The sequence below is a fragment of the Pseudomonas sp. 21LCFQ02 genome, assembly GCF_024129895.2.
Taxonomy (GTDB): Bacteria; Pseudomonadota; Gammaproteobacteria; order Pseudomonadales; family Pseudomonadaceae; genus Aquipseudomonas.
Window position 1 is genome coordinate 799,874 of record NZ_CM178749.1, and the last position, 57,671, is coordinate 857,544.

At 61.5% G+C, this 57,671-nt stretch carries 48 protein-coding genes, 1 tRNA gene and 1 pseudogene (2 of these 50 running past the window's edge); 28 read left to right on the top strand and 22 right to left on the bottom strand.

All coding sequences use genetic code 11. The annotated features are described in order from the left end of the window. The 6 genes from NJC40_RS03800 to NJC40_RS03825 form a co-directional block, all read left to right on the top strand. Positions 1-524 carry the 3' portion of a symmetrical bis(5'-nucleosyl)-tetraphosphatase gene (locus NJC40_RS03800; protein WP_045484280.1) on the top strand. 367 nt of this gene lie to the left of the window's left edge, so only the last 524 of its 891 coding nucleotides appear in the window; its start codon lies beyond the left edge, outside the window; the stop codon is at positions 522-524. Continuing rightward, the gene (gene glpE / locus NJC40_RS03805; RefSeq protein WP_045484283.1) at positions 521-841 is read left to right on the top strand and encodes a thiosulfate sulfurtransferase GlpE; all 321 of its coding nucleotides are present in this window, start codon (positions 521-523) and stop codon (positions 839-841) included. The genes NJC40_RS03800 and glpE overlap by 4 nt, the downstream gene beginning before the upstream one ends. A 287-nt stretch (positions 842-1,128) precedes the next feature. After that, entirely contained in the window at positions 1,129-3,051 is a 1,923-nt protein-coding gene (locus NJC40_RS03810; protein WP_045484288.1) for a PrkA family serine protein kinase, read from the top strand. 154 nt (positions 3,052-3,205) lie between these two features. Then, the gene (locus NJC40_RS03815; protein ID WP_253142401.1) at positions 3,206-4,477 is read left to right on the top strand and encodes a YeaH/YhbH family protein; all 1,272 of its coding nucleotides are present in this window, start codon (positions 3,206-3,208) and stop codon (positions 4,475-4,477) included. Further along, entirely contained in the window at positions 4,474-6,039 is a 1,566-nt protein-coding gene (locus NJC40_RS03820; protein WP_045484293.1) for a SpoVR family protein, read from the top strand. Before NJC40_RS03815 ends, NJC40_RS03820 begins: the two co-directional genes overlap by 4 nt. Before the next feature lie 131 nt (positions 6,040-6,170). Next, entirely contained in the window at positions 6,171-7,412 is a 1,242-nt protein-coding gene (locus NJC40_RS03825) for a multifunctional CCA addition/repair protein (protein ID WP_253142400.1), read from the top strand. A 122-nt stretch (positions 7,413-7,534) separates the two neighbouring features. Here NJC40_RS03825 and folK read toward each other — a convergent pair whose 3' ends face one another. Both folK and folB read right to left on the bottom strand, forming a co-directional pair. Continuing rightward, a complete protein-coding gene (gene folK, locus NJC40_RS03830; protein WP_253142399.1) occupies positions 7,535-8,056 on the bottom strand; it encodes a 2-amino-4-hydroxy-6-hydroxymethyldihydropteridine diphosphokinase in 522 nt (173 codons plus the stop codon). Further along, on the bottom strand, positions 8,047-8,400 hold the full coding sequence (gene folB / locus NJC40_RS03835; protein ID WP_045484303.1) for a dihydroneopterin aldolase: 354 nt from the start codon (positions 8,398-8,400) through the stop codon (positions 8,047-8,049). The genes folK and folB overlap by 10 nt, the downstream gene beginning before the upstream one ends. A gap of 74 nt (positions 8,401-8,474) precedes the next feature. Between folB and plsY the strand changes: the two genes are divergently transcribed. Beyond that, positions 8,475-9,044, top strand: a complete 570-nt coding sequence (gene plsY, locus NJC40_RS03840; protein WP_045484306.1) for a glycerol-3-phosphate 1-O-acyltransferase PlsY — start codon at positions 8,475-8,477, stop codon at positions 9,042-9,044. A 49-nt stretch (positions 9,045-9,093) separates the two neighbouring features. On the opposite strand, the gene tsaD is transcribed toward plsY, so the two are convergent. Then, positions 9,094-10,119 carry a tRNA (adenosine(37)-N6)-threonylcarbamoyltransferase complex transferase subunit TsaD gene (gene tsaD / locus NJC40_RS03845; protein WP_253142398.1) on the bottom strand — a complete coding sequence of 342 codons (1,026 nt, stop codon included), beginning with the start codon at positions 10,117-10,119 and terminating at the stop codon, positions 9,094-9,096. Between the two features lie 236 nt (positions 10,120-10,355). Between tsaD and rpsU the strand changes: the two genes are divergently transcribed. The 5 genes and pseudogenes from rpsU to NJC40_RS03870 all read left to right on the top strand — a co-directional run bounded on the left by rpsU (position 10,356) and on the right by NJC40_RS03870 (position 17,014). Further along, positions 10,356-10,571, top strand: a complete 216-nt coding sequence (gene rpsU / locus NJC40_RS03850; protein ID WP_003255575.1) for a 30S ribosomal protein S21 — start codon at positions 10,356-10,358, stop codon at positions 10,569-10,571. A gap of 377 nt (positions 10,572-10,948) precedes the next feature. Beyond that, positions 10,949-12,925: a DNA primase gene (dnaG, locus tag NJC40_RS03855; RefSeq protein WP_045484313.1), complete on the top strand. Its 1,977-nt coding sequence runs from the start codon at positions 10,949-10,951 to the stop codon at positions 12,923-12,925. A gap of 67 nt (positions 12,926-12,992) precedes the next feature. Then, on the top strand, positions 12,993-14,840 hold the full coding sequence (rpoD, locus tag NJC40_RS03860; RefSeq protein ID WP_045484316.1) for an RNA polymerase sigma factor RpoD: 1,848 nt from the start codon (positions 12,993-12,995) through the stop codon (positions 14,838-14,840). A 284-nt stretch (positions 14,841-15,124) separates the two neighbouring features. Next, positions 15,125-16,921 (top strand): annotated as a pseudogene (locus NJC40_RS03865) (putative bifunctional diguanylate cyclase/phosphodiesterase); the annotation flags it as partial. Positions 16,922-16,937: 16 nt separating this feature from the next. Beyond that, a tRNA-Ile gene (locus tag NJC40_RS03870) sits at positions 16,938-17,014 on the top strand. 297 nt (positions 17,015-17,311) lie between these two features. On the opposite strand, the gene NJC40_RS03875 is transcribed toward NJC40_RS03870, so the two are convergent. Further along, positions 17,312-17,686, bottom strand: a complete 375-nt coding sequence (locus NJC40_RS03875; RefSeq protein ID WP_492180500.1) for a helix-turn-helix domain-containing protein — start codon at positions 17,684-17,686, stop codon at positions 17,312-17,314. A 46-nt stretch (positions 17,687-17,732) separates the two neighbouring features. On the opposite strand from NJC40_RS03875, the gene NJC40_RS03880 reads away from it, so the two are divergent. Continuing rightward, the gene (locus tag NJC40_RS03880) at positions 17,733-18,167 is read left to right on the top strand and encodes a hypothetical protein (protein WP_253142397.1); all 435 of its coding nucleotides are present in this window, start codon (positions 17,733-17,735) and stop codon (positions 18,165-18,167) included. Between the two features lie 81 nt (positions 18,168-18,248). Further along, the gene (locus tag NJC40_RS03885) at positions 18,249-19,352 is read left to right on the top strand and encodes a Fic family protein (RefSeq protein WP_253142396.1); all 1,104 of its coding nucleotides are present in this window, start codon (positions 18,249-18,251) and stop codon (positions 19,350-19,352) included. A 424-nt stretch (positions 19,353-19,776) separates the two neighbouring features. Here NJC40_RS03885 and NJC40_RS03890 read toward each other — a convergent pair whose 3' ends face one another. The 7 genes from NJC40_RS03890 to NJC40_RS03920 form a co-directional block, all read right to left on the bottom strand. After that, a complete protein-coding gene (locus NJC40_RS03890; RefSeq protein WP_253116967.1) occupies positions 19,777-21,090 on the bottom strand; it encodes a diguanylate cyclase domain-containing protein in 1,314 nt (437 codons plus the stop codon). Positions 21,091-21,268: 178 nt separating this feature from the next. Next, positions 21,269-22,174, bottom strand: a complete 906-nt coding sequence (locus NJC40_RS03895; protein ID WP_253142395.1) for a hydroxymethylglutaryl-CoA lyase — start codon at positions 22,172-22,174, stop codon at positions 21,269-21,271. A gap of 129 nt (positions 22,175-22,303) precedes the next feature. After that, a complete protein-coding gene (locus NJC40_RS03900) occupies positions 22,304-24,208 on the bottom strand; it encodes an acetyl/propionyl/methylcrotonyl-CoA carboxylase subunit alpha (RefSeq protein ID WP_253142394.1) in 1,905 nt (634 codons plus the stop codon). A 30-nt stretch (positions 24,209-24,238) separates the two neighbouring features. Beyond that, entirely contained in the window at positions 24,239-25,027 is a 789-nt protein-coding gene (locus tag NJC40_RS03905; RefSeq protein WP_045484334.1) for a gamma-carboxygeranoyl-CoA hydratase, read from the bottom strand. Positions 25,028-25,041: 14 nt separating this feature from the next. Next, positions 25,042-26,649: a carboxyl transferase domain-containing protein gene (locus tag NJC40_RS03910; RefSeq protein ID WP_253142393.1), complete on the bottom strand. Its 1,608-nt coding sequence runs from the start codon at positions 26,647-26,649 to the stop codon at positions 25,042-25,044. Positions 26,650-26,660: 11 nt separating this feature from the next. Then, positions 26,661-27,836: an isovaleryl-CoA dehydrogenase gene (locus tag NJC40_RS03915; protein WP_253116971.1), complete on the bottom strand. Its 1,176-nt coding sequence runs from the start codon at positions 27,834-27,836 to the stop codon at positions 26,661-26,663. Between the two features lie 192 nt (positions 27,837-28,028). Continuing rightward, the gene (locus NJC40_RS03920) at positions 28,029-31,520 is read right to left on the bottom strand and encodes an indolepyruvate ferredoxin oxidoreductase family protein (protein WP_253142409.1); all 3,492 of its coding nucleotides are present in this window, start codon (positions 31,518-31,520) and stop codon (positions 28,029-28,031) included. 216 nt (positions 31,521-31,736) lie between these two features. On the opposite strand from NJC40_RS03920, the gene NJC40_RS03925 reads away from it, so the two are divergent. The 5 genes from NJC40_RS03925 to NJC40_RS03945 all read left to right on the top strand — a co-directional run bounded on the left by NJC40_RS03925 (position 31,737) and on the right by NJC40_RS03945 (position 37,020). Continuing rightward, positions 31,737-32,648, top strand: coding sequence for a LysR family transcriptional regulator (locus NJC40_RS03925; protein ID WP_253142392.1), 912 nt, complete (start codon positions 31,737-31,739; stop codon positions 32,646-32,648). A 120-nt stretch (positions 32,649-32,768) separates the two neighbouring features. Next, complete coding sequence (locus tag NJC40_RS03930) at positions 32,769-33,947, top strand: acetyl-CoA C-acetyltransferase (protein WP_045484346.1); 1,179 nt, start codon at positions 32,769-32,771, stop codon at positions 33,945-33,947. A 241-nt stretch (positions 33,948-34,188) separates the two neighbouring features. Then, complete coding sequence (locus NJC40_RS03935) at positions 34,189-35,259, top strand: ABC transporter substrate-binding protein (protein WP_253142391.1); 1,071 nt, start codon at positions 34,189-34,191, stop codon at positions 35,257-35,259. Next, complete coding sequence (locus NJC40_RS03940) at positions 35,240-36,235, top strand: ABC transporter permease (RefSeq protein WP_253142390.1); 996 nt, start codon at positions 35,240-35,242, stop codon at positions 36,233-36,235. The genes NJC40_RS03935 and NJC40_RS03940 overlap by 20 nt, the downstream gene beginning before the upstream one ends. Further along, complete coding sequence (locus NJC40_RS03945) at positions 36,229-37,020, top strand: ABC transporter ATP-binding protein (protein WP_253142389.1); 792 nt, start codon at positions 36,229-36,231, stop codon at positions 37,018-37,020. The genes NJC40_RS03940 and NJC40_RS03945 overlap by 7 nt, the downstream gene beginning before the upstream one ends. Positions 37,021-37,076: 56 nt before the next feature. On the opposite strand, the gene NJC40_RS03950 is transcribed toward NJC40_RS03945, so the two are convergent. Further along, complete coding sequence (locus NJC40_RS03950) at positions 37,077-37,295, bottom strand: MbcA/ParS/Xre antitoxin family protein (protein ID WP_253142388.1); 219 nt, start codon at positions 37,293-37,295, stop codon at positions 37,077-37,079. Positions 37,296-37,540: 245 nt separating this feature from the next. On the opposite strand from NJC40_RS03950, the gene NJC40_RS03955 reads away from it, so the two are divergent. The 7 genes from NJC40_RS03955 (at position 37,541) to pqqD (ending at position 45,087) form a co-directional block, all read left to right on the top strand. Then, positions 37,541-38,182, top strand: coding sequence for a hypothetical protein (locus NJC40_RS03955; RefSeq protein ID WP_253142387.1), 642 nt, complete (start codon positions 37,541-37,543; stop codon positions 38,180-38,182). Positions 38,183-38,778: 596 nt separating this feature from the next. Then, positions 38,779-40,404: a methyl-accepting chemotaxis protein gene (locus NJC40_RS03960; protein WP_253142386.1), complete on the top strand. Its 1,626-nt coding sequence runs from the start codon at positions 38,779-38,781 to the stop codon at positions 40,402-40,404. Between the two features lie 100 nt (positions 40,405-40,504). Continuing rightward, positions 40,505-41,560 (top strand): FUSC family protein, encoded by a 1,056-nt coding sequence (locus NJC40_RS03965; protein ID WP_045484366.1) that lies wholly within the window; start codon positions 40,505-40,507, stop codon positions 41,558-41,560. Between the two features lie 48 nt (positions 41,561-41,608). Next, complete coding sequence (locus NJC40_RS03970; RefSeq protein WP_045484369.1) at positions 41,609-42,070, top strand: Lrp/AsnC family transcriptional regulator; 462 nt, start codon at positions 41,609-41,611, stop codon at positions 42,068-42,070. A gap of 143 nt (positions 42,071-42,213) precedes the next feature. Continuing rightward, positions 42,214-43,893: a flavin monoamine oxidase family protein gene (locus tag NJC40_RS03975; RefSeq protein ID WP_045484372.1), complete on the top strand. Its 1,680-nt coding sequence runs from the start codon at positions 42,214-42,216 to the stop codon at positions 43,891-43,893. A gap of 14 nt (positions 43,894-43,907) precedes the next feature. Continuing rightward, positions 43,908-44,708, top strand: a complete 801-nt coding sequence (locus NJC40_RS03980) for a carbon-nitrogen hydrolase family protein (RefSeq protein ID WP_253142385.1) — start codon at positions 43,908-43,910, stop codon at positions 44,706-44,708. A 100-nt stretch (positions 44,709-44,808) separates the two neighbouring features. Then, positions 44,809-45,087: a pyrroloquinoline quinone biosynthesis peptide chaperone PqqD gene (gene pqqD / locus NJC40_RS03985; protein ID WP_253142384.1), complete on the top strand. Its 279-nt coding sequence runs from the start codon at positions 44,809-44,811 to the stop codon at positions 45,085-45,087. A gap of 48 nt (positions 45,088-45,135) precedes the next feature. Here the strand turns inward: pqqD and NJC40_RS03990 are convergent, their stop codons facing one another. From NJC40_RS03990 to bioB, 10 genes are all read right to left on the bottom strand, one after another. Further along, positions 45,136-45,297, bottom strand: a complete 162-nt coding sequence (locus NJC40_RS03990; protein ID WP_045484381.1) for a YqaE/Pmp3 family membrane protein — start codon at positions 45,295-45,297, stop codon at positions 45,136-45,138. Between the two features lie 336 nt (positions 45,298-45,633). Beyond that, positions 45,634-47,409 carry an acyl-CoA dehydrogenase C-terminal domain-containing protein gene (locus NJC40_RS03995; RefSeq protein WP_253142383.1) on the bottom strand — a complete coding sequence of 592 codons (1,776 nt, stop codon included), beginning with the start codon at positions 47,407-47,409 and terminating at the stop codon, positions 45,634-45,636. A 219-nt stretch (positions 47,410-47,628) separates the two neighbouring features. Next, a complete protein-coding gene (locus tag NJC40_RS04000) occupies positions 47,629-48,927 on the bottom strand; it encodes a GGDEF domain-containing protein (RefSeq protein ID WP_045484387.1) in 1,299 nt (432 codons plus the stop codon). Between the two features lie 258 nt (positions 48,928-49,185). Beyond that, positions 49,186-50,991 (bottom strand): phenylacyl-CoA dehydrogenase, encoded by a 1,806-nt coding sequence (locus NJC40_RS04005; protein WP_045484390.1) that lies wholly within the window; start codon positions 50,989-50,991, stop codon positions 49,186-49,188. A gap of 364 nt (positions 50,992-51,355) precedes the next feature. Continuing rightward, the gene (locus NJC40_RS04010) at positions 51,356-51,652 is read right to left on the bottom strand and encodes a pyrroloquinoline quinone biosynthesis protein PqqE (RefSeq protein ID WP_253116982.1); all 297 of its coding nucleotides are present in this window, start codon (positions 51,650-51,652) and stop codon (positions 51,356-51,358) included. 147 nt (positions 51,653-51,799) lie between these two features. After that, positions 51,800-52,480, bottom strand: coding sequence for a dethiobiotin synthase (gene bioD / locus NJC40_RS04015; protein WP_253142382.1), 681 nt, complete (start codon positions 52,478-52,480; stop codon positions 51,800-51,802). Further along, a complete protein-coding gene (gene bioC, locus NJC40_RS04020) occupies positions 52,477-53,286 on the bottom strand; it encodes a malonyl-ACP O-methyltransferase BioC (protein WP_253142381.1) in 810 nt (269 codons plus the stop codon). Before bioC ends, bioD begins: the two co-directional genes overlap by 4 nt. Further along, complete coding sequence (locus tag NJC40_RS04025) at positions 53,279-54,010, bottom strand: alpha/beta fold hydrolase (RefSeq protein WP_253116984.1); 732 nt, start codon at positions 54,008-54,010, stop codon at positions 53,279-53,281. Before NJC40_RS04025 ends, bioC begins: the two co-directional genes overlap by 8 nt. Further along, positions 54,003-55,193 carry an 8-amino-7-oxononanoate synthase gene (gene bioF / locus NJC40_RS04030; RefSeq protein WP_253142380.1) on the bottom strand — a complete coding sequence of 397 codons (1,191 nt, stop codon included), beginning with the start codon at positions 55,191-55,193 and terminating at the stop codon, positions 54,003-54,005. The genes NJC40_RS04025 and bioF overlap by 8 nt, the downstream gene beginning before the upstream one ends. A gap of 5 nt (positions 55,194-55,198) precedes the next feature. After that, positions 55,199-56,257: a biotin synthase BioB gene (gene bioB, locus NJC40_RS04035; protein ID WP_045484415.1), complete on the bottom strand. Its 1,059-nt coding sequence runs from the start codon at positions 56,255-56,257 to the stop codon at positions 55,199-55,201. A gap of 100 nt (positions 56,258-56,357) precedes the next feature. On the opposite strand from bioB, the gene NJC40_RS04040 reads away from it, so the two are divergent. Both NJC40_RS04040 and NJC40_RS04045 read left to right on the top strand, forming a co-directional pair. Further along, on the top strand, positions 56,358-57,104 hold the full coding sequence (locus NJC40_RS04040) for a ComFC family protein (protein WP_253142379.1): 747 nt from the start codon (positions 56,358-56,360) through the stop codon (positions 57,102-57,104). Between the two features lie 290 nt (positions 57,105-57,394). Then, on the top strand, positions 57,395-57,671 hold the 5' end (the start) of the coding sequence (locus NJC40_RS04045; protein ID WP_045484421.1) for a TOBE domain-containing protein. Its footprint extends 488 nt past the window's final position; only the first 277 of its 765 coding nucleotides appear in the window; it begins with the start codon at positions 57,395-57,397; the stop codon falls past the right edge of the window.

The following is a 57,671-nucleotide window of genomic DNA, read 5'->3' on the forward strand; positions in this document are numbered from 1 at the left end:
TCCCGCCACAGTGGTCACTGAAAAAAGCCCTCCGGCTGGCCGCCGAAGTCGAACAGGCGCTGCGCGACGACAAGCAGTACGAACCGTTTCTGGCGCATATGTACGGCAATGAGCCGGCCAAATGGGACAACGACCTGGAGGGCACCACGCGCCTGCGGGTCATCACCAATTACTTTACCCGCATGCGCTTCTGCACCAGCGAGGGCAAGCTCGACCTCAAGGGCAAGGAAGGCATCGACACCGCGATGCCCGGCTACGCGCCCTGGTTCAGCCACAAGCAACGCAAGACCCGTGAGGTGAAGATCGTTTTCGGCCACTGGGCGGCACTCGAAGGCCGCTGCGACGAGCCTGGCGTCTTTGCTCTGGACAGCGGCTGCGTGTGGGGCGGCAGCATGACCTTGCTCAACCTCGACACGCTGGCGCGCCACCGCTGCGATTGCGATCATAATGGCCGGGCGGTCGCCCCCAACCCGATCACGCCGACACCCGCCCGCCTCATCAACGCCCAGGAGCCTCCGACATGACAGAATTCAAACGTATCGCCCCCGAGCAGGCCCAGGGCCTGCGCGAACAGGGCGCGGCACTGGTCGACATCCGCGACCCGCAAACCTTCGCCAGCAACCATATCGCCGGCTCCCGGCATCTGGACAACCACTCGCTGGCTGACTTCATTGCCAAGGCGGACCTCGACCAGCCAGTGATCGTGGTCTGCTACCACGGCAACTCCAGCCAGAGTGCAGCGGCCTATCTGGTCAGCCAGGGCTTCTCGGACGTCTACAGCCTGGACGGCGGTTTCGAACTGTGGCGCAGCACCTATCCGGGCGAAACCGCGCAAGGCTGACTGAAAAAAAATTTCATAAGGCTCACCCCGCATTCTGCGCGGGCTGGGGCCCGAAACCGACGAACGGTTGAGGGCCCTGTGAGCATATCGCTCCTGTACCTTTGCGAAATCCAACTATCCTTACCCTCAGGCCATCCGTAATCCGGGGAGAGCCGGTACATCGGCGCGTGGGTCATCGGTAGTTACTTTTATGGTGTTCTGGGGGGTAACGGCATCTGGAGACTCAGCTGCCGCCAGCATCGACTGACGATCCGCCGCCGGCTCAACGTATCGAGCGAGGTGACGTCATGAGTATTTTTAGCCACTTCCAACAACGCTTCGAAACCACACGGCAGGAAGAGCTCTCATTACAGGAGTACCTTGAGCTCTGCAAACGGGATCGCAGCGCCTATGCTTCGGCAGCAGAGCGACTGCTGATGGCCATTGGGGAACCTGAACTGGTGGACACCTCCACCAATTCGCGGCTGTCGAGGGTGTTCTCCAACAAGGTCATCAGACGTTACCCGGCCTTCGCCGACTTCCACGGAATGGAAGAGTGCATCGAGCAGATCGTGTCGTATTTCCGCCATGCCGCCCAAGGCCTGGAAGAAAAGAAACAGATTCTCTATCTGCTGGGTCCAGTGGGCGGCGGTAAATCGTCCCTGGCCGAGAAACTCAAACAACTGATGCAGAAAGTGCCCTTCTATGCAATCAAGGGCTCGCCGGTATTCGAGTCGCCGCTGGGGCTGTTCAACGCAGCCGAGGACGGCGAAATTCTCGAAGAGGACTTCGGCATTCCGCGTCGCTACCTCAGCACCATCATGTCGCCCTGGGCCACCAAACGGCTGGCTGAATTCGGCGGTGACATCAGCCAGTTCAAGGTGGTCAAACTCTACCCCTCGATTCTCAACCAGATCGGTATCGCCAAGACCGAGCCGGGGGATGAGAACAACCAGGACATCTCTGCCCTGGTGGGCAAGGTCGATATTCGCAAGCTTGAAGAGTTCCCGCAGAACGACGCTGACGCCTACAGCTATTCGGGCGCGCTGTGCCGTGCCAACCAGGGCCTGATGGAATTCGTCGAGATGTTCAAGGCGCCGATCAAGGTCCTTCACCCGCTGCTCACCGCTACCCAGGAAGGTAACTACAACAGCACCGAAGGTCTGGGCGCGATTCCGTTCAACGGCACCCTGCTGGCTCACTCCAACGAGTCGGAGTGGCACAGCTTCCGTAACAACAAGAACAACGAGGCATTCATCGACCGGATCTACATCGTCAAGGTGCCGTACTGCCTGCGCGTCAGCGATGAAATAAAGATCTACGAGAAACTGCTGATCAATAGCTCCCTGGCCAACGCTCACTGCGCGCCGGATACGCTCAAGATGCTGGCGCAGTTCACCACCCTGTCGCGCCTCAAAGAGCCTGAGAACTCCAACATCTACTCCAAGATGCGCGTGTACGACGGCGAAAACCTCAAGGACACCGACCCCAAGGCCAAGTCGATTCAGGAGTACCGCGACAGCGCCGGTGTCGATGAGGGCATGACCGGTCTTTCGACCCGTTTCGCCTTCAAGATCCTGTCCAAAGTGTTCAACTTCGACCCGCATGAAGTGGCCGCCAACCCGGTTCACCTGCTGTACGTGCTCGAACAGCAGATCGAGCAGGAACAATACCCGGCCGAAACCCGCGAGCGTTATCTGCGCTTCATCAAGGAATACCTGGCACCGCGCTATATCGAGTTCATCGGCAAGGAAATCCAGACCGCCTACCTTGAGTCCTACAGCGAATACGGGCAGAACATCTTTGACCGCTACGTGCTGTATGCGGACTTCTGGATTCAGGATCAGGAATATCGCGACCCGGAAACCGGCGAGATCCTCAATCGCGTGGCCCTCAACGAAGAACTGGAAAAGATCGAGAAACCGGCCGGCATCAGCAATCCGAAGGATTTCCGTAACGAAATCGTCAACTTCGTCCTGCGTGCGCGGGCCAACAACAATGGCAAGAATCCGACCTGGCTGAGCTATGAAAAGCTGCGGGTGGTGATCGAGAAGAAAATGTTCTCCAACACCGAAGACCTGCTGCCGGTCATCAGCTTCAACGCCAAAGCCAGCAAAGAGGACCAACAGAAACACAACGACTTCGTCACTCGAATGGTCGAGCGGGGCTACACCGACAAACAGGTACGGCTACTCTCCGAGTGGTACCTGCGCGTACGCAAATCGCAATAAGACAGCCACAAGCGACAAGCTTCGAGTGGCCAGAACGTCAGTGCGTCGTCCTCACAGGTTCGACGCACTGACCGATGGTCGCGTGAAGCCGGCGTTTCGACAGTCTAACTTGCAGCTTGTAGCTTGGAGCTTGCAGCTCCCCTAAGGGGCCCGTATGAGCTATGTGATCGACCGACGCCTCAATGGCAAGAACAAGAGCACGGTGAACCGCCAGCGTTTCCTGCGGCGTTACCGTGACCACATCAAGAAGGCGGTGGAAGAAGCCGTCAGCCGTCGTTCCATCACCGATATGGAACATGGCGAACAGATCAGCATTCCTGGCCGCGATATCGACGAGCCAGTGCTGCACCACGGGCGCGGCGGCAAACAGACCGTGGTGCATCCCGGCAACAAGGAATTCACCGCAGGCGAGCGCATCGCCCGGCCGCAAGGCGGTGGCGCCGGTAAAGGGGCCGGCAAGGCCAGCAACAGCGGCGAAGGCATGGACGAGTTCGTGTTCCAGATCACTCAGGAAGAGTTTCTGGAGTTCATGTTCGAAGACCTCGAGCTGCCCAACCTGGTCAAGCGCAACCTCACCGGCACCGACACCTTCAAGACCGTACGTGCAGGGATCAGCAACGAGGGCAACCCTTCACGCATCAACATCATCCGCACCCTGCGCTCGGCTCATGCGCGGCGCATTGCGCTGTCCGGCAGCAGCCGCGCCAAGCTCAAGCAGGCCCAGGCCGAACTTGAGCGAATCAAGCTGGAAGAGCCGGACAACTTCGGCGATATCCAGGAACTTGAAACAGAAATAGAACGGCTCAAGGGCCGTATTCGTCGCGTTCCTTACCTGGATACCTTTGACCTCAAATACAACCTGCTGGTCAAGCAACCCAACCCCAGCTCCAAGGCCGTGATGTTCTGCCTGATGGACGTATCCGGCTCCATGACCCAGGCCACCAAGGACGTCGCCAAGCGCTTCTTCATCCTGCTGTACCTGTTTCTCAAGCGTAACTACGACAAGATCGAAGTCGTGTTCATCCGTCACCACACCAGTGCCCGGGAAGTCGACGAAGAAGAGTTTTTCTATTCACGCGAAACCGGCGGCACCATCGTTTCCAGCGCTCTGAAACTGATGCAGGAGATCATGGCCGAGCGCTACCCGGCCAACGAGTGGAACATCTACGCCGCACAGGCTTCCGATGGCGACAACTGGAACGACGACTCGCCCATTTGCCGGGAAATTCTCACCAAGCAGATCATGCCGTTCGTGCAGTACTACACCTACGTGGAGATCACCCCGCGCGAGCACCAGGCGCTGTGGTTCGAATACGAACGCATCGGCGAAGAGTTCGCCGACACCTTCGCCCAACAGCAACTGGTTTCCGCCGGTGATATCTACCCGGTATTCCGTGAACTCTTCCAGCGCAGGTTAGTGACATGACCGCTAGAGATCAGAAACGCCAGCCCCTCTCCACGGGGTCAGAGTGGACATTCGAACTGATCCAGGCCTACGACCGTGAAATCAGCCGTATTGCCGACCGTTACGCCCTGGACACCTACCCCAACCAGATCGAGGTCATTACCGCCGAACAGATGATGGACGCCTACGCTTCGGTCGGCATGCCGCTGGGCTACCACCACTGGTCCTACGGCAAGCAGTTCCTGAGCACCGAGAAATCCTATTCCCGCGGGCAAATGGGCCTGGCCTACGAGATCGTCATCAACTCCGACCCGTGCATCGCCTACCTGATGGAAGAGAACACCATCTGCATGCAGGCACTGGTGGTGGCCCACGCCTGCTACGGGCATAACAGTTTCTTCAAGGGCAACTACCTGTTTCGCACCTGGACCGATGCCAGCTCGATCATCGATTATCTGGTATTCGCCAAGCAGTACATCACTCAGTGCGAAGAACGCCACGGTATCGATGCCGTCGAAGACCTGATCGACTCGTGTCACGCACTGATGAACTACGGCGTGGACCGCTACAAGCGGCCGTATCCGATCTCCGCCGAGGAAGAGCGCCGCCGGCAAAAAGACCGTGAAGAACACCTGCAACGGCAGATCAACGACCTGTGGCGCACCATCCCGAAAAACGCAGGGAAAAACAGCCAGTCAGACAACGCCCGCTTCCCGGCCGAGCCGCAGGAAAACATCCTCTACTTCATCGAGAAACACGCCCCGTTGCTGGAGCCCTGGCAGCGTGAGGTGGTGCGCATCGTGCGCAAGATCGCGCAGTACTTCTATCCACAGCGCCAGACCCAGGTGATGAACGAAGGCTGGGCGACCTTCTGGCACTACACACTGATCAACGACCTCTACGACGAGGGCCTGGTCACCGACGGCTTCATGTTCGAGTTCCTCCAATCGCACACCAGCGTGATCTATCAGCCGGGTTTTGACAGCCCCTATTACAGCGGCATCAACCCCTACACCCTGGGCTTCTCGATGTTTCAGGATATCCGCCGAATTTGCGAGAACCCCACCGAAGAAGACCGCCGCTGGTTCCCGGACATTGCCGGTGGCGACTGGCTGAGCACCATCAAGTTCGCCATGAGCAGCTTCAAGGACGAGAGCTTCATCCTCCAGTACCTGTCACCCAAGGTCATGCGCGACCTGAAGCTGTTCAGCATCATGGACGACGACCAGAAAGATGAACTGCTGGTGCCGGCCATTCATGACGAGGACGGTTACCGCACCATCCGCGAAACCCTGGCCGCGCAGTACAACCTCGGCAACCGCGAACCCAATGTGCAGATCTATAGCATCGACCGACGCGGCGACCGCTCGCTGACCCTGCGCCATCAGCAATACAACCGCAAGCCGCTGGGCGAGTCCACTGACGAGGTACTCAAGCACCTGCATCGCCTGTGGGGCTTTGACGTGCATCTGGAAACCCTGCAGGGCGACCAGGTGGTCAAGACCCATCACGTGCCGCCCCGTGGCGAGGGTGCCGAAAGCGAATACCCGCGCCTGGATCTGGCGGTGGTCCACCACCTCTGAAAGGGCGGCTGCAACAACCTAAGCGAGGCAGCCAGCAGGTCGTTTTGGGAGGTTTCAGAAAGATCGTCATGCACTTTTAACCTCCGTCAGCCCCACACAGGGTTTATCCTGTCGGGCTTACGGAGGTTCTTATGCAGATCTATAAAGTCGGCGGCGCCGTGCGCGACCGCTTGCTGGGGCAACCCGTCACCGATATCGACTGGGTCGTGGTCGGCGCGACCAGCGACGAAATGCTGATCAAGGGCTATCGCCCGGTGGGCACGGACTTTCCGGTATTCCTCCATCCCCTGACCGGTGAAGAGCATGCTCTGGCGCGTACCGAGCGCAAGAGCGGGGTCGGCTACGGCGGCTTCGTCTTTCATGCCAGCCCCGAGGTTACGCTGGAACAGGACCTGATCCGTCGCGACCTGACCATCAACGCGATGGCCGAAGACAAGGACGGCAACCTGACCGACCCCTACGGCGGCCAGCACGACCTTGAAGCCCGCATACTCCGTCATGTGTCCCCGGCCTTTGCCGAAGATCCGCTGCGCGTGCTGCGCGTCGCCCGCTTTGCGGCACGTTACGCCGGCCATGGGTTCAGCATCGCGCCAGAAACCATGGACCTGATGCGTCAGCTCAGCGAATCGGGCGAACTTCAGGCACTGACGCCGGAGCGCAGCTGGAAAGAAATCTCCCGCGCCCTGATGGAGGATCACCCCGAGGTGTTCATTCGTGTGCTGCACGACTGCGGCGCGCTCAAAGAACTGATGCCAGAGGTCGAAGCCTTGTTTGGCGTACCGCAGCCCGAGGCACATCACCCCGAGATCGACACCGGTGAGCATGTACTGAACGTTTTGCAACAGACCGCACGGCACCAGCAACCACTGAGCGTACGCTGGGCCTGCTTGCTGCATGACCTAGGCAAAGGCGTCACCCCGGAAAGCGAATGGCCCCGCCACATCGCCCATGAACACACCGGCCTGCCCCTGATCAAGGCGCTCAACGAACGCCTGCGCGCGCCGCGAGAATGCCAGGAACTGGCGCTGCTGGTCGGCCAGTACCACACCCATGGCCATCGGGCACTGGAACTCAAACCCTCGACCCTGCTGGAACTGCTGCACAGCTTCGACGTGTACCGACGCCCGCAGCGGTTCCAGGAGTTTATCTGCGCCTGCGAAATGGACGCTCGCGGCCGGCTGGGGTTCGAACAGCGCGATTATCCACAGGCAAGCTACCTGCAGGGCGCCGCCGAAACCGCACGCGCCGTGTCGGTACAACCGCTACTGGAAAAAGGCCTCAAAGGCCAGGAACTGGGCAATGCGCTGAAAGAAGCGCGGCTGGATCAGTTGAAGGTTTACAAGGCCGATTACCAGCAAAGGCTTCGGGGCTAGAGCCGATACTGTCCACTTAGGTACTGTATGCCCCTGGTGGGAGCTGGCTTGCCAGCGAAGACGGCGGCACATTCGCAGCAGATGTTGGGCCCCTTCGCGACCAAGGTCGCTCCCCCCGAGGCTTAACCGAGCAACTCCGCAGGCGTCAAAGCCTGCCCCCGCCATTCAAACGCAACCGGCCACAATTGCTGGTCGATCTGCGAGCCGGCCCAAAGACCGGCAAACGACTGCCCTGCTCCCGGATGCACACGCTCCGGGGCGATCAATGACAACGGCCACAAGACAAAGGCATTTTTGAGAATTTCAGCGCGCGGCAGGATCAGCCCGTCGAAATTGCCGACCAGATCACCGTACAGCAACACGTCGATATCCAGCGGCAAACCGACGCGATCAGGCGCGTAACGGCCATTATCTGCCTCGATGAATTTCAACCGGCGGTCCAGTTCAATCAGCGGCAGATCAGTCAGCGCCGAAACCACCAGATTGAAGAACGGCCCGCTCTTGATCCCCACCGCATGGCTTTCGAACACGGGCGAGCAACTCAGGTCGGTAAGAAACCCGGCCAGGGCATCAAGCCCGGCTGCCAGGTGCCGTTCGCGCTCGATATTGCTGCCCAGGCCCAGGAAAATCCGCGTCAGCGACATCCGCGCTCGATCTCCACGCCCACACCCTTGGCGGCGGCAACGGCGCCGGGCTTGGTCAGTTTGATGTGCAACCACGGAATGTTGAACTCACTCATCAACACCTCGGCCAGCCGTTCGGCAAACGTCTCGACCAACTGGAACTGGCTCTGCGCAGCAAAAGCCTGGATGCGCTCGGACACACTGGCGTAATCCAGTGCCTTGCTCAGGTCGTCGTTCTCGGCTGCCGGGCGGTTATCCCAGGCGAAACTCAAGTCCAGACGCAGGCACTGACGAATGCTGCGCTCCCAATCGTAGGCGCCGATGACGGTGTCAACTTCCAGCCCTTCGATGAACACTCTGTCCAAGCACTACTCTCCACTGCACGACAAGGGCGCGATGCGCCGTTAGAATCAGGGCATCCTCGCCCGGAATGGTTAGCATGTTTTGGTTACTGGCGATATTCGCCTACCTGCTCGGCTCACTGTCCTTCGCCATCCTGCTCAGCCGCCTCACTGGCAGCCCGGACCCACGTGCCAGCGGCTCAGGCAACGCCGGGGCAACCAACATGCTGCGCCTGGCCGGCAAGAAACTCGCCATCCTGACGCTGGCAGGCGATCTTTGCAAAGGCCTGTTGCCTGTGCTGATCGCCGACTACTGCGGCCTGAGCCACAACGAGCAGGCCTGGATCGGTGTCTGCGCGGTGCTGGGGCATCTGTTTCCGCTGTACTTCCGCTTTCAGGGTGGCAAGGGTGTCGCCACCGCCGCCGGCATGCTGCTCGGGCTGTATCCGCCGGCGGCCTTGCTGGCTGCGCTCATCTGGCTACTGACCTTTCATCTGACCCGCACCAGCTCGCTGGCGGCATTGATCGCCACGCCCCTGACCCTGCCACTGCTGGCCTGGCAGGAACCCAGAGTGCTGCTGCCAGTCAGCGTCCTGACCCTGCTGATTGTCTGGCGTCATCGCGGCAATCTACGCGACCTGCTCGAAGGACGCGAACGACATTTTTGAATGCCCGTATGAAAATTGATCAGCACCAAAACCGCTGCACGTCGCCCGCTCACAGGCTCGGCAACTGCTCCATCGGCCAGCGGGCCTGAACACTGATCCCAAGCCCTTCCTTCTGCCCGGCCAGCAACCGCTGGCAGCCGGCATAGGCGATCATCGCGCCGTTGTCCGTACAGAACTGTGGCCGTGCGTAGAAAACCTGGCCGTTCATCTCACCCAGCATGCTCTCCAGCGACGTACGCAGCGCCTTGTTGGCGCTCACACCACCGGCGATCACCAGGCTCTTGAGCCCGGCCTGTTTGAGTGCCCGCTTGCACTTGATGGTCAAAGTGTCCACCACCGCCTGCTGGAAGGCCAGCGAGATGTCGCAACGGGTTTGTTCGCTGTCGTCGCCAGACGCCTGGCACTGCTGCCAGGTGTTGAGCGCCGAGGTTTTCAGGCCGCTGAAGCTGAACGTCAGGCCCGGACGATCGGTCATCGGCCGCGGAAAAGTAAAACGCCCTGGCACGCCTTTGCTCGCCAAATGGGCAATTTCCGGGCCGCCAGGGTAGCGCAGGCCCATCATCTTGGCGGTCTTGTCGAAGGCTTCACCGGCCGCGTCATCCAGCGACTCGCCCATCAGTTCGTATTCACCGATGCCATCGACCCGGACCAGTTGGGTGTGACCACCGGAAACCAGCAAAGCAACGAACGGAAACTCGGGTGGCTGGGCTTCAAGCATCGGTGCCAGCAGATGGCCTTCCATGTGATGCACGCCCAGCGCCGGAATGTCCCAGGCAAACGCCAGCGCTTGCGCACACGACGCACCGACCAGCAACGCGCCGACCAGCCCGGGGCCGGCCGTGTAGGCAATGGCGTCGATATCGGTGGCCACGCAGTCGGCTTCGGCCAGCACCTGACGAATCAGCGGCAGCATGCGCTTGACGTGATCGCGCGAGGCCAGCTCGGGCACCACACCGCCATACACCCGGTGCAGGTCGATCTGGCTGAATAGCGCGTCGGCCAGCAGGCCGCGCTCGCTGTCGTATAATGCGACGCCGGTTTCATCGCAGGAAGTTTCTAATCCCAGTACTAGCATGGGGTGCGCCTTTTCAGGGGGGCAAACTTGACGAGACCGCGCAAAAGCCTGAGCGCTCAGCCTCAAGAAGGCGCGCATCATAGTCGCCGACCCGCATGCCGACCAGTGCTTTTCGATCAGAGGCTTTGCATTCCTGCTGACGAAGGGGTAACATCCGCAACCCTTAAAAACCGACGTATTCAGTGCAACGTTTGCACGAAGCGTTGCCCCCCGGTAATGAATGAAGGTAGCTCTGGATGCCAGCCGTCAAAGTAAAAGAGAACGAACCCTTCGACGTAGCTCTGCGTCGTTTCAAGCGCTCCTGCGAAAAAGCCGGTGTTCTGGCTGAAGTTCGCAGCCGTGAATTCTACGAGAAGCCAACTGCAGAGCGTAAGCGCAAAGCAGCGGCAGCCGTAAAGCGTCACGCCAAGAAAGTTCAGCGCGAACAGCGCCGCGCCGTTCGTCTGTACTAATACAGACTGACGCCGCAAGCTTCTGCCTTGCCCGGCCATAAGCCGGGCTGTCGGCAGTTGTTGTTTACTGACAAAACCCACCAGGCATTGCCTGAGCAAGCGGGTTTGGTCAGCGCACTTCCAGCCTGACTCCAGGCCGTGCGATGCGTTTTCCTGTAAAGCGCTTCAACGCACAAAGACGTTATGCCCTCGCGACTTTTCTCGCTTAAAGCCAACGGGGCTACGTTTCAACCGGCCACACCAGGGCCGGCTCAAGCGCATCTTTCAAAAAGCACCTCAACAAAGCTCCCTGTCGTATCAGGGTCGAGTGCATTGACGTCATTCATACCGCACAATGACGAGCGCTGTAACACCGCATTTCGCCTGATGAGAACGCCATGGCCGGGTTGATTCCCCAGAGTTTCATTGACGACCTCCTGAACCGCACCGATATCGTCGACGTGGTGAGTTCGCGCGTGCAACTCAAGAAGGCCGGCAAAAACCATGTGGCCTGCTGCCCGTTCCACAAGGAAAAGAGCCCGTCGTTCAGCGTTAGCCCCGACAAGCAGTTCTACTACTGCTTCGGTTGTGGTGCGGGCGGTAACGCGCTGGGCTTCATCATGGACCACGACAACCTGGATTTTCCCCAGGCTGTCGAAGAACTGGCCAAGGCCGCCGGCATGGAAGTGCCGCGCGAGCAGAGCGTGCGCGGCCAGAAACCGCGCCAGCCAACCGATTCGCCGCTGTACCCGTTGCTGGAAGCCGCCGCCGAGTTCTACCGCCAGGCACTCAAAAACCACCCGGCGCGCAAAGCTGCCGTCGATTACCTCAAAGGCCGCGGCCTGTCGGGTGAAATCGCCCGCGACTTCGGCATGGGCTTTGCCCCACCCGGCTGGGACAACCTCTACAAACACCTGAGCAGTGACAGCCTGCAACAGAAGGTGATGATCGACGCAGGACTGCTGATCGAAAACACCGAGACCGGCAAGCGTTACGACCGCTTCCGCGACCGGGTGATGTTTCCGATCCGCGACAGCCGAGGTCGGGTGATCGCCTTTGGTGGCCGGGTGCTCGGCGACGACAAGCCCAAGTACCTGAACTCACCGGAAACCCCGGTGTTTCACAAAGGCCAGGAACTGTACGGCCTGTATGAGGCGCGCAAATTCAATCGCAACCTCGACGAAATCATCGTCGTCGAGGGCTACATGGACGTCATCGCCCTGGCCCAGCAAGGCCTGCGCAATGCCGTCGCCACGCTGGGCACCGCCACCAGCGAAGAACACCTCAAGCGGCTGTTTCGCGTGGTGCCCAGCGTATTGTTTTGCTTCGACGGCGACCAGGCCGGTCGCAATGCCGCCTGGCGCGCACTGGAAGCGACGCTGTCGAGCCTGCAGGACGGGCGCAAGGCACGCTTTCTGTTTCTGCCCGAAGGCGAAGACCCGGACACCCTGGTGCGCGCCGAAGGCACGGACGCCTTCAAGGCGCGGATCAACCAGCATGCACAACCGCTGGCTGATTACTTTTTCGAACAACTGACCCATGAGGCCGATCCGCGCTCACTGGAGGGCAAGGCACACCTGGTAACGCTGGCCGCGCCGCTGATCGAAAAAGTCCCCGGCGCCAACCTGCGCACCCTGATGCGCCAGCGCCTTAGCGAGATTACCGGGCTCAGCGGCGAGGCCATGAGCCAGATGGCGCACAATGCCCCGGCGCAGAGCATGCCGGCCCATGACAGCCATGCTGACTACAACGGCATGCCTGACTACGCCGACTTTGCTCCGGCGGGCGGCTATGAAGCCTACGATCAGGAGCCGCAGTGGACGCCGCCCAGAGGTGGCGGCGGTGCCGGTCGTCAGAATCAGAAAAAATGGGACGGCAAGCCCTGGAACAAGAAAGGCCAGGGTCAGGACTTTGAACAACGCAAGCCGCGCACGCCGGTTACGGTCGAGCAACCGATGCAGACCGCCCTGCGCACCTTGCTGCACCACCCGGAACTGGCCGAAAAGGTCGACAATGCGAGCCGGTTTGCCGATGAAGACAATTTCCAGGCGCAGCTGCTGGTCGCTTTGATCGAAGCCCGGCAAAAGAATCCGGGGTTGCGGTCGTTACAGTTGATAGCCCGCTGGCACGGCACCGAACAGGGCCGTTTGCTGCGCGCACTGGCCGAAAAGGAATGGTTGATCGAGGCCGACAACCTTGAACAACAGTTTTTCGACACTATAACTAGGTTAACCGCCCGCCAACGCGAGCGACTCCTGGACCGTTTGATCACCAAGGAAAAGCAGACCGGGCTGACTGCAGATGAAAAAATCCAGCTCTTGAGTCTGCTTTGTCGCAAAGAGCAGACACAAAACCCGACCTCAACTGGCGCGTGAGGTCCTAGCTCGGGTATAATCCTCGGCTTGTTTTTTGCCCGCCAAGACCTTCAGTGGATAGGGTGTTATGTCCGGAAAAGCGCAACAGCAGTCTCGTATTAAAGAGTTGATCACCCTGGGTCGTGAGCAGAAGTATCTGACTTACGCAGAGGTCAACGACCACTTGCCTGAGGATATTTCAGATCCTGAGCAGGTGGAAGACATCATCCGCATGATCAACGACATGGGGATCCCGGTCCACGAGAGTGCTCCGGATGCAGACGCCCTCATGCTGGCCGATGCCGACACCGACGAAGCAGCCGCTGAAGAAGCCGCCGCAGCGTTGGCGGCGGTAGAAAGCGACATCGGCCGCACCACCGACCCGGTGCGCATGTACATGCGCGAAATGGGTACGGTCGAGCTTCTGACCCGCGAAGGCGAGATCGAAATCGCCAAACGCATCGAGGAAGGTATCCGGGAAGTCATGGGCGCTATCTCCCATTTCCCTGGCACCGTCGAATACATCCTCTCCGAATACACTCGCGTCACCAGCGAAGGCGGTCGGCTGTCCGACGTCCTGAGCGGCTACATCGACCCGGATGACGGCATTGCGCCGCCAGCCGAAGTGCCGCCGCCAATGGACGAAAAGACCGCCAAAGCTGCCGAAGGTGACGACGACGAAGACGAAGAGTCCGAAAGCGGCGACGACGAGGAAGAGGCCGAGAGCGGTCCGGACCCGGTCGTTGCCCAGCAGCGTTTCGGTGCTGTTGCCGACCAGTTGGCAATCGCCCTCAAGGCCCTGAAAAAAGGCCGTGACGACAAGCAGGCCATCGCTGAAATGCTGGCCCTGGCTGATCTGTTCATGCCGATCAAGCTGGTGCCGAAGCAATTCGAAGTGCTGGTCGAGCGCGTCCGTGGTGCTCTGGAGCGCCTGCGTGCCCAAGAGCGCGCCATCATGCAACTGTGTGTGCGTGATGCCCGCATGCCACGTGCCGACTTCCTGCGCCAGTTCCCTGGCAACGAAGTTGACCTGGCCTGGAGCGACTCGCTGGCCAACAGCAAGAGCAAGCATGGCGAAGCCATTGTGCGCTTCCAGCCTGACATCAAGCGTTGCCAGCAGAAGCTGCGCGACCTTGAAGAAGAAACCGGCCTGACCGTTGCTGAAATCAAGGACATCAACCGTCGCATGTCGATCGGTGAGGCCAAGGCCCGCCGCGCCAAGAAAGAAATGGTCGAGGCGAACCTGCGTCTGGTGATCTCCATCGCCAAGAAGTACACCAACCGTGGCCTGCAATTCCTCGACCTGATCCAGGAAGGCAACATTGGTCTGATGAAGGCGGTGGACAAGTTCGAATACCGTCGCGGCTACAAGTTCTCGACCTACGCCACCTGGTGGATCCGTCAGGCCATCACCCGGTCGATTGCCGACCAGGCGCGCACCATCCGTATTCCGGTGCACATGATCGAGACGATCAACAAGCTCAACCGTATTTCCCGGCAGATGCTGCAAGAAATGGGTCGTGAACCGACCCCGGAAGAGCTGGGCGAGCGCATGGAAATGCCTGAGGACAAGATCCGCAAGGTACTGAAGATCGCCAAAGAGCCGATCTCCATGGAAACCCCGATCGGTGACGACGAAGATTCGCATCTGGGCGACTTCATCGAGGACTCCACCATGCAGTCGCCAATTGACGTGGCGACCGTAGAGAGCCTCAAGGAAGCCACCCGCGAAGTGCTGTCGGGCCTCACCGCCCGCGAAGCCAAAGTCCTGCGTATGCGTTTCGGTATCGACATGAACACCGACCACACGCTGGAAGAAGTCGGCAAGCAATTCGACGTGACCCGTGAGCGTATCCGTCAGATCGAAGCCAAGGCGCTGCGCAAGCTGCGTCACCCGACCCGTAGCGAGCACCTGCGCTCGTTCCTGGACGAGTAAGCGCTTCAGCGTTCACCAGAACCCCCGGCTTGCCGGGGGTTTTGCGTTTCTGAGCCCTACCCATAACCCTGTAGGACCGGCCGGGCGGCGATCCGTTTTATCCGCGAAGCTTCGCAGCAAAGCAGCTCTTACATACCTCCCCAATCCCACCAATCATCATTTACCCGGCAAGCCCGGCAAATATGTCCTACACCTATGTACGCCACGGGCAAAAAACCTGTGCGCACCGGCCCCCTGTTGTAGCCGGCCTCACTCGCCCGCTTCAACAAGGATGTGCATTCATGCATGGACTTATACTCGACCTCGACGCTTGCCCGTCAATCGACAGTTCCCCGGCACCCTTACCTGCCGCACTGGCCCACGAGCCGGACAAGCGCCTGCAGCTCGCCGCCACGGCCTTTGAACACAGTACCGCAGCGGTAATGATCACCGACACCCACCAGCGCATCCTGGCGGTCAACGCGGCGTTCAGCATCATCACCGGCTACAGCGAACAACAAGCCCTCAACCAGACACCCCGCCTGCTTGCCTCCGGCCAGCACGACAGCGCGTTCTTCGCCGCCATGTGGCACAAGCTCAACGCCGAAGGCCAATGGCAAGGCGAAATCTGCAACCGCCGCCAGAACGGCGACACCTACCCCAGTTGGCTGAGCATCAACACCCAACGCGACGCCGACGGCACTATCAGCCACTTCATCGCGGTGTTTGCCGACATCTCCGACCTCAAACGCTCCGCCGCCCGCCTCGACCACCAAGCCCACCACGACCCGCTGACCGGCCTGCCCAACCGCACCCTGTTCGAAAACCGCCTGAGCAGCGCCCTGCAACACAGCCAGGACTCCGCCAGCCTCGGCGCGGTGCTGTTCATCGACCTGGACCGCTTCAAACCCGTCAACGACACCCTCGGCCACGCCGTCGGTGACCTGCTGCTAAAAAGTCTGGCCCAGCGCCTCAAAGACAACCTGCGCGACATCGACACCGTGGCCCGCCTGGGCGGCGATGAATTCGTGGTCCTGTTGCCCGGCCTGCTGCAAGCCAGCGACGCCCAGAGCATCGCCAGCAAACTGCTGACCAGCCTGCAGACGCCCCTGCCCGCTGGCGAACACCAACTGGTGATCGGTGCCAGCATCGGCATCAGCCTGTTCCCCGATGACGGCCTGGACAGCGCCACCCTGCTCAAAAACGCCGATGCCGCCATGTACCGCGCCAAAGCCAAAGGCCGTAACTGCGTGGAACGCTACAGCCACGACCTCAGCGTACGCCGCCGCGAGCGCATCGCCCTGGAACAGCAACTGCAACAGGCCATCGACAACCACCAGCTAAGCCTGAGCTTCCAGCCGCGCATCAGCCTGCCCGACCAGCGCCTGAGCGGCGCCGCCGTGCAACTGCGCTGGAACCACCCACAACTCGGCCTGCTGACGCCCGAACACTTCATGCCACTGGCCGAAGCCAGCGGCAGCAGCCGCCAGATCGGCGAATGGCTGATGGAAACCGCGTGCCGACAACTGCAGCACTGGCAAAAACAACAACCCGGCTTCGGCCCGCTGGCCATCAGCCTGACCAGCGCCCAACTGCGCCAGCCGCAACTGCCCGAGCGGATGCTGCAACTGCTCAGCGCCTTTCGCCTGAAACCTGCCAGCCTGCAACTGGAAATCACCGAACAAAGCATCATGAACCAGCCCGAACACACCCTCAGCGTGCTGCACAGCCTCAAACGCCTGGGCATCCGCCTGGCGATCGACGACTTCGGCACCGGCCATTCCTCACTGGGCTACCTTAAACGCCTGCCGCTGGACGCCCTGAAAATCGACCGCAGCTTCATCCGCAGCCTGCCCGAAGACCGCCACGACACCGCCATCGTCCGCGCCATCATCGCCCTGGGCCACAGCCTGCAACTGACCGTCATCGCCGAAGGCATCGAAACCCCGGAACAACGGCGGGTGCTGGAAGCGGAAGGCTGCCAGCAGCTTCAGGGGCCACTCATCGGCGCCCCGCTGGCGGCGGAGGATTTTCAGGAAAAATGTGTTGTAACGAGGTTTTTGGAAAATGCCGATGGTGCCGCCCGCCAAGCACCGTTATAATCCGCGACCTGCAAAAGGGCCTATAGCTCAGTTGGTTAGAGCAGAGGACTCATAATCCTTTGGTCCACGGTTCGAGTCCGTGTGGGCCCACCAGAAAATCGAAAGCCGCGCATTGCGCGGCTTTTTTGTATCTTGCGGGAAGCGTCGCTCATCTCGTCTCGCCCCCTCTCATCGTCCACAAAACGTCCGCACCTTCGCCACTCAGCCAGCCGGCGGGCAAGACGCTTCAGAACTTGCATACCGCAAAAAATACGTCGCGCACATAGGTCGCCACCAGCGACATAAGGGCACAACGTGTCGCTAAAACTCAAAAACAGCGACACGTTATTTAGAGATAAACACTCAAGGCCCCCTTGGCCGCATCGCATACTCGAAAGCAGTAGCCGCAACTCAGTCCTGTGACATCGGCTCAGCAAAGCCCAGCACATCACCCAGCGCCTCATCCATCAACTTCCCCACATCCGCACCAAGAAACTCCGCCTGCACAAGCGCGATCAACGCAATCGGGCTCACACCCAAAACCTGCGCAAGATCCCCAATGGTCCCCAGCGTCGGCGAGTACTCGCCCTTTTCCAGCATCCGGACATAGCGCTCGCTGACCACCGCACCGAAGTCTTCCTGGGTCAGGCCCTTTAGCCGTCGCAGGCGCTTGAAGGTTGTGCCGAAGGCAACGTTGTAGTCCATCTGTGGCTGCTCAAAAAATGAGCATTCAACACGTTGCACAAAAACCAGAACAGGAAGTATGCTTCCGGTAACGAAACGCATCTTTATGCGATCAACCCATCCTCATCGTCCATCCAAGGAGGAGTTCATGAGCCATCACATACCCCCAATCACTCTCAACCATCTACCTACCCTCTCCCCCCGCCCCGACAACGCCGCCGATCACACCGGCAAGCGCCGCGGCACCCTGACGGCAATCGCCTGGTATCGCTCCAGCCGCTCCGGCAAAGGCACGGTCTGGCTATGCCGATGCGACTGCGGTCTGTTCGAGTACCGACGCCCCGGCACGTGGGCCAACCGGCCTTCTCCTGACGACACATGCAAAGCCTGCCTGCGCGCCAAGGGGCCGAATGCGCGACATACGGCACCGGCGCGTTTGCAGCGTTGGGCGGACAGTTTGCGCAGTCTCGGGCTGACCGATGCGGAGATTGCCAGGATTCGGGCGCCGGGCATGATGGTGGAAACCCGAGGTTTAACGGCTAGTGAGATACGTGAGCAGTTGGCTGTTATGGATGTACGTTAGACAGTGAGCCGAATATCCAGCACTATCAGCTCATTCGATGAGCCGAATAGGCTCTCTAATCGGCTCATGAGCGAGAATGCTATGCAGAACCCCTTCTGGATCTGGCAGCAGCCCCAATGGCCGCATTTTAATTGGCAAGCCGACATACTGGCGCCGCTGCTGCGTGCCTGCACGATGGCTCAGGGTCGTTTGCTCGGTATGGTCGGTGCCGTCAGTGCGGATGCCGAGGCGCAGAGCCGTCTGGATGCCATGTTGCGCAATATCATTACCTCGTCAGCCATTGAGGGCGAGCAGTTGAATGCTGGCTCGGTGCGTTCCTCTCTGGCCCGGCGCTTGGGCATTAACGAGCAAGGTCCGGTGTCGCCTCGCTCTGAAGGGTTGGCCGAGTTGCTGGTGGATGCCACCGGCACGTCTTCACAACCGCTTGATCTGCAGCGGCTGTTTGCCTGGCACCGCTGGCTGTTCCCGGTTGATGAGGGATTGTTAGCTCGCCCGCTCGGTATCGGCACGTTGCGCGGCCACGAGCCGATGCAGGTTGTCTCCGGCCGGCTTGATCGGCCTACCGTGCACTTTGAGGCGCCACCCCGTGAGGGACTGGAGCAGCAACTGGATACGTTTCTTGCGTGGTTCGAGAACAGCCGCAGCGATAGCCAGCTTGATCCGTTGCTACGCGCCGGTATCGCCCATTTCTGGTTTGTCACCCTTCACCCGTTCGATGACGGCAATGGCCGCCTGACGCGCACCATCACCGACCTGGCCTTGGCCCAAAGCGAGCAGCAGGCTATCCGCTTTTATGCAATGTCGGCGAGCATTCTGGAAGATCGCGCCGGTTACTACCGCATTCTTGAGGCCAGCCAGAAAGGCAGCCTGGATATCACCGCGTGGCTGCAATGGTTCCTGAGCACGCTGCTGAACAGCCTGGAACAAGCCTTGGCCCGGATCGATCGGGTACTGGCCAAGGCCCGCTTCTGGCAGGCGCATCGTGATCAGGCCCTGTCGGCAGAGCAAATCAAAGTGCTTAACCGCCTGCTCGATGAGGGCATCAGTGCAGCGCAATACCAGGCCGTTGCCAAGGTTTCCAAGGCTACCGCCACACGGCACTTGAGTGACCTGATGGAAAAGGGCTGCCTTGTGCGGCTGCCGGGTGGTGGGCGTAGTACTCGTTATCAGATTGCGGTGAGCTGAAATTCATCGAACACATGCTTGAATTGGTCACCCCGGGAGATGCGCACGCTCGGGTTGCCAGTGAAAGGGTCGGTAAAACTGCGGTATCTGCTGTGCACTTACCGCCGCCTTCGTCGGCAAGCCAACCCCACCGGGTCTGCGGTGCTTATCTGAACAGGATGGGTAGCTAAGTCAGTGTCGCACTGTGACTACAGGCTACTTAATCACAGCGAGTAGCAGGTATAGTTGACCCCGTTCCCGAGAGGGGCTTGCGAGACTCTAAGGATCCTGGGTAACCAGCAATCGTAGAGCCAGGCAGATATATGGCGATGACAAGCCGACCTGTCTGTGAATGAGGCGCCGTAAGGCGCCTTTGTCATATCTGTAATCTGGAAAATGCATCCTTGGCCCTATGCGCCGATTTGCGCAACGACCAGGCCCCACCTCAAGTAATCACGTTATCTACCGTCTCATGAAACCGGTACTGGCCCTTGCCCCCGCGCTTGGCGGCGTACATCGCCGCATCGGCCGCACGCAGGATGTCTTCGACGTGGTTGCCGCTGGACGGGATAAACGCAATCCCGATGCTCGCGCCCAGGCGAAACGGTCCCTCATCCACCGTGACCTGTTCGATCAGTTTCTGCGCAATGGCCGCCGCGTCGGCCGGGGTGTGCATGCTGTCGACGATCACCGCAAACTCATCGCCGCCAATGCGCGCCAGGCGGTCGTAGGGGCGCAGGCAGGCTTGCATCTGGACGCTGACCCAGCGCAGCACTTCGTCGCCCTTTTCATGGCTCAGGGTGTCGTTGATCAGTTTGAAGCCATCGAGGTCCAGATACAGCAAGGCACTTAACGAGCCGGTGCGCTGGGTGCGGGACACGGCGCCGTGCAGTGCCTGCATGAAGCCACGACGGTTGAGCAGGCCGGTCAGGGCATCGGTGATTGCCTGCAGCTCCAGTTGCCGGTGCAGGTCACGGACCACCGACATGTCCACTGCCAGCACGGTCATGCTCTGTTGCTCGCCCGGTAACGGCGAGCAGGACATCGCCACCGGGATGTTGCTACCGTCCCGGCCGCGCAGGTTGGCGTCGTGCAGGCGCAGGTTATCGCCGCGTTGCCGCGAGTCATGGAACACCGAGGTCTGCCAGTTGTTTTCGTGCGGCGACTCGACCCACGACAGCAGGTCGCTGCCTTGCAGTTCTTCACTGGAACAGCCGAGCATGCGGGTGATGGCCGGGTTGGCGTAACGCACCCGGCCGTCATCACCGACCACCAGAATACCCTCGGCGGTGTTGTCGAGGATCGAGGCATTGAAGGCGCGCTCCTGCTCCAGTTGCTGGGTCAGCCGCAGCAGGCTGCGCCGGTATTGTTCGTGCTCCAGCAATATCCTGGCCTTGTGCAACAGGACCGCCGGTTGTACCGGCTTGGTCAGAAAATCCACCGCGCCGGAGGTATAGCCCTCATTGAGCACGGCATCGGTCTGGCGCAACCCGGAAATGAAGATGATCGGCGTGTAACGGCTTTGCGGCTCGGCACGCATGCGCCGGGCGGCTTCGAAACCGCCCATGCGCGGCATCTCGACGTCCATCAGGACCAGGCCGATGTTGCCCCGGCTCACACATTCCAGCGCCTCGTCCCCGGACCCGGCGCAGCGTACGGGCCGATCCAGGTCTTCCAGCAGCTCGACCATTTCTTCACGGATATCTTGCTGGTCGTCGACCACCAGAATTTCCAGCGACTCATCCTGCGCTAACGGCACATCTACCTCCATGTCTGCAACGGACCGCCCCAGCCAAAGGGCCGTGGTAAACGGCCGCATTGCTACGTGCACGTTTGCTCACAGTCTAGTCACGCTTTGCAAAACATGTAGGCCAGCCCGCTTGCTTCGAGAACCGGTGCGCACTCTGGGCGTTGACTCGCAGCATCGCTGTTTGGCGTTAACAACTATTCGCCAGCAACGCCGTCGCCACCCGCGAGCCATTGCTCCGCCCCAGCAAGGTACAGATTCGCTGCCCCGCTTCGGCCAGCGCTCGAAGTTCAATGCCGGTTTCAATGCCCAGCCCGTCAAGCAGATAAACCACGTCTTCGCTGGCGACATTGCCGGTGGCGCCCTTGGCATAGGGGCAACCGCCCAGGCCGGCCACGGAGCTGTCGAACACCGCGACACCTTCGAGCAAGCTGGCGTAGATATTGGTCAGCGCCTGGCCATAGGTGTCATGAAAATGCCCGGCCAGTTGCTCACGTGGCACGGCACGCCCCACCACGTCGAGCAACCGGCGGGTGGCCGTGGCCGTACCGACGCCGATGGTGTCGCCCAGCGAGATTTCGTAGCAGCCCAGCGCCAGCAGCGCCTTGCTGACATCCGCCACGGCCTGTGGCGCGATGTCACCCTCGTAGGGGCAACCCAGCACACAGGACACGTAACCGCGCACGCGGATGCCCTGCTGCGCGGCCAGTTGCATGACCGGTACGAAGCGCTCAAGGCTGTCACTGATCGAGCAGTTGATATTGCGCTGCGAGAACGACTCGGAGGCGGCGGCAAACACCGCCACTTCGCGCACTCCGGCTTCAATGGCGGCTTCAAGACCGCGCAGGTTCGGGGTCAGGGCGCTGTAGGTTACGCCGGCTCGCGGGTGGATACCGGCAAATACCTCGGCGCTGCCGGCCATCTGTGGCACCCATTTGGGCGAGACAAAACTGCCCACCTCGATATGCCCCAGCCCGGCCGCCGACAGGTCATCGACCAGCCGGACCTTGTCAGCCACGGCAATGGGCCGGGCTTCGTTCTGCAGCCCGTCGCGGGGGCCGACTTCGACCAGCCGAACGTGTTGCGGCAGGTTCATGATGATCTCCCTGGCGCATCCCGTAGGAGCGGCTTTAGCCGCGAAGGCTTCCCGGCTAAAGCGGATCGCCGCCCGGCCGGTGCTGCGCAGCGGTGACAAGGCCGCGGGTGAGCGCCTACACAGGACTCTCTAATCATGAGTTTCCAGCTCCACCAGCACAGTGCCTTCAGCAATCAACTCACCTTCCTGGCAATACAGCGCCTTGACCACTCCGGCCTCGGCTGCCCGAATGCTGTGTTCCATTTTCATTGCTTCAAGCACCACCAGTTGCGTGCCGGCTTCGACACGCTGGCCGACCTCGACCAGTACGTTGACGATGCTGCCATTCATCGGTGCGACCAGCCCTGCCTGTTGCTCATGGCCGGCGGCAGCATTGGCAATCGGGTCGAAGCGTTTGACCGCCAGCCATTCAAGCCCCCACCGCAGGTACAGCGTGTCACCTTCACGCAACACGTTGCGCGGCGGGGCCGTGTCCGGGCTGACGTTCACCTCCCGCAGCGTTTCGCCACAGCTCAGCACCAGACCGGTTACAGCTGGTAGGCCACTGCGCCAGGCACTGCGCGCCGCCCAGGGTGAATGCGGATCATCGGCCCGCAGCCGGGCCGGTTCACTGGCCAGCACAGCGGCGCCAGCCTGTTGCCAGAAAGCATCGGGCAACGGTGCAGGCGCCGGCAGCAGTTGCGCCTGATGCCGCTCGATGAAGCCGGTGTCCAGTTCGGCAGCGGCAAACGCCGGGTGGGCGAGGATGCGTTGCAGGAACACCAGGTTGGTTCTGAACCCGGCCACCACGGTTTCAGCCAGCATCGCCAGCAGCCGCTGCCGGGCTTCTTCGCGGTTCTCGCCCCAGGCAATCAGCTTGGCCAGCATCGGGTCGTAGAACGGCGAAATGTCATCACCCTCCTGCACCCCGCTATCAACCCGGCGCCCCGCTCCTGGTGCGGCTTCGCGATACAGCGCCAGATGACCGCTGGCCGGCAGAAAGCCGCCTTCCGGGTCTTCGGCATACAGGCGTACTTCAATCGCATGGCCGTTGAGCGGCACTTGCTCCTGGGTGATCGGCAGCGGCTCACCGCGGGCCACACGAATCTGCCAGGCCACCAGGTCCAGGCCGGTGATCGCTTCGGTCACCGGGTGTTCGACCTGCAGGCGGGTGTTCATTTCCATGAAGAAGAATTCGCCGCGGGCATCGAGCAGAAACTCGACTGTCCCGGCGCCGACATAACCGATGGCCTGGGCGGCGCGCACTGCCGCTTCGCCCATCGCCTTGCGCAATGCCGGGGTCAGGCCCGGTGCCGGTGCTTCTTCGACCACCTTCTGGTGGCGGCGCTGGATCGAACAGTCACGCTCGTTGAGGTACAGGCAGTGGCCGTGACGGTCGGCAAACACCTGGATCTCCACATGGCGGGGTTGCAGCAGGTACTTTTCCACCAGCATGCGTGCGTCACCAAACGAAGACTGCGCCTCACGCCGCGCCGAGGCCAGCGCTTCGGCCAGTTCAGTTTCGCGCTCGACCACTTTCATGCCCTTGCCGCCACCGCCCGCCGTAGCCTTGAGCAGCACCGGGTAACCAATGCGCTGGGCGGCGCTGCGAAAGGTTTCCAGGTCCTGGTCTTCACCGTGATAGCCCGGCACCAGCGGCACCCCGGCGGCTTCCATCAAGGCTTTGGCAGCGGACTTGCTGCCCATGGCTTCGATGGCGCTGGCCGGTGGGCCGAGAAACACCAGCCCGGCGTCCTCCAGACGCTTGGCAAAGGCGGCGTTCTCAGACAGAAAACCATAGCCGGGGTGCACGGCATCGGCGCCGCTGGCACGGGCCGCTGCAATGATTTTGTCGGCCAGCAGGTAACTTTCGCCAGGCCGGGCGCCGCCCAGGTCGATGGCCACATCCGCCTCGCGCACGTGGCGGGCGTTGCGGTCGATGGCACTGTGCACGGCCACGCTGGTGATGCCCAGCGCCTTGGCGGTGCGCATCACCCGGCAGGCGATTTCGCCACGGTTGGCAACCAGCAGGGTATTGATTGTTGTTGTGTTCATATCGGTGTGCTCAGTCGGTTGACGGGCGGCTCACTGCCACGCGGGTTTGCGCTTGTCGAGAAAGGCGCCCAGCCCTTCCTGGCCTTCTTCGCTGACACGAATGCCGGCAATCACGCTCTCGGTACGCTGACGCAGGCCATCGCTGAGTTCACCACTGCCCACGTCGTGCAGCAGCGCTTTGCACACCCGCATCGCGTGCGGGCTGTTGAGCAACAGGTTGGCGGTCCACTGCGCCAGCGCACTGTCCAGTTGCCCGTCGGGGTAGCACTCGGCAAGCAGGCCCAGTTCACGGGCACGCTCGCCGTTGAAGCGTTCGGCACTCAGCGCATAGCGACGGCTGGCGCGCTCACCGAGCGCCTGCACCACGTACGGGCTGATCACCGCAGGCGCCAGGCCGATGCGCACTTCCGAGAGGCTGAACAGCGCGTCCGTGCTGCCAATGGCGATGTCGCAACAGGCGACCAGCCCCACCGCACCGCCAAACGCTGCGCCCTGCACCACGGCCAGGGTCGGGCACGGCAGGCGATACAGCAGGTTCATCAACTCGCCGAGCTGATGGGCATCCTTGAGGTTGGCGGCGTAGTCGAGCCGGGCGCTGGCCTGCATCCAGGCCAGGTCGGCACCGGCCGAGAAGTGTTTGCCGCGCCCGCGCAGGATCAGAAACCGCACGTCATCGTCATCACCGACCTGGCGCAGCGCCTGAATCAGTTCGTCGATCATCGCGGCGTTGAAGGCGTTGTGCTTGTCCGGGCGGTTCAGCCACAGGGTCGCGATGCCGCGTGGCTCGTGAACCAGCTCGATGGTGTTGAATGCGTTCATCAGCGCTCCTCCCGTCACATGCGGAACACGCCGAAGCGGGTCGCTTCGATCGGTGCATTGAGGCTGGCGGAAATCGCCAGGGCCAGCACTTCGCGGGTCTGCGCCGGGTCGATGACGCCGTCGTCCCACAGCCGTGCGCTGGAGTAAGTGGCGGCGGCCTGGCGCTCGTACTGCTCGACGATCGGCTGGCGCAACTGTTGCTCGTCGGCGTCGGAAAACGCCTGGCCGGCACGCTCGGCCTGCTCGCGTTTGACCTGCACCAGCACGCCCGCCGCCTGCTGGGCGCCCATCACGCCAATTCGTGCATTGGGCCACATCCACAAAAAGCGCGGGTCAAAGGCACGGCCGCACATGCCGTAGTTACCGGCACCGAAGCTGCCGCCGATAATCACCGTGAACTTCGGCACGCTGGCGCAGGCCACTGCGGTGACCAGCTTGGCGCCATGCTTGGCGATGCCAGCGGCTTCATATTTCTGGCCGACCATAAAGCCGGTGATGTTCTGCAAGAACACCAGGGGGATGCCGCGCTGGCAGGCCAGTTCGATAAAGTGCGCGCCTTTCTGCGCGGCTTCGGCAAACAAAATGCCGTTATTGGCCAGCACCGCCACCGGGTAGCCGCCGATCCGCGCAAAGCCGCACACCAAGGTGGCGCCGAACAGTGCCTTGAATTCGTCGAGCTGCGAGTCATCGACAATCCGCGCGATCACTTCGCGCACGTCGAACGGTTGTTTCGGGTCTGCCGGAACAATTCCGTACAGCTCCTCGGCGCCATAGCGCGGAGCGACCGGTGCCAGCGCCTGCAACGCCCCAAGCTTGCGCCAATTGAGGTTGGCCACGCAGCGCCGCGCCAGGGCCAGGGCATGGGCGTCGTCTTCGGCGTAATGGTCGGCGACCCCGGAGGTCTTGCAGTGCACATCGGCACCGCCAAGATCTTCGGCGCTCACCACCTCACCGGTGGCGGCTTTGACCAGCGGCGGGCCGGCCAGAAAGATGGTCGCCTGGTTGCGGACCATGATGGTCTCGTCGCTCATCGCCGGCACATAGGCGCCACCTGCGGTGCACGAGCCCATGACCACGGCGATCTGCGCAATGCCTTGGGCACTGAGGTTGGCCTGGTTGAAGAAGATCCGCCCGAAGTGCTCACGGTCCGGGAACACTTCGTCCTGGCGCGGCAGGTTGGCGCCACCGGAGTCAACCAGGTACAGACACGGCAGGCGGTTTTCGCGGGCGATGGCCTGGGCGCGCAGGTGTTTTTTCACGGTCAGCGGGTAATAACTGCCGCCTTTGACGGTGGCATCATTGGCGATGATCATGCACTCGACGCCTTCGACCCGGCCGATACCGGCGATCAATCCGGCTGCCGGCACGTCTTCGCCATAGACCTCATAAGCGGCCAACTGACCGATTTCCAGAAACGGCGAACCGGGGTCGAGCAGGCGGTCGATGCGTTCACGGGGCAACAGCTTGCCGCGTGATGTGTGGCGCTGCTGAGCCTTGGCGCCGCCGCCTTCGCGAATCCTGGCCAGCAGGCTATGCAGCGCTTCAACCTGGCCCTGCATGGCCGCTTGGTTGGCGAGGTATTCAGGTGAGCGGGTGTTGATTTGCGTCTGCAGGATAGTCATGACGGCCTCACTCACATCGTCTCGTTGAACAGCTCGCGGCCGATCAGCATGCGGCGGATTTCGCTGGTGCCAGCACCGATTTCATACAGCTTGGCGTCACGCCACAGCCGGCCCACCGCAAACTCGTTGATGTAGCCGTTGCCGCCGAGAATCTGGATCGCCTCGCCGGCCAGCCAGGTGGCTTTTTCAGCGGTGTAGAGAATCACCCCGGCGCAGTCCTTGCGCACCTGGCGCACGTGGCTGCTGCCCAGCGCGTCGAGGTGCTTGCCCACCGCATACAGGTAGGCGCGGCAGGCCTGCTGGGTGGTGTACATGTCAGCGATCTTGCCCTGGATCAGCTGGAACTCGCCGATGCTCTGGCCGAACTGCTTGCGGTCGTGAATGTACGGCACCACCACATCCATGGCCGCCTGCATCAGCCCCAACGGGCCGCCGGACAGCACCGCGCGCTCGTAGTCCAGGCCGCTCATCAGCACCTTGGTGCCTTCGCCCACAGCGCCGAGGATGTTTTCTTGCGGCACCTCGACATCCTGGAACACCAACTCGCCGGTGTGCGAGCCGCGCATGCCGAGCTTGTCGAGCTTCTGCGCCACCGAGAACCCCGGTGCGCCCTTTTCCAGAATGAACGCGGTCATGCCTTTGGCACCGGCACTCAGGTCGGTCTTGGCGTAGACCACCAGTACATCGCAATCCGGGCCGTTGGTGATCCACATCTTGGTGCCGTTGAGCACGTAGCGGTCGCCCTTTTTGTCGGCACGCAGTTTCATCGACACCACGTCAGAGCCAGCGTTGGGTTCGCTCATGGCCAGCGCGCCGATGTGTTCGCCGCTGATCAATTTGGGCAGGAAGCGGCGCTTCTGCGCATCGCTGCCATTGCGGTTGATCTGGTTGACGCACAGGTTCGAGTGCGCGCCGTAAGACAGCCCGATGCCGCCTGCGGCGCGGGAGATTTCTTCCATGGCGATCATGTGCGCCAGATAGCCCATGCCGGTGCCGCCGTACTCTTCGCTGACGGTCAGGCCCAGCAGCCCCATGTCACCGAATTTGCGCCACAGATCCATCGGGAACTGGTCGCTGCGATCAGCCTCTGCGGCACGCGGGGCGATCTCCTTGGCGGCAAAGGCCGCGACTGAGTCGCGGAGCATGTCGATTTCCTCGCCGAGGAAAAAATTCAGTCCTGGGATCATGGTGTGTCTCCGTTCTTATGATTATGGATGGGTTCCACCGTTTCCTGCAGGAGCGACTTGGGTCGCGAAGAGGCCGGACCGGCCACAGCATTTGTAGCGCTCTGGTCGATCGCCTTCGCGAGCAAGCTCGCTCCCACAGGTTCAATACAAGGCAGTAAAAAGTGCATAAGTCGCCTCGACTGCACAGCATGTTCACAATTGCACGGTATCAATCCGTTCGCCCTGGCCTGGCTCTGCAGCATGGAACTGCGGGCCGTTGCGCCATTGGTCCAGCAGGCGCTCACGCTTGAGTTGAGCATGGCCCAGATACCGCTCTTTCACCGCGCCATAACCGCGCACCGCATCGGGCAGCGCCGCCAGTTGGCTGGCCAGCGCCAGGTTGTCGCTGCGCAGGCCGCCGAGCAGTTCATCGAGTATGGCTTCATAACTGCGCAGCCAGGCCAGCTCGGTCTTGCGCTCATGGGTGTGGGCGAAGGGGTCGAGCCAGGTGTTGCGTACCCGACGCAACCGCGCCAGCCAGCCGAAGGCCTTGAGCATCCAGGGGCCATAACTGGTTTTCTTGCCTTGCACACCCGCCGCGCTTTTATTCAGCAAAGGCGCAGCCAGGTGAAAGTGCAACCTGTAGTCGCCTTCAAAGGTGGATTCAATCTGCTTGAGAAAGTCGCCTTGGGTGAACAGCCGGGCCACCTCGTACTCATCCTTGATCGCCAGCACCTTGAAGTAATAGCGCGCCACCGCCTCGCTCAACGCGCCGGGCTGGCCTGCCAGCCGGGTCTCGGCGGCAGCAAAAGCATCCACCCGATCTTTATAACGAGCGGCCAGGGCAGCGTCTTGGTAATCAGTAAGAAACGCCACACGACGCGCCACTTGCTCGTCCAGCGTCCTGGCCAACTTGGGCGCGCGCTGATCGGCGATCAGTGCTTGTACCCGTGGCAGGTCCACCGCTGCACGGCGGCCCCAGGTGAATGCCGCCAGGTTGAACGGCACGGCGGTGCCGTTCAGTTCAATGGCCTGCTGCAGGGCTTCGATGCCCACCGGCAGCCAGCCTTGCTGGCAGGCAAAGCCGAGCATGAAGGTGTTGGTGGCAATGGAATCGCCCATCAGCGCGGTCGCCAGCTGGCTGGCCTGGACGAACAGTGCCTGCTCATCGCCCACCGCTTCGCGGATCTGCGCGGTCATTTCCGGGGTACGGAACTGCGCGTCGGGGTAGCGCTGCAAATCGCCGGTTTCTGCCTGGGCGGCGAAGTTACGCACAAAGGCGCCGGTCAGGCTTTCTTCACAATTGACCAGCGCATGGGTCACACCCTGGCGGACTTTCGACAGGGTTTCGTGGTTGGCACTGACCACCAGATCACAGCCCAGCAACAGGCTGGCCTCGCCTTCGGCGATGCGCGGTGCATGCAGGTCTTGCTGACGGGCGGCGATGCGCAGGTGCGACCACACTGCGCCGCCCTTCTGCGCCATGCCGGCCATGTCCAGGCTCAGGGTGCCCTTGCCCTCGATGAACGCAGCCATGCCCAGCAGCGCGCCGATGGTCACCACTCCGGTGCCACCGACCCCGGTGATCAGGATGCTGTAGGGCTGCTGTAGAGGAGCTGTTACCGGCACCGGCAGCGGCCATTGCTCGGCCTCGCCCTGGCCCAGCGCTTTGGGCTTGCGCAAGGCGCCGCCCTCGACGGTGACGAAGCTTGGGCAGAAGCCGCTCAGGCAGGTGAAGTCCTTGTTGCACAACGACTGGTCGATCTCCCGTTTGTTGCCGAACTCGGTCTCGACACTGGTCACCGACATGCAGTTCGACTGGCTGCTGCAATCGCCGCAGCCTTCGCACACCGCCTGGTTGATCACCACCCGACGCGCCGGGTCGGGGAATTTGCCGCGTTTGCGCCGCCGGCGTTTTTCCGCGGCGCAGGTCTGGTCATAGATGATCGACGACACACCACTGAATTCGCGCAGTTCTTTTTGCAGTTCATCCATGCGGTCGCGGCGCCACACCGGCACACCCGGTGCCAGATCCTGGACATCGCGATAGCGCTCGGTGTCGTCGGTCACCACCACGATGCGCCCGACTCCTTCGGCAGCCAGTTGCCGGGAGATCTGCGCCACACTGAGGCTGCCGTCCACCGGCTGGCCGCCGGTCATCGCCACGGCGTCGTTGTAGAGAATCTTGTAGGTGATGTTGATCCTGGCCGCGACCGCCGCCCGAATCGCCAGCAGCCCGGAGTGGAAGTAGGTGCCATCGCCAAGGTTGGCGAACACGTGCGGCGTGTCAGTGAATGGCGCCTGGCCGATCCACGCGGCGCCCTCGCCGCCCATCTGGCTGAAGGTGCGGGTCTGTGGATAAATCCACGCGGCCATGTAGTGACAACCAATGCCCGCCAGTGCGCGGCTGCCTTCCGGCACCTTGGTCGAACTGTTGTGCGGGCAGCCGGAGCAGTAATGCGGCGCCCGGTCCATCAGGGTTGCAAAGCGCTGGCCGGTCGACAGTTGCGCTTCAAGCACCGCCAGGCACACCTGCAACTCGCCGCTCTGGTGGTGGCGCAAAATACGCCGCGCCAGCGCTCGTGCGATCTGCGACGGGGTCAGGTCGCCAATCGCTGGCAGCAGCCAGTCGGTATGCGGCCGGGTCCACTCGCCTTTGTCGTCGAACTTGCCGACGATGCGCGGGCGCACGTCTTCACGCCAGTTGTAGAGTTCTTCCTTGAGCTGGTATTCGATCATCTGGCGTTTTTCTTCGACCACGACGATCTCTTCCAGGCCATCGGCAAAGTGCCGTACGCCTTCGGCATCCATCGGCCAGACCATGCCGACCTTGTAGATGCGCAGGCCGATCTGCGCGGCGCGCGCCTCATCGATGCCGAGGATCTTCAGCGCCTGGCAAACGTCCAGGTACGATTTGCCCGAGGTGACGATGCCGATCCGCGCCTTGGGCGCATCCATGACAATCCGGTCCAGGCCGTTGGCCCGCGCATAAGCGGCGGCGGCGTACAGTTTGTGTTCGAGCAGGCGTTTTTCCTGGGCCAGCGGCGGGTCAGGCCAGCGGATATTCAGGCCACCCTCGGGCAGTTCGAAGTCGGGTAGCACCGGCTGCACACGGTCCAGGCTCAGGTCTACGACGGCGCCGCTTTCAACGGTGTCGGCCACCGCCTTCATCGCCACCCAGCAACCGCTGTAGCGCGACATGGCAAACCCGTGCAGGCCAAAATCGAGGTACTCCTGCACGCCGGAAGGCGCCAGCACCGGCATCATCACCGCCTTGAAAATGTGCTCGGTCTGATGCGGCAGCGACGATGAGCGGGCGCCGTGGTCATCACCGGCAATCGCCAGCACGCCACCGAAGGCCGAAGAACCTGCTGCGTTGGCATGCCGCAACACATCGCCGCAGCGGTCAACACCCGGCCCCTTGCCGTACCAGATGCCGAATACACCGTCGTAGCGCGCGCCGTCGAACATGTTGACCTGTTGAGTACCCCACAATGAGGTGGCGGCGAGGTCTTCGTTGAGGCCAGGCTGGAATTTGATGTGCTGTGCCTGCAGATGCTCACGGGCTTTCCACAATGCCTGGTCGAAGCCGCCCAACGGCGAGCCACGGTAACCGGAGATAAACCCTGCGGTGTTCAGCCCCGCGGCCAGGTCGCGCTGGCGCTGCATCAGTGGCAGCCGCACCAGCGCCTGGATGCCGGTCATCAGGGCTTTGCCCTGGGTCTGGGTGTATTTGTCGTCGAGCACGGTCAGCGATGCGGTCACGGCCAATCCTCCGATTCTTGTTATCCGGGGGGCTGTAGGGTTCGGCCCGCCGGTTTGTTCTGGAGTGGTTTGGTGGAGCTTGTTTTTCTGGAGTCTAGAAGCGCCGATCCGCTATCGTAAATTTATAAAAAATGCATCGAGGTATCTGAAAAACACATGTCAGTCCGAAACGATATCTCCATGCGCCAATTGCGCTATTTCGTCGCCGCCGCCGAACTCGGGCAGTTTTCCCAGGCCGCCCTGACCGTGCACGTTTCGCAGTCGGCCATCACCACGGCGGTCAGCCAGCTGGAAGACATGCTGGGTGTGCGACTGTTCGAACGCCTGGCCCACGGGGTGAGCCTGACCGCCGAAGGGCACAAGTTTTATCAGCACGCCCGGCACATTCTCGACACCCTGCAAGATGCGGTCAGCCATCCGCTACTGCTCAGCCATAACCTGCAAGGCACAGTGCGCGTGGGCGCGTCTTACACGGTACTGGGCTACTTCCTGCCGAACCTGCTGGCACGCTTCAAACGCAGTTATCCGCAAGTCGAAATCGATCTGATCGACATGGACACACCGGGCATCGAGCAGGGCATTGCCGACGGATCGCTGGAGCTGGGCCTGACCATTGTTTCCAACGTCGACAGCGCCCTGCCGTTCGAGCGCCATGTGCTGATGCGCTCACGGCGACAGATGTGGCTGCCGAGCGGCCACCCGCTGCTGCAAGTGGAGTCGGTGAGCCTGGCTGACATCGCCGGGCATGCCTACATCATGGCCACCGTGGATGAAGGCGAAAGCTCGGCGCTGCGCTACTGGCAGGCGGCCGGCCTGCAACCGAAAGTGGTGTTCCGCACCTCGTCGATCGAAGCCTTGCGCGGCCTGGTGGCCCATGGCTTCGGGGTCAGCATCCTGTCGGACATGGTCTATCGTCCCTGGTCGCTGGAGGGTAAAAAGATCGAGGTGCGCCCGGTGGCCGGCAATATTCCGCCCATGGAGCTGGGCCTGATCTGGGGCCGCGACCTGACCTTCAGCGAGCCGACCCGGGCGTTTCAGCAGTTTCTGATTTCAGCTACTCAGCTTTAGGGGCATTAATCAGCTTTGCAAAACAATTCAGAAGAAAAACAAATTTAACAAATCATTTTCCAGGCTCGACACTGGGGTACTCATACCTACAAAAAGCAGCCTCTGCACAGGAGAAGCATCATGCAAGACGTGGTCATCGTTGCGGCGACCCGCACCGCCATCGGCAGCTTTCAGGGTGCCCTGGCCGGCATTCCCGCGCCGGAGCTGGGCGCGCTGGTCATCCGCCGGCTGCTGGAGCAGACCGGGCTGGACGCCGCGCAGGTCGATGAAGTGATCCTCGGTCAGGTGCTGACCGCCGGCAGCGGCCAGAACCCCGCACGTCAGGCATCGATCCTGGCCGGCCTGCCGCACAGCGTACCGGCGCTGACCCTGAACAAGGTCTGTGGCTCGGGGCTCAAGGCCATTCACCTGGGCGCCCAGGCGATCCGTTGCGGCGATGCCGAGGTAATCATCGCGGGCGGCATGGAGAACATGAGCCTGGCGCCCTACGTGCTGCCAGCGGCGCGCACCGGGCTGCGCATGGGCCACGCCCAGATGGTCGACAGCATGATCACCGACGGTCTGTGGGACGCCTTCAACGATTACCACATGGGCATCACTGCCGAAAATCTGGTGGCAAAGTACGGCATCAGCCGCGAAGCCCAGGACGCCTTTGCCGCCGCCTCGCAGCACAAGGCAATCGCGGCTATTGAGGCCGGACGCTTCAAGGATGAAATCACCCCGGTTTCGATCCCGCAGAAAAAGGGCGAACCCCGGCTGTTCGACACCGACGAACAACCCCGCGCCGAGACCAGTGCCGAGTCGCTGGCCAAGCTGCGCCCGGCGTTTCGCAAGGACGGCAGCGTCACCGCAGGCAACGCCTCCAGCCTCAACGACGGCGCCGCTGCGGTGCTGCTGATGAGCGCAGCCAAGGCGGCGGAACTCGGCCTGCCGGTGCTGGCCAGCATCAAAGCCTACGCCAACGCAGGGGTCGATCCGGCGATCATGGGCATCGGCCCGGTGGCGGCAACCCGTCGCTGCCTGGACAAGGCCGGCTGGCAACTGAACGAGCTGGACCTGATCGAAGCCAACGAAGCCTTCGCAGCGCAGGCGCTGTCGGTGGGTCAGGAACTGGGCTGGGACGCGAGCAAGGTCAACGTCAATGGCGGCGCCATCGCTTTGGGCCACCCGATTGGCGCCTCAGGCTGCCGGGTGCTGGTGACCTTGCTGCACGAAATGATCCGCCGGGATGCGAAGAAGGGCCTGGCGACCTTGTGCATTGGCGGCGGGCAAGGCGTGGCACTGGCGATTGCCCGGTAAGCACGGCAGGCCGGCGACCCGCTTCAGCGCCGCAGCTTTCGCCGCTGAAGCGGCTCCTACAGTTTTGCGTCGCCCCGGAGCCCTTCACGGCAAAACAACTTGCATATTAGGTTATTCCTAAATTGAATTTCCCTGATGATGATTATTACCGATAACGTGTAATTCATTCAGGGAATGGCGATTTTCTTCATAAGGCATGCGCATCGCCTCCTGGCCCCTTTCATTCGCCACCGGAGGCTCCATGAGCATCACGTCCATCAATCGCCGTCGTCTTCTGGCCATGGCCGGCACCGCCACGGCGGCAGCGCTGGTCAGTCGGCTGGGGTTTGCTGACAGCAGCCATGCAGGTCATGCCGGGCACGGCACTGCACCGGTGGGCAGCGGGCTGGATCTGGACAGCACTCGCTGGGTGCTGCCAGAGCCGCGCAAGGTCAAGATCGCCACCAACCTCAATGCTGTCTGCCTGGCCCCGGTGGCGGTCGCTGACAGCCAGGGCATCTTCAAACGGCATAACCTGGATGTTGAGTTCGTCAACTTCGGCAATTCCACCGAAGTGCTGCTCGAATCGATGGCCACCGGTAAGGCCGACGCCGCCACCGGCATGGCGCTGCGCTGGCTCAAGGCACTGGAACAGGGCTTTGACGTCAAGCTGACTGCCGGCACCCACGGTGGCTGCCTGCGCCTGTTGACCCTCAAGGATGGCCCACAGGATCTGGCCTCGCTCAAAGGCACGACCATCGGCGTGACCGACATGGCCGCCGCCGACAAGAACTTCTTCTCGCTGATGCTCAAGCGCCATGGAGTGGACCCGATCCGTGACGTGACCTGGCGGGTCTACCCCATCGACCTGCTCAGCGTGGCGCTGGAGAAAGGCGAGATTCAGGCCGCCAGCGGTTCCGACCCGATCATGTACCGGGTCAAGCAGCAACCGGCGTTCCGTGAGCTGGCGACCAATATGATTGAGGAATACGCCAACATGAGCTGCTGCGTGGTCGGGGTCAGCGGCAAGCTGGCGCGCAACGAGCAGCCGGTTGCCGCAGCGATCACTCACTCGATTTTGCAGGCCCATGCCTGGGCCTTTAAAAACCCCGATGCGGTGGCCGATGAATTCCTCAAGTTCGCGCTCAACACCAGCAAGGAGGAAGTGCGCGCCATCCTCACCGAGCACACCCACGGTTACTACTCGGTGGGCAAGACCTTCGAGCAGGAAATCGCCGTGTACGCCCGCGACCTCAAGCAGGTCGAAGTTCTGAAGCCGCGTACCGATCCTGCGCAATTCGCGGAGAGTATCCATGCCGACGTATTCGCTTGAGCAGACCCAAACCGCCCAGCCCACAAGCGTTACGCTGTGGCGCAGCGGGCTGCTGGCCGCCGCTGCCTGGCTGGCCTTCGCGCTGTTCACCAGCTTGTACCCGGACGGCGGACGACCCTGGCCCTTCACTCGCGAACTGGCCATCGGTGCCGCCGCCGTCGCCCTGCTGCTGGCCCTGACAGTCTTGTTACCCGGCGTGTTCGCCCGGCTGGTCAGCGTGCTGAAACCGGCAGGTCCCTGGCTGGTGGTATTGCCGTTGCTGCTGGGCGTGTGGGTGCTGGTGACCGCCAAGATCGTTCTGCTGCCAGTGCCGTTCTTCGCCCCGCCGCAAGCGCTGATCGAGGTGTTTGTCGATGACTGGCCACGCTTGGGCGAAAGCCTGCTGCATTCGTTCTGGTTGCTGTTCAACGGTGTGGTATTGGGTGGCGTGACTGGCTTCATCGCCGGAGTGTCGATCGGCTGGTCGCAACGCATCGGCTATTGGGTGCATCCGGTACTGCGCATCCTCGGCCCGGTGCCGTCCACCGCACTGCTGCCAATCTGCTTTTTCTTCTTCCCCACCAGTTGGAGCGCCAGCGTATTTCTGATTGCCCTGGCAACCTGGTTTCCGGTCACGGTGCTGACCTGGTCGGGCGTGGCCGGGGTCGATAAGGCGTACTACGAAGTGGCCCGTACGCTGGGCGCCAATTCACGCTTCCTGATCCTGCGCGTGGCGATTCCCGCCGCACTGCCCAACGTATTCGTTGGCCTGTTCATGGGCCTGGGTGCGTCGTTCTCGGTGCTGGTAGTGGCGGAGATGATGGGCGTCAAGGCAGGCCTGGGCTGGTACTTGCAATGGGCGCAAGGCTGGGCCGCTTACGCCAACATGTACGCCGCGCTGATCGTGATGGCGCTGCTGTGCTCGGGGTTGATCACCCTGTTGTTCAAGGTGCGTGACCGGGTGTTGTCGTGGCAGAAAGGAGCGGTGCAATGGTAGCGAGTGCAGCGGCAATTCAGACCCAGGACATCGGCATGGCCCTGGATATTCGCGGCCTGAGCCATGCCTTCGACCTCGGCGACAGCCGCTTGCCGGTGCTCGACAAGGTCGACCTGCAACTGGCGCCGGGCGAAAGCGTTGGCCTGCTGGGGCCGTCAGGCTGTGGCAAGTCGACCCTACTGCGTCTGGTCGCCGGCCTGGAGACGCTGCAAAGCGGCCAGTTGCAGGCCGACGGCGCGGCGATTCCCGGCCCGCATCACTCGCGGGTGCTGGTGTTTCAGGACCCGACCCTCTACCCGTGGCGCAGCGTGTGGGACAACGTTGCGCTCGGCCTGCAAGCCCGAGGCCAGCTCAAGACCCACAAGCACCGGGTTGATGAGACTCTTGGCAAGGTCGGACTGCTGGAATTTCGCGACGCCTACCCACGCCAGCTCTCCGGCGGCATGGCCCAGCGCGCCGCCCTGGCCCGCGCCCTGATCAACGAACCGCGCCTGCTGCTGCTCGACGAGCCGCTGGGCAAGCTTGATTCACTGACCCGCATCGCCATGCAGGGCGAGCTGATTCGCCTGTGGCAGCAGCAACGCTACAGCTCGTTGCTGGTCACCCATGACGTCGAAGAGGCATTGCTGCTGTGTGACCGCGTGCTGGTGTTCTCGGCCCGCCCGGCCAGGGTGCTGGCCGAACTCAAGGTCGACCGGCCGTACCCGCGTCGGCGGGATGATCCAAGGTTACTGGAGCTACGTCATCATGCGCTGGAGTTGCTCGGGCAGGGGAGTGACTGGTAAGCAAGCACCTTGATTGTAAGTGCGGGGAGGCTGATCTGTAGCGGTACGCAAACGACTTAACAGGCGCCGCCCCACTCAATGGCATTGAGCAGGCGTAGGACCTGACAGACGCCGACGTCTGTTTCACACAGCATTTCAGGTGACTTGCCTGCCAAGGCACGGGTCGGCCTGAACATCCAGGCCATAGCGTCGCTAGCGCTTTCAAAAACCTCGGTGGCCTGATTGAACACAAGATGCTTTCGCTCAAACACCACAAGGCTCATGGTCTTTTCCATAGAGTCACCAGATCCATGATTAGGAAACCCTCTGCTTCACAGGTCAGCCCCGCGTAGTCTGCAAGTTTACTGCATGAATTCGGAAACAAGCCTTCGGCTACAAGAACAGGTATCTGCCTACGAAAACTAGAGATCTCGGCTACAAAGTGGCAGACACTGGCCCTACCTCCTCATCCCTTGTATGTTCCCTGTTGCGCCAGCCCATGGCGACACAGGGAACCATTTCTGCATTCAAGGGAGTCGCCATGCGTACACTGATCGTTGCCACCTTTGCCCTGAGCCTTTCATTGCCCATTCTGGGCGCCACTCCACCCTCTGCCAAACAGATTACCGCCTGGGCGCCTGCTGAAGTGCAGCAGATGGGCGTGCAAGTCGAAAATGTGGTTCCCGTGGCGTTGCCGAACAACGAGCAGGCTTATCTGGCGTCGGTATCTTATGAAAACGCAGGCAGGAATTTTCAGGCCGGTTATCTGCTGGTGCGCCCGACCCTCAAGCAGGCGCGAGCGCTTGAAGACTTCGGCGGGCAATACAACAAGATCCGCCTGCTCGACGACTACGGCAGCAGTCAGTCGGTGCTCATCATTGGCGGCGCCGGTTCCGGCCAGGGCAGTTCAGCCGGCAGCTATTCTCTGGTGGCCTTTGAGGGCTGGGAGTCGCGAACGTTGTACAGCGCTGGTGAACAAGACAACACAGGCAATTGCGGCCCAGAAGTGCAACGCGAGTGTTGGGGCAATCGGGTGTTCCTCAATGTCTTCTCGGTGGGCGGTCCCGGCGGCAGGATCGGCCTGGTAGTGACCAACGTGAAATACACATCAGTCGACATGGAAAGCCCCCATCAATACACCCAAGAGTCGCAGCTGGTATTTGTTGACCACCCGGCGTACTGATCGCAGCGCCTGTCGCTGCCAGCGACTTTCCAGCAAGACCGGGAATAACTTACAAATATTGGCACTAACGTCCTAGTAACGTCGGAAAACACCGATATAGAGGCGTTAACTAGTTATTGTAGAAAACCCTAAATAAAGCCGATGTATAGCCGACATAAGTCGCATGCCTGCAGTACAACGAAGAAACATCTTTTTACTTGTGCTGAAAGAAGCAATTGGCCATCATTGAACAATTGTACAAGAAAGCTCGTCCGGCACACCTGCTTGTTCGAACACGAACAACATCAAGCAGCCTGGCCTTGAGCCACGGCGTCTCGAATGATTTCACACCTGAGCAATGACAGGCCCTGGCGGGTCTGTGGGCGTTCATTGCCTGCACATGCGCGAGCCGCTGAGCGTGGCGGTTGCGCCGGGTGAAATCCAGCTAATCGATTCAACCAAACCGCGTGACGTACGTTAGGAAATATCTGGCCAGTCATGCCGTTATTTGCCTTACAGATCACGCGGGAATAGTTCAGGGCTGTATCCAGGCCGCCGCCTGAGATCCCCAGGATCATTTGCAAGCCACACTTTAAAACTGCCATGAAGGACTAAACATGAACTTGAGGGACTTGAAAGTCGGCACGCGGGCCGCAGCCATTTTTCTATTGCTCGGGGCGCTGGTGCTGGGCATGGGCGTGACCGCTCTGTTCCAGGCCAAACGTATGGATACTGCGACCGACGAAGTCAGGGAGGTCTGGTTGCCGGCGGTCATTGCCCTGGGAGACCTGGGCACTGATCTGGGGCGCGTTCGGGCACTCACCCTGCGCGCCATCCTGCAAGACGACAGCGCCGAGCGCGAGCGGACCTTCAGCATGATCCGTGGCATCAACGACGCCATTCCCAAGGTCGTCAAAAGCTATGAAGACACCATTCAGGTGCCAGAAGACCGTGCCTTGTTCAATGACTTCAAAGCCACCAGTGACCGCTATCACCAGTTGCAGGCCAAGGTGCTTGCCACGCTGCAGGACGGACGCAAGCAAGAGGCGGTGGATCTGATCAACGGCCCGCTGGTCGAGTACGCCGACAACATGATGGCCTCACTGAAGAAGCTGGTGCGCTACAACGCCGATGGTGCCGTCACTTCAGCGAATGTCAGCAGTGATGTTTTCGATGAAGCCTTTGCCGTCATCATCGTCGCCTTGCTGGCCATCCTGCTGGCCATGGCGGTGATTGCCTGGGTACTGACCCGCAGCATCGTCAGCCCGCTGGCCGACGCAGTGACCGCCGCCAACCGGGTGGCCAGCGGCGACCTGACCCGCGACATCAAGGTCTCGGGCCACGACGAACCGGCACAGTTGCTGAACGCCCTGAACATCATGCAGCACAACCTGCGTGACACCATTACCCAGATCGCCGCCTCGTCGAACCAGTTGGCCTCGGCCTCCGAAGAGCTCAACTCGGTAACCGAAGACGCCAGCCGCGGCCTGCACAAGCAGAATGCCGAGATCGAGCAGGCCGCCACTGCGGTGAATGAGATGACCGCGGCGGTCGAGGAAGTGGCCAGCAACGCGGTGATCACCGCCGAAGCCTCCAAAGGCGCAGACAAGAGCACCGCCCAGGGCCGCGAGAAGGTCAATCAGGCGCTGGAGTCGATCGAGCATCTGGTCGGCGATGTGTCGACCACCTCCCAGGAAATCGAACAACTGGCCAGCCAGGTCAACGACATCAGCAAGGTGCTGGACGTGATCCGCTCGGTGGCCGAGCAGACCAACCTGCTGGCCCTCAATGCCGCCATCGAAGCCGCCCGGGCCGGTGAGGCCGGACGCGGCTTTGCCGTGGTGGCCGATGAGGTGCGCGGCCTGGCGCACCGCACCCAGGAGTCGACCCAGGAGATCGAGAAAATGATCGGCGGCATCCAGACCGGTTCGGAACGCGCCGTGGATGCGATGCAAAGCAGCCGCCAGCGCGCCACCGCAACGCTGGACGTGGCCCAGGCCGCCAACCAGGCGCTGGAGGGTATTGCCGAAGCGATCAATTCGATCAACCAGCGTAACCTGGTGATCGCCAGCGCCTCGGAGCAACAAGCCCAGGTGGCCCGCGAAGTGGACCGCAACCTGGTGAACATCCGCGATCTGTCGATGCAGACCTCGGCCGGCGCCAACCAGACCAGCGCCGCGAGCCAGGAACTATCGAGCCTGGCGGTCGGCCTTAACACCATGATTTCCCGTTTCAAGGTCTGACCGGTTTCACAATCGCGCCAATACAAGCGCTGCCAGCCTCTGGCAGCGCTGCACCGGTTATGGCCTACTCCACTGACCTCAGTTGATGGTACGCCCCCGCATGCCCTTTCCTCGCACTGCTTCCATTCCCGCCTGGCTTCGCCCTGTACTACGCCCGTTGCTTGACCCTTATCGCCGCTACCGACACGCCCGGCTGATCCATGCCGCCCGAATCTCGGTCGGCCTGCTGGTGTCGATCCTGCTCACCAGCGGGTTGAACCTGCCACATGGCGAATGGGCCTCGGTGACCATGCTGATCGTGATCGGCGGCCTGCAGCATCATGGCAATATCCGCAAGAAATCCGTGGAACGTGCCTATGGCACCCTGATCGGCGCAGGCCTTGGGCTGTGCGTGGTGGTCCAGCAGGGTTATCTGGAAATGCCGCTGCTGACCTACACCCTGATGTCAGTGATGTGCGGATTCTTCGCCTACCACGCCATCGGCAAGGGCGGCTATACCGCGCTCCTGTCAGCGATCACGCTGTTCATCGTCGCAGGCCACGGGGTCAACCCGATCAGCGACGGGCTGTGGCGCACGGTGGATATTCTGATCGGTATCGGTCTGGCGCTGGCATTCTCGTTCGCCCTGCCGCTGTATGCGGTGTTCTCCTGGCGCTATAACCTGGCCAGCGGCCTGCGTGACTGCGCCAAGGTGTATGGGCGGATCAGCCATGGCCAGGCGGTCAACGCCGATGAACACCTCAAGCTCACCGCCAGCCTCAACGCGACCATGCTGCAACTGCGCTCGCTGCTGCCGTCGGTGTCCAAGGAGGTGAAGATTTCCATGGTCGAGCTGGACACCATCCAGAGCCAGTTCCGGATGTGCCTGAGCCTGCTGGAAATCCTCGCCAATACCCGCCCGGCCAACCCTGACCCGCTCACCCGGGCGCTACTGGATGCCGACTACCGGCAGAACCGCCGCCGCCTGCTGGGCATGGCCAGGGCGTTGCAGACCGGCGCGACCGAACACCTCAACCGCAGCTTTGAAGCCTTGCAGCTGCCCGGTGACGTTCCCGCCGAACTGACCGGTTATCTGCTGATGAGCCAGCGCCTGAGCCACACGCTCGATCAATTGCAGGCACGTCTGGCCAAGACCTCCCGGCGCTGGAAGTTGTGACCGGCAGGCAACACCCCGTACCATGCGGCGCATTGTAAGGAGACCCCCTTGTCCGCCAGCCGCCCGCCCGTTCTTGATGATCTTGACCACCGGTTGATCGCCGCTTTGCAGCTCAACGCCCGCGAAAGCGTGGCCGTGCTGGCCCGCCAACTGGGCATCGCGCGCACCACCGTGACGTCGCGGCTGGCACGCCTGGAAAAGAGCAAGGTCATCACCGGCTACGGTGTACGGCTGGGTCAGCGAGTGGTCGATGGCGGCCTGCAGGCCTACGTCGGCATCACCGTCAGGCCGCGAGCCGGCAAGGACGTGCTGCGTCGCCTCGCGACCCTCAGCGAAGTCCAGCAACTGTGCGCGGTGAGTGGCGAGTTCGACTATGTTGCCTGGCTACGCACTGAATCCCCGGAGCAACTGGACCAGTTGCTCGACCTGATCGGCAGTGTCGAGGGGGTGGAAAAGACCACCACCTCGATCATTCTCAGCAGCAAGATCGACCGCGGCCAGCCGGTTTGAATGGCGTTTTCGTCATAGTGCGCAAGCAGGTCGTCAGATTGCATCACCGACGCACAGAGCGACGACAGTTTTTGTCTTATTAACGTGCTCATGCCTGCCTAGACTGTCCTTACCCGTGCCATCGCCACCATTAAGGGACAGCCATGAATCACCCTCGTCATCGTGCAGACGGTCAACAACCGATCACTATGTTCGGTCCGGATTTCCCTTTTGCCTTCGACGAGTGGATCACCCACCCCGCCGGGCTGGGCAGCATCCCGGAACATCATCATGGCCGTGAAGTGGCGATCATCGGCTCCGGCATCGCCGGCATGGTCGCCGCCTATGAACTGATGAAGCTGGGCCTCAAGCCGGTGGTCTACGAGGCTTCGCAGATGGGCGGGCGGCTGCGCTCCCAGCCATTCGAAGGCGCTGAAGGCATCATTGCCGAACTGGGAGGCATGCGCTTTCCGGCCTCGTCCACGGCGTTCTATCACTATGTCGACAAACTCGGCCTGCAGACCCAGCCATTTCCCAACCCGCTGACCCCGGCCTCCGGCAGCACGGTGGTGGATCTGGAAGGCAATACCTACTATGCGCAAAGCCTCAGCGACCTGCCCGCCCTGTTTCAGGAAGTGGCCGATGCCTGGGCCGACGCCCTGGAGAGCGGCGCGCGGTTTTCCGAAATCCAGCAGGCAATCCGCGAACGCAATGTGCCACGCCTCAAGGCGTTGTGGAACGAACTGGTACCGCTGTGGGACGACCGCACCTTTTACGACTTCGTGGCCACCTCGAAAGCCTTTGCCAAACTGTCGTTCTACCATCGCGAAGTGTTCGGCCAGGTCGGTTTCGGCACCGGTGGCTGGGACTCGGACTTCCCCAACTCGATGCTGGAAATTTTCCGCGTGGTAATGACCAACTGCGATGAAGACCAGCACTTGATTGTCGGTGGCGTGCAACAGGTGCCGCTGGGCATCTGGCGCCATGTGCCGCCGCACTGCGCCCATTGGCCGGCCGGCACCAGCCTGTCGTCACTGCACCATGGCGCGCCGCGCCCTGGCGTCAAACGCATCGCCCGCGCCTCCGACGGCCAGTTGGCGATCACCGACAACTGGGGCGACACGCGTCTGTACCCGGCAGTACTGACCACTTGCCAGAGCTGGCTGCTGACCACCCAGATCGAATGCGAAGAGTCACTGTTCTCGCAGAAAATGTGGATGGCCCTGGACCGTACCCGCTACATGCAGTCGTCGAAAACCTTTGTGATGGTCGACCGGCCCTTCTGGAAAGACAAAGACCCGCAAACCGGCCGCGACCTGATGAGCATGACCCTCACCGACCGTCTGACCCGTGGCACCTACCTGTTTGACAACGGCGACGACAAGCCAGGAGTGATCTGCCTGTCCTACTCGTGGATGAGCGATGCACTGAAAATGCTGCCACAGCCGATCGACAAGCGCGTGCGTCTGGCCCTGGATGCGCTGAAGAAGATTTACCCGAAGGTGGATATCGCCGCGCACATCATCGGCGACCCGATTACCGTTTCGTGGGAGGCCGATCCGCATTTCCTGGGTGCCTTCAAAGGCGCACTGCCCGGCCATTACCGCTATAACCAGCGGATGTACGCGCACTTCATGCAGCACGACATGCCCGCCGAACACCGCGGCATGTTCCTCGCCGGTGATGACATATCCTGGACCCCGGCCTGGGTCGAGGGTGCGGTGCAGACCTCGCTCAATGCGGTGTGGGGCATCATGAACCACTTTGGCGGCAAGTCCCCCGCCGACAACCCCGGCCCAGGCGATGTGTTCGATGAAATCGGCCCCATTGCGCTGGGCGACTGACACCGAGGTTTAGCATGCGGATCGCGATTTACCAATGCCCGCCCCTGCCCCTGGACATTGATGCCAACCTGGCGCGGCTGGCCGCCCAGGCACAGGCCGCCAACCGTGCTGGTGCACAGTTGCTGGTCTGCCCGGAGATGTTCCTCAGCGGTTACAACATCGGTCGTCAGGCGGTCGAACGACTGGCCGAAGCCGCAGACGGCCCGGCGGCCGAACAGGTCGCGACGATTGCCCGGCACAGCGGTATGGCGATTGTCTATGGCTACCCGGAGCGGGCCACGGACGGCCTGCTGTATAACGCCGCGCAACTGATCGACGCGGCCGGCAACCGGCTGGTCAACTATCGCAAGACCCACCTGTTCGGCGAGCTGGATAAAACCATGTTCAGCGCCGGGGCCGCGCACTGTGCGGTGGTCGAACTGCACGGTTGGCGGCTGGGGCTACTGATCTGCTACGACGTAGAGTTTGCGGAGACGGCGCGTCATCTCGCGCTGGCCGGTGCCGACCTGATCGTGGTGCCCACCGCCAATATGGCGCCCTATGACTTCGTGTGTGAGGTGACGGTGCGCGCCCGCGCCTTCGAGAACCAGTGCTACCTGGCGTATGCCAACTACTGCGGTAGTGAGGGCGAAATCCACTATTGCGGCCTGAGCAGCCTTAACGGGCCGCAGGGCTGCCGCCCATTGCTGGCAGGCGAGGACGAAGCGTTGCTGATCGCTGACCTGCAACGCTCAGGCATCGATAACGCCAAGGATTTAAACAATTACGCCGCTGATCGCCGCCCTGATCTGTATGAGCGACTGGCGAAAAACTGAGCCGCCGTCATTGCACTGCGCGACTACACTGCAAGTGAGGATCGATGATCGGCCTCCCGGCCGGTCACGAGCAAAGTGTCTGTCAGCAGAGGATCACTCCATGAAAGCCGATCGCACACTCACCCCGCACTGGCACACAGGCTGCAGCCTGGAGCCGGCGCCTGATCGACATGGCCATGTACTGCTGTTTCGTCCCGGCGGCATGATCCGCCTGGACGATGACGCGGCACGGGTTGGCGAATTGATTGATGGTCGGCACACGGTCGAGCAGATCATCGAGATTCTGCATACCCGTTTCCCTAACCTTCCGGAAACGGGTACCGACGTTGATGACTTCATCAGGACAGCCAGCCAGAAGCACTGGATCGACCTGCACTGAAGCGCCTTCGGGCCTGGCCAGGACCAGGCCTGAAAGCGGCGCGACAGGTTACTTGCGGCTGGCGATGATGTACACCGCGTGGATGATGCCAGGGAAGTAACCCAGCAGGGTCAACAGGATGTTGAGCCAGAACGCGCCGCCGAAACCGACTTGCAGGAACACGCCCAGTGGAGGCAGCAGAATGGCGATGATAATGCGGATGATGTCCATGGGTAAGCTCCTGATTGAAGGGCCTTGATGGCCTGTATTCAATCGACCCTTGGCCGCTGTCAGTGGTTCCGTAGCTTCTGGCAGACCGCCATCACCCGACCCGGAAAAAAAACACGTGCACAAAGAAAACCCCGCCGCAGCGGGGTTTTCCAGACTGTTTCCCTGACTTCCCTTTCTTCCCGCCATCCTGGCAGGTATCCCTTACGTGTCCCTGTTATCTAGTGCGCATCCTGCGCAACGTCCATGTGGCTAATTTAACTTTGGATCCTTTTTATCGAAAGAGGCGATTTGCCGCCACGTTGTGTAAGCCATGGCTTACACCAATGAGAATCATTATCAGAATTGCTCGGCGTCCAGCAGGTACAGCGATTCACTGCCTGCGCGTACCGCAGCGGCGAGTGAATGAATGCGCGGCAACAAGCGAGCAAAATAGAAACGCGCAGTCGCCAGCTTGCCGGCATAGAACGAATCTTCAGCTTCCCTGGCTTGTGCGACCAGAGCCATGCGCGCCCACAGCCAGGCATAGGCGGTGTAGCCGAACAGATGCAGATACTCAACTGACGCAGCGCCGATTTCATTCGGGTTGCTGCGCGCGCGATCAAGTATCCATTGAGTCAGGTCGTCGAGGGTCTGCAAGGCATTTGCCAGCGGCTTGACGAATTCCGCAGGCGCTTCGCCGCTGTCGATGAACTGCCGAACCTCCTCGGAAAACACCCTGTACCAGGCACCGTCAGAACCGACGATCTTGCGCCCCACCAGGTCCAGCGCCTGGATGCCGTTGGTGCCTTCGTAGATCTGGGTAATGCGCACATCACGCACCAGTTGCTCCTGGCCCCACTCGCGAATGTAACCGTGGCCGCCGAACACTTGCTGGCCGTGAACAGTGGTTTCCAGACCGACATCGGTGAGAAAGGCCTTGGCCACCGGGGTCAGCAACGCCACCAGTTGTTCGGCGCGCTCACGCTGCTGCGGCTCTTCACTGTATTTGGCGATGTCCAGTTGTACCGCCACATAAGTGGAAAATGCCCGCCCACCCTCGTTGAGGGCTTTCATGGTCAGCAGCATGCGCCGCACGTCGGGGTGCACGATGATCGGGTCGGCGACCTTGTCGCGGTTCTGCGCGCCCGTCGGCGCACGGCTTTGCAGACGGTCACGGGCATATTCGATGGCGTTCTGGTAGGAGCGCTCGCCGGATGCCAAGCCCTGGATGCCGACCCCCAGACGCTCGTAGTTCATCATGGTGAACATCGCCGCCAGGCCCTTGTGCGGCTCACCCACCAGCCAGCCACGGGCCTGGTCGAAATTCATCACACAGGTGGCAGAAGCCTGGATACCCATCTTGTGTTCGATGGAACCGCAACTGACCGGGTTGCGCGCCCCCAGGCTGCCGTCGTCATTGACCAGAAACTTGGGCACCAGAAACAGTGAAATGCCCTTGGGGCCGGCTGGCGCATCGGGCAGCCTGGCCAGGACCAGATGGATGATGTTCTCGGTCAGGTCGTGCTCACCGCCGGTAATGAAAATCTTGCTGCCGCTGATCAGGTAGCTGGCGTCGGGCTGCGGCTCGGCGCGGGTGCGGATGATTCCCAGGTCAGTCCCGGCGTGGGCTTCGGTCAGGCACATCGAGCCACACCAGACACCGGCGTACATGTTGGGCAGGTACTGCGCCTTGAGCGCCTCACTGGCATGGGTATTGAGCGAGACACACGCGCCTGAGGTCAGCATCGGGTACAGACCGAACGCCAGGCTCGCGGAGTTGAGCATTTCTTCGACCTGCGCCGACACCACCTTGGGCATGCCCATGCCACCAAACTCGGGGTTGCCACCCACGCCCACCCAGCCGCCCTCGGCATAGGTGCGGTAGGCATCGACAAAGCCGGTTGGCGTACTGACCACGGTGTCGTTCCAGCGGCAGCCCTCTTCGTCGCCGTTACGGCTCAGGGGCGCAATGCTGCGGCTGGTAACCTTGCCGGCTTCTTCAAGAATCGCCTCGACGGTTTCGGTGTCCACAGTGTCGGCCAATGCCGGCAAACTGGCCCAGAGTCGGGAAACCTCAAAGACCTCATTGAGGACGAAGCGCATATCACGCAGCGGCGCTTTGTAGTCAGCCATGGCACACCTCGCAAACGGGAAGCAAAAGATCTGAGCCTGGAAACCGGACCTGCCACAGACCGGTCAAGGCGTTAGAAGCCCGAGTTTAGCCGAACAACCATTACGACACATAGGGTCCGTTTGTGACCACAAGGTATTTATCAGTCACGCAAAATGGCAGGCCGAAAAAAAACACGGCGCCGCCCATCACGGCCCGTGTCCACTTGTCTTTGCTGCTGTTCAGCCAACGGGGTCAGGGCTGCGCACCGCTCCGCGTTTGGCAGTCTGCCCATGCGCAATCACACAGTTGCGTCCGGCGCCCTTGGCGGCATACAGCGCCTGGTCGGCGGCCTTGAGTACTTCTTCAGGTGTGCGGTGTTCAGGCTGGCGCTCGGCCACCCCGATACTGACGGTGACCGACACGCTGCTGGCCGACGCAGCACCGCGCCGCTGCCGCCCCTGTTGATCGTCCTGCGGCCGGTTCTCCTTGTTGCGCAACTGGATCTCGTAGTGGGCAATGGTCTCGCGAATCACCTCAAGGTGCGGCAGGCACTCTTCCAGCGCCTTGCCGGCAAACACAATGGCAAATTCTTCACCACCATAGCGGTAAGCCTTGCCGCCGCCATTGGTGATTTTCGACAGTTTGCTGGCCACCAGACGCAGCACCTGATCGCCCACATCATGGCCGTGGGTGTCGTTGAATTTCTTGAAGTGGTCCACGTCGCTCATGGCCAGCACATAGTTGCGTCCCAGGCGCTGCATCCGCTCATTGAGCGCGCGTCGCCCCGGCAAGCCGGTCAGCTCGTCGCGGAACGCCATCTGATACGCCTCATGGGCCACGCCTGCCGCAATCATCAGCATCACCTGGCTGCACATGATATTGAGCGTGAACGGCAGGATGAAGGTCTTGGGCAGTGCCCAGAACAGCGCCAGCAAACCGACCAGTTGCGCGGCATGCAGCGGCCTGGGTTTGCTCAGATACTGCCAGATCAACACGCCGAAGCCGATGATAAACATCAGGTACGACAGCTGGATCAGGCTCATCCACGAGCCGTGCAAGGCCGGCCAGCGAATGTCCGCCAGCCAGTTCTGCACTTCATTCGGATAGCTCTGCTCCATGCCCAGGGCAACGCTGCCGACCACCAGCAGCACCGCCAGACGGGCCACGATGTCCTGAAACAGGTGAGTGCGCTCCTCCCAGGCCGCGTACAGCGCATACATCACCGGCAGTAGCAGGCAGGTCAGGTGGAAAATCACCGCCGCATCTTCGCGGACCCTGCCGTTGTCACGGTAGAAGTCCGTCTGGGTGTCGAGCAGAAAATAGGCAATGTACACCGTCACCATCAACGACAACTCGCGCTGACGCCGGTAGACCGCGCAATAGGCACCGCCCAGCAGCAGCACCAGGGTCGGCAGGACGTTGAACAGTGAGGTGAAGAACACACTCAGGTCTTTGACATAGGCCGCTGCCAGCCCAGCCAGGAACAGGCTGCCGGCGGGCAGGAAGTGACTCAGTCGTGCAGCAGATGGATGCAACAAGGGGGATGTCTCCTACTCGGCATCGAGCAATCGCTCAGCATGATGTCATTGTGCCCACATTCGGCAAGCAATGCATACAACCGAACCAATTAGTTAACTAAGTGCTGTAACGGCAGGAAACTCAAAAGGTTTATCAGGGATATATGAAGGTTATCTAACAGCGGTTGTTACCCGGACATCTGCCCAGAAAAAATAAAACGCCCCCGCTCGTGTGAACGGGGGCGTTTCCGGTATTGCTGGGCGGAGCCGAATCCGGACTCAGTAAGCCAGACCGAAGTCCTCTTCACTGATTTCCATCAGGTTGGCAGCGCCAGACAGGATCGCTGCGGCATGGCTGCGGGTGCGGGGCAGGATACGCTGGTAATAGAAGCGCGCAGTCTGCAGTTTGGCTTTGTAGAACGCCTCGTCGCCCGTACCCTCGGCAATCTTCTCCGCGGCCAGGCGGGCCATGTCGGCCCAGAAGTAAGCCAGGCAGACGTAACCGGAGAACATCAGGTAATCCACCGAAGCGGCGCCGACTTCTTCGCGGTCTTTCATGGCGGCCATGCCGACCTTCATGGTCAACTCGCCCCACTCCTTGTTCAACGCCGCCAGCGGGGCGATGTACGCCGACAGGGCTTCGTTGCCTTCGTTGGCCTGGCAGAACTTGTGGACGATCTTGGTGAAGCCCTTGAGCGCCTCGCCCTGGGTCATCAGTACCTTGCGACCGAGCAGGTCGAGGGCCTGGATGCCGGTGGTGCCTTCATAGAGCATCGAAATGCGGCTGTCGCGCACGTTCTGCTCCATGCCCCACTCGGCGATGAAGCCGTGACCGCCATAGATCTGCACGCCATGGTTGGCAGCCTCGAAGCCCACCTCGGTCATGAATGCCTTGGCAATCGGGGTCATGAACGCCAACAGCGCGTCGGCCGACTTGCGTTGCTCCTCGTCCTGGCTGTACTTGACGATGTCCACCAGCTTGGCGGTGAAGTACACCATCGCCCGGTTGCCTTCGGCGAACGCCTTGATGGTCAGCAGCATGCGCCGTACATCAGGGTGCACGATAATCGGGTCGGCGGCTTTATCTGGTGCCTTGGGACCGGTCAGCGAACGCATCTGCAGACGCTCGCGGGCGTATTTCAGGCCACCCTGGAACGCCACCTCGGCGTGCGCCAGGCCCTGCAGTGCAGTGCCCAGGCGCGCGGTGTTCATGAAGGTGAACATGCAGTTCAGGCCCTTGTTCGCCGGGCCGATCAGGAAACCTGTCGCACCGTCGAAGTTCATCACGCAGGTGGCGTTGCCGTGAATGCCCATCTTGTGCTCCAGCGAGCCACAGGTGACGGCATTGCGCGCGCCGATGGCACCTTGGGCGTCAGGCAGGAATTTGGGCACGATGAACAGCGAAATACCTTTGGTGCCAGCCGGTGCATCCGGCAGGCGGGCCAGCACGATGTGCACGATGTTGTCGGCCATGTCGTGTTCACCGGCCGAAATGAAAATCTTGGTGCCGCTGACCTTGTAGCTGCCGTCGGCCTGGGGCTCGGCCTTGGTGCGCAGCATGCCCAGGTCGGTGCCGCAGTGCGGTTCGGTCAGGCACATGGTGCCGGTCCATTCACCGGAGACCAGCTTGGTCAGGTAGGTGTGCTGCTGTTCAGCCGTACCGTGGGCCGACAGGGTATTCATCGCGCCATGCGACAAACCGGGGTACATGCCCCACGACCAGTTGGCTTCCCCCACCAGCTCGCTGACCGCCAGACCCAGAGACTCCGGCAGGCCCTGGCCGCCATGCTCGACATCATGGGCCAGGCTCGGCCAGCCGCCTTCGACGAATTGCTGATAAGCCTGTTTGAAACCGGTTGGCGTTTTCACGCCTGACTCGCTCCAGGTACAGCCTTCGGTGTCACCGACCCGATTCAGCGGTGCCAGCACCTGCTCACAGAACTTGGCGCCTTCTTCAAGGATGGCGTCGACCGTATCGGGCGTGGCGTCCTCGCAGCCAGGCAGGCTCTGATAGTGCGCCGCATAACCCAGCAGTTCATCACGTACGAAACGAATATCACGCAAGGGGGCTTTGTAATCTGGCATAGCGAAAACCTCTGCTGGTGAATCCCGGAATGAATGACTGGCCGGTCATGCTGGAAACATTGTTGTCCAGCTGATGATCGCGGCCGCCCACCGATCAAACAGTTGTTTGAAACTTACGTTTACACCCGCACCTTGTCAATAGCGTGCCACTCACCATCGGTCTAACGTCACGATCGACCACGCACGACAAGGCCCGCAGCGATGCTGGCAACATGCATTCAAGTCTAGTTGAGCGAGTAGGGGTTGCGGGGACGATACACAGGGCGAACCGGACAAAGGCCGGAAACGAAAACGCCGTGCACAAAGGCACGGCGTTTCATATTCACCCTCTCGATGGGACTGACCTGAAAATCAGGCCCCAGGGTCAGGCGTAGGTGTCGATCAGGGTGCCCAGCGCTTCATTGCTTGCGCGCTGCGCAGCAGCGCCCGCTTCAACCTGCGCTTTGCCGGCCGCGAGCTCGACAATGTTGGCGGGCAGATCGGAACGCTGGCTACGGTCGACGGAGCGCAGATTTTCCAGCTGGAAATCCGAAGACTGGCTACGGCCTGAGACTTCGATACCGCTACTGGCGATCTGGGTGGCCGCCTGATCGACACGATCCTGCCCGACCTGAATAGCGGTCAAGCCTGGATAAAACGTGTTGCTCAAGGAGATTTGCATAAGCCAATCCTCAGCTCAGAGTTACAAACGAGCCTATTGAACCAGCAATAAAGGCAAAAGGCCCGACAAAAAGACTAATGGCACAACGCCTGGCAATAGGCTCAATCTTGAGCAAAAGCAAAAGTCCTTCTAGATCAGGCAGATGCTTTATCCAAGGCGACCCAGGTGTAAATATCTGGCAACATTTTCGCTGCTCGCCTGCTCCAGACGCGGCACCTGGCCCAGACAGGGCGCTGGTAATTGTTCGCTCAAGGTCTGCAGGTTTTCATGCAGACGCGAGGTCCCCGGATCGACAATGTTTGCCACCCAACCGGCCAACGGCAGGCCGTCGCGCAGGATCGCTTCGGCGCTTAGCACGGCATGGTTGATGCAGCCCAGGCGCACGCCCACCACCAGAATCACCGGCAGCTTCAAGGCCATCGCCAGATCGGACAAATACTCGCGGTCATTGAGCGGCACCCGCCAGCCGCCAGCGCCTTCGATCAAGGTGAAGTCGGCCTGGCGCGCGAGCAAGCGTTGCATGGCAGGCAATAGACTGGCCAGCTCAAGCTGCACCCCTGCTTCCCTCGCGGCCAGATGCGGGGCGATGGCCGGTTCCAGGGCCAATGGGTTGACCTCGGCGTAGTCCAGCGGCAGCGAGCATTCGCCAAGCAACGCCAAGGCATCGCTGTTGCGCAGGCCATCGGCGGTGCGCGTGCAACCGGACGCCACCGGCTTGCCGGCCACGGTACTCAACCCGGCGTGCCGCGCCGCACGCAGCAAACCGGCCGCCACGGTGGTCTTGCCGACATCGGTGTCGGTGCCAGCAATGAAAAAAGCTGAACTCATGGCTGGTTTTCCAGAACCGCGTAAAGCACCTGATAGGTGGCCGGTAGCCCCTGTGGCTGGCGAAACGCTTCGTAGGCCTGCAGCAAACCTTGCATCCGTTGCCGCCCGGTCAGCCCGGTCGGCCGGCCCGGATTGAGGTTGTGGGCACCCAGCGCTTTCAACTCATGGGTCAGGCTGCGTACATCCGGGTAGTGCAGCACATGGGGCAGCACTTCCAGGCTGCGAATACGCAAGCCGCTGGCGTCACACAAGCGCTGGTAGTCGTGCAGCTCACGAAAGCGATTGACGTGCACCTGACCGTCCACTTGCTGCCAACTGCTGCGCAGCTCATGCAGAGTGCCGACGCACAGGCTGGAGAATGCAAACACCCCACCGGGCCGCAATACCCGCCGCGCCTCGCTCAATACCGCAGCGAAGTTGCCGCACCACTGTACGGCCAGGCTGGAGAACAGCAAATCGAAACGGCCACCGTGCAACGGCAGATTTTCCGCATCGCCAGCGACAAAATGTGCAGCGCCGCCCTGGGGCTGTGCATGGCGCAGCATGCCTTGGGCAATATCCAGCGCCATGCCCTGCGCAGCCGGGAAGCGCTGCGCCAATGCGCGGCTGAAGTACCCGGTGCCGCAGCCCAGGTCCAGCCACTGCGCAGGCGTCAGTGCCTGAGGGATCCCCCTCAACAGGTGTTGCCCGACCGCTCGTTGCAAGTCGGCCACACTGTCGTAACTGCCCGCCGCTTTGGAGAATGATGCGGCGACCTGTTGTTTGTCTGGCAGGCCGAGCCCACGCACGGCACAAAGATCAGTCATCATCGGACTCATGTAAAAAGGCCCGGATTGCCGCCGCCACTCCATGGGGGTTTTCCAGAATAAATGCATGGCTGGCCTGTTCAATCACGCCAACCTCCACATCTGGCAACAAGGCCAATAGATCGCTTGCCGCTTCAGCGGGCACAAACGCATCGTTACCGGCAAACAGGTGCAATTGCGGGCCACGATAGCTCTGCAACGCTTCACGGGTATCGAGCCGCTCCAGCAGCCTGAGGCCATCGAGCAACGCTTGCTTCGAGGCATTGGGCGCCGCGGCCTTGAGCTGCCGCGACAGGCCGCGCGGGTCGGCGCTGCCCTGGCTGCACAACAGGCTGAAGCGGCGCAGGGTCACGTCGGGGTCGTGTTCACAACCGCTGAGAAACGCCGCAAAGTCAGCCGGCGTCATCGCATGCGGCCAGGCGCCATGCGGCACAAAGCAGGCGTTGCTGGCCAGGGTCAGCAAACCGCAACAACGCTCGCCACGCCGCGCCGCCAGCTCGGCGGCGAGCATGCCGCCCAGCGACCAGCCGCCCAGCCACACATCGTCAGGCAGGCCATCGTCCAGTTCATCGAGCCACGCCGATAAATCCGCGTTGCCCGTTTGCGGCAACGGCTCGACCTCGACTTTCAGGTGCTCATCCAGGCCGCGCAAGGCGGCAGCCAGCGGCTCCAGCGGCGAGACACCCAAGCCCCAACCGGGCAACAACACCAGACGATCACGCATGAGCCTGCTCCATCGTTTCATCCACACCCAGCAGTGGCCAGCACTGCGCCAGTGCTTGCAACAATAGCTGCACCTGCTCGGATGTGTGGGCTGCGCTCAGAGTGACCCGCAAACGGGCACTGCCGGCCGGCACGGTGGGCGGGCGGATCGCAGTCACCAGCAGGCCCCGCTCGCGCAACATCTGCGACAGGCGCAAGGCCCGTCCGGCATCGCCAATCACAATCGGCTGGATCGGTGTAAAACTGTCCATCAGGGTCAGGCCGATTTGCTCGGCACCCTGACGGAACTGCGCGATCAGGGCATTGAGGTGCTCGCGCCGCCAGTGTTCACTGCGCAGCAGTTGCAGGCTCTTGAGCGTGGCACAGGCCAGCGCCGGCGGCTGACTGGTGGTGTAGATGTATGGCCGGGCAAACTGAATCAGCGTCTCGATCAGCTCTTCACTGCCCGCAACAAACGCCCCACTGGTGCCAAACGCCTTGCCCAGCGTACCGATCAGCACCGGTACATCGTCGATCCCCAGACCAAAGTGCTCGACACAACCTCCGCCATTGGCCCCCAGCGGGCCAAAGCCATGGGCATCGTCAACCATCAGCCAGGCGCCGCGAGCTTTAGCGGTACGCGCCAGGGCCGGCAGGTCGGCAATGTCGCCGTCCATGCTGAACACCCCGTCGCTGACCACCAGGCGGTCACCCACGGCCTTGTCCAGACGCGCCGCGAGACTTTGCGCGTCGTTGTGCAAGTAACGGCTGAACCGCGCACCGCTGAGCAGCCCGGCATCGAGCAAGGACGCATGATTAAGGCGGTCTTCCAGCACACTGTCGCCCTGCCCCACCAAGGCGGTGACCGTCCCCAGATTGGCCATGTAGCCATTAGAGAACAGCAAGGCGCGCGGGCGCCCGGTGAACTCGGCCAGAGCCTCTTCCAGCTCGTGATGCGGGCTGCTGTGACCGATCACCAGATGCGAAGCCCCGCCGCCGACACCCCAGCGCTCGGCACCGGCCTGCCAGGCAGCGACCACCTCTGGATGGCTGGCCAACCCGAGGTAGTCATTGTTGCAAAAGGTCAGCAGCGCCTGGCCGTCGACCACCGCCAGCGGCCCTTGCGGGCTTTGCAGCAGCGGGCGCTGACGATACAACTGCGCGGCGCGCCGCTCCGCCAGGCGGGCACTTAGGTCAAAGCCCATATCGGTCAGGCCGAGACGGCGTTGTAGAACATCGAACTGCTCTTTTGCTCCACCAGTGCCTGCTCGATGGCGGCCTGATGCACTTCGTCGGCATGCTCCTCACGCTCTTCGGGCTTGATGCCCAGGCGGGCGAACAACTGCATGTCGCGGTCAGCCTGCGGATTGCCGGTGGTCAGCAGTTTCTCGCCGTAGAAGATCGAGTTGGCCCCGGCAAAGAACGCCAGTGCCTGCATCTGCTCGTTCATTGCTTCGCGGCCTGCCGACAGGCGCACGTGGGATTTGGGCATCAGGATGCGCGCCACGGCCAGCATGCGGATGAAGTCGAACGGATCGACGTCTTCAGCGTTTTCCAGCGGTGTGCCGGCAACCTTGACCAGCATGTTGATCGGCACCGACTCCGGATGCTCGGGCAGGTTGGCCAGCTGGATCAGCAGGCCGGCGCGGTCGTCCAGCGACTCGCCCATGCCCAGAATGCCACCAGAGCAGATTTTCATGCCCGCGTCGCGCACATAGGCCAGGGTCTGCAGGCGCTCGCTGTAGGTGCGGGTGGTGATGATGCTGCCGTAGAACTCCGGCGAGGTGTCGAGGTTGTGGTTGTAGTAGTCAAGCCCCGCATCGGCCAGGGCTTCGGTCTGTTCGCGGTCGAGCTTGCCCAGCGTCATGCAGGTTTCCAGGCCCATGGCCTTTACGCCTTTGACCATTTCCAGCACGTAGGGCATGTCTTTGGCTGACGGATGTTTCCAGGCCGCGCCCATACAGAAACGGGTCGAGCCAATCGCCTTGGCCCGTGCCGCTTCCTCAAGCACCTTCTGTACTTCGAGCAGCTTCTGCTTGTCGAGGCCGGTGTTGTAGTGACCGGACTGCGGGCAGTACTTGCAGTCTTCAGGGCAGGCGCCGGTCTTGATCGACAGCAGGGTCGAGACCTGAACCCGATTGGCATCGAAGTGCGCGCGGTGCACGGTCTGCGCCTGAAACAGCAAGTCATTGAATGGCTGTACGAACAGCGCCTTGACCTCGGCTAAAGTCCAGTCGTGACGCAGGGTAGCTGTAGTGCTGGCGCTCATCGGCGGCTCCTTTTATTGAACGGACTCTGCGCCCGGGCGAAAGACCACAGACACGACACGGTTGTCCGGCGAGATTTTCCGGAATGATTAGGGAACGGCCATGCCATGTCAACCACACAAAGAAACACAGGTTTACATCTGGTTAAATTTCGCTCAATCCTGTTTGCTGTGCGATGAGCCCAGCGATACATCGCTGGCCATCTGTGTGGCTTGCGAAGCCGAGTTACCCTGGCTGGGCGATCATTGCCTGTGTTGCGCGCTGCCGCTGACGGGATCAGGCTACGGGGCTGGCGAGTGTTGCGCGCAGTGCGATCAACGGCCACCGGCGTTCAGCCAGGTCATCACGGCCTGGACCTACGAGTTTGTCGTTGACCGGCTGATCACCCGCTTCAAGCATCACCAGCAGTGGCCATTGGGCAAGCTGTTGGCAGAGTTACAAGGCCAATATCTGCAACATCGCTTCGACGAAGGCCTGCCAAGACCCGATGCGTTACTGCCGGTGCCCCTGGCCAGGCAGCGCTTGCGCCAGCGCGGTTTCAATCAGTCGGCGATGCTGGCCAACTGGCTGGGTGAACAGTTGCAACTGCCCGTGCAAGCGCGGCAATTGCTGCGCACCCGCAATACGCCCTCACAACAAGGCCTGAGTGCCAAAGCGCGCAAACAGAATCTGCAAGGCGCGTTCAGCCTGGCAGACAGTCACTGGGTACAGGGTAAGCACCTGGCGCTGGTCGATGACGTGCTGACCACCGGCACCACAGCCCAGAGCATCGCGCAACTGCTGACCGGCGCCGGGGCGCGGCGGGTGGATGTGTACTGCCTGGCCAGGACACCCGCGCCTGAGGACTGAACACTAGGGGCTGTTGCCGTTTCATCACAGCCGCGCCGAGGTCTGTTTTGTCGGCTTGCACAATCTTCATTCAGTTGGAGACGGGGCGACAAAACAGCCACGGCCCTACGGGTTGCGCCCCAAATCGCGTCATGCTTCGTCGGAGGACTTGAAAAGGGAGTGACCATTTCCTGCGTCCTCCGCCTCGCCTGACACGATTTGGAGCTGCAACGCAATCTGCACTGAAACGGCAACAGCCCATAGGTTTTGGCATAGACTCTGGCAATCTCTGCTTTGCTGGTCGTCTGGTCATGCCGCTATCGTCTTCCCTGAGCCAATACATGGTGCGTCGCCCGCAGCGCCTCGCGCTGTTGCAGCACATTGCCGAGCAAGGCTCGATCACCCGCGCAGCCAAGAGTGCCGGGCTGAGCTACAAAGCCACCTGGGATGCGATCGATGAGCTGAACAATCTTGCGCAAAAACCGCTGGTCGAGCGCAGCGTCGGCGGCCGCGGCGGTGGTGGTGCCAGGTTGTCGGTCGAAGGCGCACGTATCCTGCGTCTTTATCAGCGCCTGCAAGCCCTGCAGG

Bases quoted from the DNA above. Each gene is read 5' to 3' on its own strand.
- glpE (WP_045484283.1), top strand. From the start codon at position 521: ATGACAGAATTCAAACGTATCGCCCCCGAGCAGGCCCAGGGCCTGCGC.
- bioB (WP_045484415.1), bottom strand. From the start codon at position 56,257: ATGAGCGCCAGCACTACAGCTACCCTGCGTCACGACTGGACTTTAGCC.
- NJC40_RS03960 (WP_253142386.1), top strand. From the start codon at position 38,779: ATGAACTTGAGGGACTTGAAAGTCGGCACGCGGGCCGCAGCCATTTTT.
- NJC40_RS03815 (WP_253142401.1), top strand. From the start codon at position 3,206: ATGAGCTATGTGATCGACCGACGCCTCAATGGCAAGAACAAGAGCACG.
- NJC40_RS03945 (WP_253142389.1), top strand. From the start codon at position 36,229: ATGGTAGCGAGTGCAGCGGCAATTCAGACCCAGGACATCGGCATGGCC.
- NJC40_RS03955 (WP_253142387.1), top strand. From the start codon at position 37,541: ATGCGTACACTGATCGTTGCCACCTTTGCCCTGAGCCTTTCATTGCCC.
- NJC40_RS03965 (WP_045484366.1), top strand. From the start codon at position 40,505: ATGCCCTTTCCTCGCACTGCTTCCATTCCCGCCTGGCTTCGCCCTGTA.
- bioF (WP_253142380.1), bottom strand. From the start codon at position 55,193: ATGGGCTTTGACCTAAGTGCCCGCCTGGCGGAGCGGCGCGCCGCGCAG.
- NJC40_RS03875 (WP_492180500.1), bottom strand. From the start codon at position 17,686: ATGCGTTTCGTTACCGGAAGCATACTTCCTGTTCTGGTTTTTGTGCAA.
- NJC40_RS03880 (WP_253142397.1), top strand. From the start codon at position 17,733: ATGAGCCATCACATACCCCCAATCACTCTCAACCATCTACCTACCCTC.
- NJC40_RS03885 (WP_253142396.1), top strand. From the start codon at position 18,249: ATGCAGAACCCCTTCTGGATCTGGCAGCAGCCCCAATGGCCGCATTTT.
- NJC40_RS03910 (WP_253142393.1), bottom strand. From the start codon at position 26,649: ATGACTATCCTGCAGACGCAAATCAACACCCGCTCACCTGAATACCTC.
- rpoD (WP_045484316.1), top strand. From the start codon at position 12,993: ATGTCCGGAAAAGCGCAACAGCAGTCTCGTATTAAAGAGTTGATCACC.
- NJC40_RS04025 (WP_253116984.1), bottom strand. From the start codon at position 54,010: ATGCGTGATCGTCTGGTGTTGTTGCCCGGTTGGGGCTTGGGTGTCTCG.
- plsY (WP_045484306.1), top strand. From the start codon at position 8,475: ATGTTTTGGTTACTGGCGATATTCGCCTACCTGCTCGGCTCACTGTCC.
- NJC40_RS03900 (WP_253142394.1), bottom strand. From the start codon at position 24,208: ATGAACACAACAACAATCAATACCCTGCTGGTTGCCAACCGTGGCGAA.
- NJC40_RS03935 (WP_253142391.1), top strand. From the start codon at position 34,189: ATGAGCATCACGTCCATCAATCGCCGTCGTCTTCTGGCCATGGCCGGC.
- NJC40_RS03940 (WP_253142390.1), top strand. From the start codon at position 35,240: ATGCCGACGTATTCGCTTGAGCAGACCCAAACCGCCCAGCCCACAAGC.
- NJC40_RS03980 (WP_253142385.1), top strand. From the start codon at position 43,908: ATGCGGATCGCGATTTACCAATGCCCGCCCCTGCCCCTGGACATTGAT.
- NJC40_RS03925 (WP_253142392.1), top strand. From the start codon at position 31,737: ATGTCAGTCCGAAACGATATCTCCATGCGCCAATTGCGCTATTTCGTC.
- NJC40_RS03990 (WP_045484381.1), bottom strand. From the start codon at position 45,297: ATGGACATCATCCGCATTATCATCGCCATTCTGCTGCCTCCACTGGGC.
- NJC40_RS03920 (WP_253142409.1), bottom strand. From the start codon at position 31,520: ATGACCGGCATCCAGGCGCTGGTGCGGCTGCCACTGATGCAGCGCCAG.
- NJC40_RS03810 (WP_045484288.1), top strand. From the start codon at position 1,129: ATGAGTATTTTTAGCCACTTCCAACAACGCTTCGAAACCACACGGCAG.
- folK (WP_253142399.1), bottom strand. From the start codon at position 8,056: ATGTCGCTGACGCGGATTTTCCTGGGCCTGGGCAGCAATATCGAGCGC.
- NJC40_RS03950 (WP_253142388.1), bottom strand. From the start codon at position 37,295: ATGGAAAAGACCATGAGCCTTGTGGTGTTTGAGCGAAAGCATCTTGTG.
- NJC40_RS04010 (WP_253116982.1), bottom strand. From the start codon at position 51,652: ATGCAAATCTCCTTGAGCAACACGTTTTATCCAGGCTTGACCGCTATT.
- NJC40_RS03905 (WP_045484334.1), bottom strand. From the start codon at position 25,027: ATGAACGCATTCAACACCATCGAGCTGGTTCACGAGCCACGCGGCATC.
- NJC40_RS04005 (WP_045484390.1), bottom strand. From the start codon at position 50,991: ATGCCAGATTACAAAGCCCCCTTGCGTGATATTCGTTTCGTACGTGAT.
- tsaD (WP_253142398.1), bottom strand. From the start codon at position 10,119: ATGCTAGTACTGGGATTAGAAACTTCCTGCGATGAAACCGGCGTCGCA.
- bioC (WP_253142381.1), bottom strand. From the start codon at position 53,286: ATGACTGATCTTTGTGCCGTGCGTGGGCTCGGCCTGCCAGACAAACAA.
- NJC40_RS03820 (WP_045484293.1), top strand. From the start codon at position 4,474: ATGACCGCTAGAGATCAGAAACGCCAGCCCCTCTCCACGGGGTCAGAG.
- NJC40_RS03930 (WP_045484346.1), top strand. From the start codon at position 32,769: ATGCAAGACGTGGTCATCGTTGCGGCGACCCGCACCGCCATCGGCAGC.
- dnaG (WP_045484313.1), top strand. From the start codon at position 10,949: ATGGCCGGGTTGATTCCCCAGAGTTTCATTGACGACCTCCTGAACCGC.
- NJC40_RS03975 (WP_045484372.1), top strand. From the start codon at position 42,214: ATGAATCACCCTCGTCATCGTGCAGACGGTCAACAACCGATCACTATG.
- NJC40_RS03995 (WP_253142383.1), bottom strand. From the start codon at position 47,409: ATGGCTGACTACAAAGCGCCGCTGCGTGATATGCGCTTCGTCCTCAAT.
- bioD (WP_253142382.1), bottom strand. From the start codon at position 52,480: ATGAGTTCAGCTTTTTTCATTGCTGGCACCGACACCGATGTCGGCAAG.
- NJC40_RS04040 (WP_253142379.1), top strand. From the start codon at position 56,358: ATGCCATGTCAACCACACAAAGAAACACAGGTTTACATCTGGTTAAAT.
- NJC40_RS03895 (WP_253142395.1), bottom strand. From the start codon at position 22,174: ATGAACCTGCCGCAACACGTTCGGCTGGTCGAAGTCGGCCCCCGCGAC.
- NJC40_RS03825 (WP_253142400.1), top strand. From the start codon at position 6,171: ATGCAGATCTATAAAGTCGGCGGCGCCGTGCGCGACCGCTTGCTGGGG.
- rpsU (WP_003255575.1), top strand. From the start codon at position 10,356: ATGCCAGCCGTCAAAGTAAAAGAGAACGAACCCTTCGACGTAGCTCTG.
- pqqD (WP_253142384.1), top strand. From the start codon at position 44,809: ATGAAAGCCGATCGCACACTCACCCCGCACTGGCACACAGGCTGCAGC.
- NJC40_RS03915 (WP_253116971.1), bottom strand. From the start codon at position 27,836: ATGATCCCAGGACTGAATTTTTTCCTCGGCGAGGAAATCGACATGCTC.